Source organism: Acinetobacter sp. Q85-2 (genome assembly GCF_013420555.1).
Lineage (GTDB): Bacteria > Pseudomonadota > Gammaproteobacteria > Pseudomonadales > Moraxellaceae > Acinetobacter > Acinetobacter indicus.
Genome location: NZ_VOXW01000004.1, coordinates 1 through 57671 on the forward strand (window position 1 = coordinate 1; position 57671 = coordinate 57671).

Sequence of the window (57671 nt, forward strand, 5' to 3'; positions counted from 1 at the left end):
TGAACAGAAATTAGGGATTGCTCAGAGAGCGAGAAATAAAAAGCGTGTCCGTGCATTACACGCCAAGATTGCAAACTGTCGTAAAGACCATTTGCACAAGGCTAGCACCCAGCTGGTGAAAGACAATGCACTGATTGTCGTTGGTGATCTAAGTGCGAACAAACTTGTAAAAACTAAAATGGCGAAATCTGTTTTAGATACAGGATTTTCAACACTCAAAACCATGCTCAAGTATAAATGCGAGAACGCAGGGGTCATGTTTGAGGAAGTCAACGAGAGATTCACAACCCAAACCTGTTCGAGCTGCGGTGCAATCACCGCAAGCAGTCCGAAAGGTAGAGCAGATTTGCGAATAAGAGTATGGGAATGTGAATGCGGAAGTGTAAATCAACGCGATTTAAACTCCGCCAAGAACATACTTGCGCTTGGGCATAAGCGTCTAGCAGTAGGAATCACCCTCCTTTCAGGTGGGTGAGGATGTCAACCGTTTACAATCTCTACAGACCTGAACACAGGGCAACATACGCTCACTGAACACGGACAGGACTTGGACATTGCAGGGCTTGGCTTGCTCTATGCTAGGTAAGTCTTCACTTGGCAAGATGATATTCCAGTCTTGTTAATAACAATGATCCAGGGAGTTTCAACATGACCAATACTAATCGTCCTGTGACTGAATTTAGCCATAAGACCTCAACAGAATTACCACAAGAACGAAGCCAGGGTTTAAATGTCGACCCGACCGATGTCAATGCACGTCCAGATTTGGACACCAATCGTGTCCCGGATATGAATGAAGCAGGCGATCATCCTGTGGGCACCAGTGTCGGTGTATTAGGGGGTGCGGCAACCGGTGCGGCCGTCGGTGCTGCAGCTGGACCGGTCGGTGCCGTAGTAGGCGGTATTGCCGGTGGTGTAGTGGGTGGATTGGCCGGTAATGAAATTGCCGATGCGATTGATCCGACTGTAGAAGATGTATACTGGCGTGATCAGTACCAGAACCGTCCATATTATAATGAAACCCGCAGTGTCTATGCCGATGTCGACTATGATCGTGATTATCGCGGCGCCTATCGACTGGGCTATGAAAACCGTCCTTTATATGAACAAAATGTCGATTTTGACCGGGCCGAGCCAGAACTGCGTACCAAATGGGAACAGATGAAAGGCGATTCCCGTCTAAACTGGGAAGAAGCTAAATTTGCAGCTAAAGATGCCTGGCAACGTGTGACCCGTTAAAGTATTCAAGACACTATCAGGCCAATAAAAAAACATCTCCGCGGAGATGTTTTTTGTTTATTGTTCGCGCTTAGTGACTGGTCATTTCCAGCACCAGTTGATTAATTAAATCACCGGCTTCCATGTCACGAATCAGACCGACATTGGCACCGGCCCAGAATGCGCCAAATCCCTGTTCGCCTTGCTGGCTAGCTGCGGCATGTAACTGCTTGCCAATATCATAAGTATACGGATAGGTCGGTACCGGCGGACGGTTTGGCGTATCCACCAGACGGTGCCACTGATTGACCAGACCACGTGCCGGACGGCCGGAAATTGAATCGGTAATTTGGGTACAGCTCTGGCTAAATAAAGCCTTGCGATACGCCTCATTGGCATTGGAAGATTTACATTGCACAAAGGCGGTCCCGAGCTGTACCGCGACTGCGCCAAGGTTCATGACACGTTGTGCATGTTGACCATTCATAATTCCACCAGCCGCAACCACCGGAATCTGACAGTGCTGGGTCAGTAAAGTCACTAAATCTACCGTGCGGATACCGCCATCAATAGCGGCATTAAACAGGCCACGATGACCGCCAGCCTCTACGCCTTGGGCAATAATAATATCAATACCCGCCGCTTCAATGGCTTGTGCTTCGGCCAGATTGGTGGCAGAGACCATGGTGATAATCCCGGCCTGTTTTAGCGCCTGAATCTGATGCGCGTGCGGAATACCAAAATGAAAACTCACCGCCTGAGGACGGGTTTCCAGCACCAGATTCAGATAATCATCATTGCTTAAAAAACTAGGATACAGATTTTTGAGCTGGGTCGGCAGCGCTACGCCATAATGGACAAAATGCGGACTTAAATAATCCAGCCAGACCTGAGCAGCAGCTTCATCCAGCGGCTCGGGTTGATGACAGAAGAAATTGACCTGAAAAGGGCAGTCGGTCAGGTCCTGGGTTTTTAAAATCTGTTCTCGGGCAGACGCCACTGAACTGGCCCCTAAACCCAGTGAACCCAAGCCGCCCTGGTTGGAAACTTCGGCAGCCAGTTCAGGTGTCGAAACACCGGCCATCGGCGCTAAAAAAATAGGATGTTTAATGCCGAGCTGTTCCAATATAGACATGCGATTTCTCCTTATTCTTCCTACACTTTGCCCAAGCTGAACAAAATTAGCAAATCATAATCATTATTTATTTTTTAAATAATCTGCCGGTTTTTACACAGCAGTTACATTCGTTGCGACAAGCTGGGTCGTGCTAAGGCATCGGCTTGCTAGGCGCAACATTTTCGCTTTTTTATAATCAGCTTATCTCCTGATTTCTGCTGAAACGCATGTCTGAACGTATCCGTGAAAAACTGCAAATTTTAGCCGATGCTGCCAAATATGATGTGTCCTGCTCATCGAGTGGCAGTCGGCGCAAAAATAAAGACCAAGGGCTGGGCAATACCGGTAATGGCATCTGTCACAGCTATACCGAAGATGGGCGCTGTGTTTCGCTGCTTAAAATCCTGTTCTCCAATGTTTGCATTTATGACTGTGCCTATTGCGTGTCGCGGCGTTCCAATGATGTGAAACGCGCAGCTTTTACCGTACAGGAAGTGGTCGATCTGACCATAAATTTTTACCGGCGCAATTATATTGAAGGGCTGTTTTTAAGTTCCGGTATTTTTAAATCGGCCGATTACACCATGGAACGAATGCTACAGGTGGTGAAAAAGCTGCGGCTGGAAGAAAACTTTAATGGATATATTCATTTAAAAACCATCCCGGGCGCATCTCAGGAAATTATTACCGAAGCCGGTTTATATGTTGACCGGATGAGTATTAATCTGGAAATGCCGACCGAAGCCGGACTACAGCAGTTTGCCCCGGAAAAAAGTCATGCCGAAGTGCAGAAGGATTTGGGTATTGTCCGCGATCGCCTGATTCAACTGAAAGATGAATCGAAAATCATCAAATCGGTACCGAAGTTTGTTCCGGCCGGACAAACCACGCAGATGGTGGTGGGTGCACATAATGAAACCGACCAAGACATTATTATGATGGCCGATCGGCACTACAAAGAATTCAAGCTAAAACGGGTTTATTTTTCTGGTTATATTCCAATTAATACACAGGAAAAGGCCTTGCCCGCTGTCGGTTCAGCGCCGCCGTTGCTGCGTGAAAACCGGCTCTATCAAAGTGACTGGTTAATGCGTTTTTATGGTTTTGCTGCGCATGAACTGGTGGATGATCAACATCCCAATTTAGACCTGGATGTCGACCCGAAATTGGGCTGGGCACTGCGCCATCCAGAGGCTTTTCCGGTAGATATCAACCGTGCCGACTACCAGTTGATTTTACGGGTGCCGGGTATAGGCGTGCGTTCGGCGCAGAAAATTGTGCAGGCGCGCCGGTTTGGGCACATTCATATAGATCAGCTAAAACGCATGGGCGTGGCCTATAACCGTGCCCAGCATTTTATTCGCTGTGCCGACAGCCCGAAATTTAAAAAAGAGCCGCCAGCGCAGCAGATTCGCCAGCAGATTTTACAGTCGGGGCAATCCAAATATCAGCAGCAGCTCTCGCCACAACTGGGCTTTGCTTTTTAATGGCCACCTACTGCTTTGATGGCACGCTCACCGGCTTGCTTTGCTGTGTGTTTCGGGCATTTCGCTTTCAAGAGTTTGATGTACACATTACCGCCAATCCACAGTCACAGCATGGCCTGTTTGATGAGTTTATTGTCATCCCTTCGCAGGATGAGCAGGGACAGCGGGTCTGGCAGGGCTTGAAACAGAAAATCCTGCCCGGCAGCTTGCGCCAGTTTTATTTGTGCTTTTTGTCGGAGCAGGAACAGGCTTTTCAGCATCTGTTTGATTTTTGCATTTATGTGTTTCAACACGGCCATGCGGTGGATGGTAATTATGGCCATCCGGCGGTGTTGGGCATGGCACAGTGGGCCAAGCAGGTGGGCCGGGAAAAACATCGTATGGAAGCCTTTGTACGTTTTAAAAAATGTCAGGATGGTCTGTTCTTAAGTCTGGTGCGGCCAGATTTTAATGTACTACCGCTGATCGAGCGGCATTTTAAGGCGCGTTATCAGGATCAGCGCTGGCTGATTTATGATGAACAGCGTGATTATGGCATTTATTATGATTTGGATGATGTGCATCAGGTTCAGATGAATGCCCGGCAGCTGGATCTCCAGCTGGGCAGTGGCCACAGTCAGGCCTTTAGTATCGAGCTGGATGCTGAAGAATTTTTATATGACCAGCTGTGGAAAGATTATTTTCACAGCGTCAATATTCAGGCACGGCAGAACATGAAGCTGCATATTCAGTATGTACCGAAACGTTACTGGCGCTATATGAATGAAAAGTCGCTCTAACTTTCATCCCGGCCGGTTTCATCAGTATAATGCCCGGGTTGTATCGTGGAAAAGGTAAAAGCATGAAGGGGTATGTAGGGGCTGTTTTGCTCACAATAACAGGTTTGACAGCATGTGGACCACATGAGGCAGAGCAGGTACAGGTCCAGCCTGAACAGTACCAGGTGGCCAGTGCAGAGCAGCTACAGCAGCGCTTTAGTGCCTTAAACCGTCAACTGGAAGCCGATTTTCAGCAGTTTAAGCAGCTGGAAAGTATTGCCTTTGCCCAGCAGTTTCCTTTAGATGCCGATAATCTGATGACCTTGAACCAGCATCTGGTCAGCAGTACCGCCTTAAAGCCGACCAAAGCCGGCTATTGCGATATGATGAATGGCTATTTTGCCGAGATGTATCGTCTCGGACATTATAATCTGGAACTGCTTGATCAGATCCAGCTGCCCCAGGCTCAACAGGAAAATTTAAAGCAGAATTTTGCCAATGCCGACAATTTTTACGATTTTATTTTAAACCGCTATACCAGCTATCGTCAGGTGCAGCAAACCATGAATTATGGCTGTAACCTGAAAGCGGCTTTACAGTAAACACAGCCCTAAGGTAAAAAAACCGCCCGATTTGCTGGGCGGTTTTTTTATAAAGGTGTGACATGGAACAACGAGCCAATCCAGTGTGCGAATAGCATGGCCACCACGCCCCAGACCGTGACCCGCAAGCTGCCTCTGAGCATGGAGGTGCCGGCAAAATAGCTGGACAGGGCACCGAGTAAGGCCAGCGATAAGACACCTGCAATCACAATGCTTCGGTCCAGATATTCCACCGGACTAAAGATAATGGTCAGTAAAGGCAACAGCGCCCCTAAAGAAAATGCAATCGCCGAGGATGCCGCCGCCTGTACCGCATTGGCGGCAGTATTTTCATGAATGCCGATTTCATCGCGGGCGTGGGCGGCTAGGGCATCTTTGGCGGTCAGCTGTACCGCCACTTCATGCGCTAGCTCAGGCGTCAGGCCGCGCAAGGTATAAATATGGGTCAGCTCTTTTAGTTCCAGATCGGGGTTTTTACGCAGTTCTTTGGATTCCATGTGCAGATCAGCCTGCTCGATATCTTCCTGGGATTTGACCGAAATATATTCGCCGGCAGCCATAGAACTGGCGCCTGAAATCAGGCCGGCAATACAAGTAATCAGCAGAGTCTGGCTGGAAGCACCACTGGCCGCCATCCCGATCACCAGACTGGTCACCGAAATAATCCCATCATTGGCTCCCAACACCGCAGCACGTAACCAGCCCGTTCTTAAAATATAATGTTTTTCATGATGATGTGAATAACTCATAGCCCGCCTGATTTTTTATTGTATGCGGCTATCTTAACCCAGAGATGAAAAAAGCCCCAACTTTTGGGGCTTTTTGAACGGCAAGTCAGGAATTAACAGCCGGTCAGCTTTTCCGGTTGTGGGCGTTCTTCCGGGAAGAAGAATGGACGCAATTTGACCCCAATGCCATTGCCAATAAAGGCAAATACCAGCCACAGCCAGCCATGTAAACTGCCAGAAGCAATACCACTGAAATAGGCACCAATATTACAGCCGTAGGCCAGACGTGCGCCATAACCTAACAGCAAACCGCCAACGATTGCCGCCATCAGGGAGCGTTTTGGAATATTAAAGTTCGGTGCGAATTTGCCGGCCAGACTGGCTGCCAGCAGGGCGCCGAGCATAATCCCGAAGTTCATCATTGAGGTAATATCAAACCATAACGACTCTGTCAGTGCTTTGGCATTGGCTGGTTGCTGCCAGTAGCTCCAGGAGGCTACATCAACACCCACAAAACTGGCCGATTTGGCGGCCCAGACGGCCAGCGCAGAGGTTACGCCCCAAGGACGTCCAGCCAACGCAAGAGTAGCGAAGTTCAGCAGGGTCAGGATGATACCGCCCCACACCAACGGCCACGGGCCACGTAAGAAGCGTTTCCAGCCCTGATACTGTGCAGCCGGTTCAACCTCCAGACTGCCATGACGTTTCTTTTCATACCATACGGTAACCAAGGCAATCAGGGCAAACAGCACAAAGTTCAGCAATAACGCCGGCATCACACCTAAGCTGGTGACCAGTGAAATAGGTGCCAGATGCGGCAGGTTAAACCACCAGTCTAAATGCGTGGTGGCAATCAGTGAGCCTAAGCAGAAGAATACCAGTGTTACCAGCATGCGTGCGCTACCACCACCCACGGTATACAGCGTACCAGAAGCACAGCCGCCGCCGAGCTGCATGCCAATACCAAAAATAAAGGCACCAATCATCACCGACATTGACACTGGGCTAACAAAACCATTGACCGGATTGCCAAACAGTTCACCTGCACCTAAGGCTGGGAAAAACAGCAGTACTGCCAGACCAAGCATGATCATTTGTGCACGCAGACCGCGACCACGACCTTGCTTGATAAATACCCGCCAGCTTGAGGTAAAACCAAAAGAAGCATGGTACAGGGTCATCCCCAGTGCACCACCAATCAGGAATAATAGTGCCTGGTTAATGCCCACCACCTGATAGGCGCCAATACAGCCAATAAACAATAACACCAGCGCGACCCAGATCGAGCGATTCGACCGGTCGGCTTTTGCAGCAATAATAGACATAGACAATAACAGGGAGAGAAATCAGAATCCTGAGTATTTTAGTGGAAATTTAAACTTTTAACCTGATAGAAACAGTCATTTAATCTATTTTTAATTTGAAATTTCTAATTTAAAATATTAGTAAAATGAATAATAAAAAAAGCTCCCGGAAGGGAGCTTTTAGCGAGGAAGTGAATTTTATTGCTGGGCTTCTTCACGCACGTTCGCAGCACCTTGTTCAACAGCACCGGCTGCGGTTGCAGTTGCATCTTTGGTGGCTTCCTTGGTTTCATCCCAAGCCTGACTGGTTGCCGCAGCGGCATTATCCGCGGCCTGATCTAACTCTGCAGCAGCTTCATCCGTTGCAGCATCCATTTCAGCTGAAGCTTCTTCAGCAGCACCGGAAATATCATGACCTGCCTGTTCAGCAGCATTTTCCAGATGCTCGCCAGTGGTTGCACCTGTTTCAGGCGCCTGATCACGGTTACAGCCCACTAAAGCAACGGTAGCAGCAAGACCTAAAGCAACAAGTAATTTATTCATTGTCATATTCCTTTTAATTCTATTCTCAAGGCAAATATCCACAACAGCAGTGAATATTCAAAAATATAAACCAGTTCCGATCTGGCAATAGATAACAAATTGTTGATTAAATGTAAGAAAATGAAATACAAAAAAAGCCTATAGCGTAGTGCACGCTATAGGCTTGTGGTGTTCTAGAGTTAATTCAGCAGAATTATTGCCCCGAACGGATGATGTAATCAAAGGCAGACAACGATGCTTTCGCGCCTTCACCTGTAGCAATAATAATCTGCTTGTATGGGACTGTAGTACAGTCACCCGCCGCAAATACACCTTTGACGTTGGTTTCGTTGCGGTCGTTAATCACAATCTCACCACGGTTGCTCAGCTCAACTGCTGTTTCTTTCAAGAAATCGGTATTTGGTAACAAACCGATCTGTACAAAGATCCCCGCCAGTTCAACCGTATGCTCTTCATCCGTTGCACGGTCTTTGTATTTCAGCGCTGTCACTTGTGAACCATCACCGACCACTTCTGTTGAAAGTGCATTTTTGATGACAGTCGTGTTTGGCAAGCTGTTCAGTTTGTCTTGCAATACCTGATCCGCACGTAACTTGGTATCAAACTCTACTAAGGTCACATGCTCAACAATACCCGCCAAGTCAATCGCCGCTTCTACACCCGAGTTACCCCCACCAATGACTGCAACACGTTTGCCTTTGAATAAAGGACCATCACAGTGCGGGCAATACGCCACACCACGGGTACGGTATTCTGCTTCACCCGGAACGTTCATCTCTCTCCAGCGTGCACCGGTTGAAAGCACCACAGTTTTCGATTCCAGCTTGGCACCGTTTTCCAAGGTCACTTCAACTAAACCGTTGGCTGTTTCATCTGCACCTTTAATGTCAGATACACGTTGTAGGTTCATGATGTCGACACCGTATTCACGTACGTGTGCTTCCATTTCAGCGGCAAATTTTGGACCTTGGGTTTTCTTGATTGAAGTGAAGTTTTCAATGTCCATGGTGTCCATCACCTGACCGCCAAAACGTTCCGCCACGATACCGGTGTTAATGCCTTTACGTGCTGCATAAATCGCTGCAGTGTTTCCAGCAGGACCACCACCAATCACCAGTACATCGAACGCAGCTTTGGCATTCAGCTTTTCTGCTTCTTTGGCTGCAGAGTTAGTATCCAATTTGGCAATGATTTCTTCCAAAGTCATACGACCCTGACCGATGTGGTTACCGTCCTGGAATACCATAGGTACCGCCATGATCTTACGTTCTTCCACTTCATCCTGGAAGAATGCACCATCAATCATGGTGGCAGTAGTGCCGGGGTTATAAATCGCAATCAGGTTCAATGCCTGCACCACATCTGGACAGTTGTGACAGCTTAACGATACGAATACATCGAAATCCGATTGGATACCCAAGTCTTTAATAGAAGCCAGCACTTCATCAGACACTTTTGGTGCATAGCCCGAAGTTTGTAACAATGCCAGAATCAAAGAGGTGAACTCATGGCCCATTGGCAAACCTGCGAAGAATACACGCGGTTGCTCACCGGCTTTGGCGACACCAAAGCTTGGTGCACGTTTGTTGTTACCATCGAAGCGTGCAGTCACCTGATCAGACAGGGCGGCAATTTCAGTTACCAGTTCTTTGATTTTGTCTGATTTGTCAGAGCTATCTAAAGTGGCCACTAATTCGATTGGACCTTCAAGGCGTTCTAACAAGGCTTTTAATTGGGCTGTGGTATTTTGATCTAACATTGCTAACGTCTCCAGAGGAGTAAAATGTATTTGATAAAGACATGATAGGAGAAAATATTTAATTGGTGAAACGGTTTGTTTTTATCAAAACAATCGGTTTTTTAAATCAAATAATAAAAATCATGTATTTATGCGGAAGTTGCACATAAAAATGTATGGCTTTATCTTCTAAGATGTGGCTTGTCACTGGAATTTTCAAGAATTGACAATAAGAAAATCAAAGATTTGCTATTTGTGACTAAAACTAGGCATTATCCTGAGCAATGGCATTTAAAATTACAAATGTGAGTATCAAGATGAGTTTAAGCCGAGGCATTTATCAGCATTATAAAGGGCAGTTGTATCAGGTGTTGCATGTGGCCACGCACAGTGAAACCGAGGAAAAGCTGGTGGTCTACCAGTGTTTATATGGTGATTATTCCATTTGGGTTCGACCACTGAGCATGTTTACCGAATCGATCAGTCTGGAAGATGATCGTGAATTACCGCGTTTTAAACTGGTTCAGGAAATGATGTGAGAGGTGAAATTGCTGCACCTCAATTCAAGGTCGCAACGAGATCTTGTTAAAGTGTAAATCGTACTCCAGATATTTTTGCACAAAAGCAGCTTTATCATGACTGCGTAGCAGATTGTTATAGATAAATTCTGGCACAGGATGATAAAGCTCTGCCAACCCATTGTTATAAAATATTTTTAAGTAGCGTGTTGAGGTATTGTATTTGCAGAAGGTTACAGTCAGGACAGTTTCCATTAGCCATTCCTCCTTTATTGTGTTTGGAATCGTTATAGTTTGACCATATGCCAAATGCAGAGCCGGATGTATTACTGATTTGTAAGAATTTTCAACTTTATCCGCGAAAGTCGAGTGTTGTGTGCCAACACTCCCGGTCAAAGCGTAGCGTATGGGGACAATCTGCACCACGGTTGCAGCAACACTAAACATTCACTGCAAAAAACTACACTCAGAAAAATCAGAATCTTCTAAGCTGAGCGGCATCTCTGTAATAAAAACAATCGACTGAGCCATTCTCATGCAACTTTTTCAGTGCAGTTATTGTCAGCATCCGATTTATTTCGACAATACCCAGTGTACCGTGTGCCAGCATCATTTAGGTTTTGATGCGCAATATATGCATATGCTGGCGTTGCAACCGGGTCAGCGGGCAGGGGAATTTGTTGAAGCGGTCACGCAAAAGGCTTACCGTTTTTGCCAGAATCATCAGCATCAGGTCTGTAACTGGATTATTCCGTTTGACAGTCCGGAGCAGTTTTGTCCGGCCTGCCGTTTAAACCGGATTATCCCGGATTTAAACCAGCCGCAATATTACTGCCGCTGGCAAAAAATCGAGTTGGCCAAGCATCGCCTGGTCTATGCCTTGCTGCGCTGGAATTTGCCTTTACTGAGCAAGCTGGAAAGTCCTGAACGTGGGCTGGTGTTCGACTTTAAGGCCAATCCGAATGATGATCGTGCTCCCAAAGTCATGACCGGCCATGCCAGCGGGGTGATTACTTTAAATATTGCCGAAGCCGATGATGTCGAGCGGATGATGGCCAAGCAGAATATGGCCGAAGTGTACCGGACTTTGCTGGGGCATTTCCGGCATGAAATTGGCCATTATTATTGGGATGTTCTGGTGGCGAACAGTGATTATCTGGCACGCTTTCGGCAACTTTTTGGGGATGAGCGCGCCTGTTATCAGCAGGCGGTGAAGAACTATTATCAGCACGGCGCACCAAGCAACTGGATGGATGCCTATATTAGTGCCTATGCCACCATGCATCCGTGGGAAGACTGGGCGGAAAGCTGGGCGCATTATTTACATATTGTTGATGTGCTGGAAACGGCAACTTCTTTTGGCATGAGTATTCATCCGCAAATTGTGCATGAAGAGCAGCATTTTATGTACTTCAAGCAACGTGAAAATCCGTATTTTTTGACCGACTTTAACGAGATTTTTCAGGCCTGGTTGCCAGTGGCTTTTGCCATGAATAGTGTGAATCGGAGTATGGGGCAGGAAGATTTTTATCCCTTTGTGATTAGTCCGAAGGTGATGGAAAAATTACAACTGATTCATCAGGTGATCCATGGTTTGCCGCCAGTTTCGGACAATCCAATGCCTGTAGATGGTTAATGCTTGATCCATCATCAAACCCTCATCTATCATAAAATCATCCCACCTTATAAACGGCGGCATTGTCCTGTTTTATCGCCCTGTACCGTGTTACGTCCACCCACCGGTGGTGTCGCGTTATTTTCACATTCCAGATTGCCATCGACCTGATTACGGCTAATATTCAGCGTACCCCGATTGTTTTTGAGCTGGATATTGCCATTTACACGGTTATTGTGCAGCTGGGTCAGCTTGCCGCGTTCCAGTTGAATATTGCCTTCAATGCGGTTATTGGTCGCCACCAGCTGTGCAAAACGGCCTTTGGATTCCAGATTGCCATCAATATGGCTGTTTCGGAGAATGGCTTTGGCACCATCGGCCAGCATGACATTGCCATCGACCTGCACATTAATTAAGGTGCATTGCTTGCCAACGAAAATATTGTCGGAAATCGAACGATCTTTTAAGCTGCCGCTACACTGCACATCAGCCCAGGCCGGCAGGGACAGGGTGGTGAATAAGGCTGCAATTAATAGGGTTTTCATCGGTCTATCCATAGCGCATTTTTCAGTAGCTTAATCAACGCAGATGAAAATAAAAAGAATCTACAGCAGCTAAAATTGAGTAAAAATGTAAGCGCATCAATAAAAAAACCACGCGATCAAGCGTGGTTTTTTCAATCAGTTTAATCTAATACAGATTAGATTTTACCAACTAGGTCGATTGAAGGAGCAAGTGTTGCGTCGCCTTCTTTCCATTTTGCTGGGCAAACTTCACCTGGGTGAGCGTGAACGTATTGAGCAGCTTTTACTTTGCGAAGAAGTTCTTGCGCGTCACGGCCGATACCACCCGCGTTGATTTCGATGATCTGGATTTTGCCTTCTGGATCGATGACGAAAGTACCACGATCAGCAAGACCGTCAGCTTCAATTAATACTTCGAAGTTTTTAGACAGTGTCCAAGTTGGGTCGCCAACCATTACGTATTGGATTTTTTTGATTTCTTCTGAAGAATCGTGCCAAGCTTTGTGCGTGAAGTGAGTGTCAGTAGAAACTGCATAGATTTCAACGCCTAATTTTTGGAATTCAGCGTAGTTGTCAGCAAGGTCACCAAGCTCAGTTGGGCAAACGAAAGTGAAGTCAGCTGGGTAGAAGAATACAACTGACCATTTGCCTTTAAGATCAGCTTCAGTTACTTCAACGAATTGACCGTTGTGGTAGGCATTTGCTTTAAATGGTTTAACTTCAGTATTAATTAAGCTCATCATTGTCTCCATGATTGAGGTTTGTTTTGAATTTCAATTAGATTATAGAAATTTGCTTTATTGCTGAAATGGTATTTTTACATTACCACCATCGGAAAAACCGAATTGATGATTGTTTAAGCCATATTCAGGCGGTGTGTATTATTATGTAGCCGAAAAATATGATGACCACATGACAATTAAAAAGTACACCTTTTTCATTCCTCATCAAACATGATGTCAAGCTCGGTAAAATTCAAGGGTAAAGCAAAAATATTTTTTATTTTTAGGCAGACTGCTTGGAAATGTTCGTCATCGTCACAATCTAGAAGCCACCGTACTCAGTTTGCGGACAGCGGATTCGCTGTAAAAGCAGACAGGCTGGAGGGTCTGTTCGTTCATTTCATGGGCGGATTCTTCCGCTGGCTGTCATTACAGCGTAAAATAGCCGATTGATATTTTTTATTTAAATTAGGAATCTTGTTCTGTGCAGAGTCATTTAAATGTAGATCAACTCGTTATGGCGCGTGACCGTCATCGTTTAAATCGACTGCGTAAAGGAAAAGATGCAAATGAAAAACAATATTCTGAGCTATTTGAAAAATCCAATCTGAAAGTTCGGGAACGCCTGGGCCGTATTCCAAACATCAAACTGAATCAGGATTTGCCGGTCACCCAATACGCCGACAAGCTGGTTGAGGCAATTCAAAAACATCAGGTGATTATTGTGGCGGGGGAAACCGGTTCGGGGAAAACTACCCAGTTGCCGCAAATTGCCATGCTGGCCGGGCGCGGTTTAACCGGTCTGATTGGTCATACCCAGCCGCGTCGTCTGGCCGCGCGCAGTGTCTCGCAGCGGATTGCCGAAGAAGTCGGTGAAAAACTTGGTGAATCCATTTCCTTTAAAGTCCGTTTTAATGAACAGGGCTCGCAGGATTCGCTTGTCCGCTTAATGACCGATGGTATTTTATTGGCAGAGCTGGCCAATGACCGTTACTTAAGCAAATACGACACCATTATTATTGATGAAGCGCATGAACGTTCCCTGAACATTGACTTTATCATGGGTTATTTAAAGCAGCTGTTGCCACGGCGTAAAGATCTCAAAGTCATCATTACCTCAGCGACTTTGGACGTAAACCGTTTCAGCAATTACTTTAATGGCGCGCCGATTTTTGAAGTCGAAGGGCGCAGCTATCCGGTTGATGTACGTTACCGTCCCATTTCCGAACTGAGCATTGGCGGCAGTGATGATGATGAGTTTGATGACTTTGAAGAAAACCTGCCGCGTGCAGTGGTGCAGGCGGTGGAAGAATGCTTTGCCGATGCACAGGAAAAAGGTCATCCTGAACATGCCGATATTCTGGTGTTTGCCAGCACCGAGCAGGAAATTCGTGAATTACAGGAAACCTTAATCAAGCATGGCCCGCGCCATACGGAAGTGTTGCCGCTATATGCACGTCTGGCCCTGGCCGAGCAGCAGAAAATCTTTAATCCATCGGGCGGTGGCCGACGGATTATTATTGCTACCAACGTCGCGGAAACGGCGTTAACTGTACCGAATATCCGCTATGTGATTGACAGTGGTTTTGCCCGGATTTCACGTTATAACTATCGTTCACGTGTACAGCGTCTGCCAATTGAAGCAGTTTCGCAAGCCGCAGCCAACCAGCGTAAAGGCCGTTGTGGCCGTATTGCACCGGGTGTCTGTATCCGTCTGTATTCGGAAGAAGATTTCTTAAGCCGTCCGGAATTTACCGAACCGGAAATTAAACGCACCAACTTAGCTTCGGTGATTTTGCAGATGCAAAGTCTGGGCCTCGGTTCGCTGGAAGATTTTGATTTTATCGAGCCCCCAGATCATCGACTGGTCAATGATGGTCGCAAGCTTTTGATTGAGCTTGGCGCAATGACGGAGAAGAAAGCGAATCCGTCTAAAGCGACTGACGAAAATAATAATCTCCCTCTGTCTAAAAGAGGGGTTGGGGGAGATTCCTTAACCAAAATTGGCCAGCAAATGGCAAAAATGCCGATTGATCCACGTCTGGCACGAATGATTCTGGGCGGGGCACATTTTGGTGCCTTAAATGAAATTCTGGTAATTGTGGCGGCACTGGCGGTGCAGGACCCACGGGAACGCCCGGCCGACAAACAGATGCAGGCCGATCAAAAACATGCCTTGTTCCGTGAAGCCGATTCCGATTTCCTGTTTTATCTCAAACTCTGGGATGCCTTGCTGGCCAATCGTGACTTGAGTGAAAACAAGCGCCGAAGCTTTGCCCGTAACCATTTCCTGAGCTGGTTACGTTTACGTGAATGGAAGAAAACCCATGAGCAGCTGGTCGATCTGGCACAGGGGTTAAAACTGTCTTTCAATGAAAAGAAAGCCAGTTATGAAAATCTGCATCGGGCTTTATTAACCGGACTGTTATCGTTTATTGCCAATAAAACCGATGAACGTAATGTGTTTATGGCAGTGCGTCAGCAAAAAGCGCGGGTTTTCCCGGCCTCAACCTTGCATAAGACCAATACCCCGTGGGTGATGGCTTTTGAGATGGTGGAAACCTCGCAGGTGTATTTGCGGACCCTGGCCAAAATTGAGCCGGAGTGGATTCTTCTGGCGGCGCGTGATCTGTTAAAACATCATTATTTTGAACCGCACTGGTCGAAAAAAGCCGGAGTGGTCAATGCCTATGATCAGATTTCACTGTTTGGTTTAATCATTGAACCGAAACGTCAGGTGAATTATGAAAAGGTCGATCAGCCGGCGGCGCATGAGATTTTCCTGCGCGATGCCTTGACTACCGGTAACTTGGGAATTATACCGCCGTTCTTAAAGCATAATTTACTCAAACTGGAAGAAGTGGAGCGGGTCGAAGACAAGCTGCGCCGCCGCGATCTGGTGGTAGATGAAGAAACCATCTATCAGTTCTATGCCGCAAAAGTGCCGACAGATGTGGCCAGCCGCCGTTCTTTTGAAGACTGGCGCGCGACCGTCGAGCCGAAAGAGCCACGTTATTTATTTGTTGATGATGATGCCTTGTGGCTGAATGATCGCCCGACCACGCAGCAATTCCCGGATTATCTGCGTAATGGCGAATTGCGTCTGGCGGCCAGCTACCGTTTTGATCCGAGCCATGATGAAGATGGCGCAACGGTAAAAATTCCGGTTCAGGCCCTGCCACAGGTCGATGAAAACATCTGGTCCTGGGGGATTCCGGGCTGGCGTGAAGAGCTGATTGAAGCGCTACTTAAAGCCTTACCGAAAGATAAACGCCGTAACCTGGTGCCAATTCCGGATACCGCGCGCAAACTGAGTGCACGAATTGATGCGACGCATCTGCGTGAGCATATTTTCAGCTTCCTAGCTTTTCAGCTGCGCGGCGATCAGATCACTGAAAAAGACTTTAGCTTTGAACGGATCGATCAGTATCTGCTGCCGTTTATTAAAGTGATTGATGAAAAAGGCCGGGTCATCGAACAGGGCCGTGACCTGAGTGAGTTGAAAGCCCGCTGCCGCACCGAAACCCATAGTCCGGTGAAACAGCTGAAAGGTGAATTTAAAACCTTCCCTGACAACTTTGTGTTTGAAGCCTCGCAAAAAGTCACTGGCGTGGTGGTCAAGCAGTATCAGGTGCTGGTACCGACCAAAGACTTTGCTGCGCTGGAACAGAAAGATGAATCTGGTGTGGTGATTCAAACCTTTAATGATCAGGCAGAGGCAATTAAACAGCATCGGGCCGGGGTGATTCGCCTGATTCATATGCAGCTGGGTGATTTAATCCGCCAGCTGAAAAAACAGATTTCTAAACCGCTGGCGCTGGCTTATTCTCCGTTGGGCGATAAAGCACAGCTGGAACAGATGCTGGTCTATGCCACCTTGCAGATGTCAATTGATGACTTGCCAGTCAACGCTGAGCAATTCCAAACGCTGCTACTTGAGGTAAAAAAATCATTCCTCAGTCATGGACAGCAAGCGCTGCTCAGCTTTAATGAGATTTATATTCAATGGCAGGATATCCGCCGTAAACTGCTGATGCTGGATGAGTCGGTCTTTGCCAAAAATATGGATGATATTGAAGATCAGCTGGACCTCATGAACCTGGCCGATTTCGTGTATAGCAAGCCAGCAGACGTCTGGAGCGAATATCCACGTTATCTGAAAGCGCTGGTGCTGCGTCTGGAACGTTTGCCGAATAACCTGCAACGTGATGATGCCGCCATTGTGCAGATTGACCCGTGGATGGACAAACTGTTCAAGTTTAAAAATGACAGCCGCTTGAAAGAATTGTACTTTATGGTGGAAGAATTGCGCATCTCGTTATTCTCGCAGCCAATGAAGACCAAGATGCCAATTTCGCCAAACCGGCTACAAAAAGTATGGGAAAAGCTGGGAATCGGTTAAGATAGAGAGAATTTCAAAAAGGAGTTTTACATGGGCATTCGCATTACCGGTACGGGCTTATTCCATCCTGAAGATGTCATTACCAATGAAGAGTTAGTTGAAAGTTTAAATGCTTATGTGGAACAGTATAACTCGGCCAATGCTGACAAAATTGCAGCGGGCGAGTTAGAAGCACGCCGTGGCTCAAGTGCAGAATTTATTGAAAAAGCCTCTGGCGTGAAACGTCGCTACGTGTCAGAGAAAACCGGTCTGCTTGATCCAAACCGTTTACGTCCACATTTAAAAGAACGCGCTGATGATGAAATCTCGCTTCAGGCCGAGTGGGGCGTAATTGCAGCCAAACAGGCAATGGAAAATGCCGGTGTCACGGCTGAAGACATTGATGTGGTGATTCTGGCCTGCTCGAATATGCAGCGTGCCTATCCGGCGGTGGCCATTGAAATTCAGACTGCACTCGGGATTCAGGGCTATGCCTATGACATGAACGTGGCCTGTTCAGCAGCAACCTTTGGTTTAAAACAGGCGTATGATGCCATTAAAAGCGGTGCGCGCCGTGTCTTGCTGGTGAATGTCGAAATTACATCGGCACACAATGATTTCCGTTCGCGTGACAGCCACTTTATTTTTGGCGATGTTGCCACTGCGTCAATTATTGAAGACACCGACAGCAAAACCGGTTTTGAAATTGTGGACACTCAGTTATTTACCCAGTTCTCGAACAACATCCGTAACAACTTCGGTTTCCTGAATCTGTCTGAAAATGCCGATATTGATGACAAGCGTTTCCGTCAGGACGGCCGTAAAGTCTTTAAAGAAGTGTGTCCACTGGTTGCGAAAATGATTACCGCGCAGCTGGAGAAAAATGCGATTGCACCAGCCGATGTAAAACGTTTCTGGTTGCATCAGGCCAATGCCAGCATGAACGAACTGATTCTGAAACTGGTGGTTGGTAAAGCGGCTGCGGAAGCAGATCCGGCGTTGGTGCCAATTATTCTTGATGAGTTTGCCAATACTTCATCTGCCGGGGTCATCATTGCCTTGCATCGTACTGCGCATGAAGTGAATGATGGCGAATATGGCGTGTTATGTTCATTTGGTGCCGGCTACTCGGTGGGCTGTATCCTGGTACAAAAACACGTGGTTTAAGGGGCAGAGATTGCAGGTCCAGCATGATGCAAAATGGATCAAGACGCTGAGCGCCTTATCTAAACGCTATTTCACGCCGACCTTTTTAGGCAGTGAATATATTGATGCATCCCGACCTGCCATGTATGTGGGCAATCATTCCCTTTACGGGATTTTTGATACCCCCGTTATTATTGATTATCTGTTCAATGAACATCAGGTGGCTGTGGTTAGTATTGCCGACCACAGCCATTTTTATTTGCCAATCTGGCGCGATATTGTCAAAAAGTTCGGCGCAGTCGATGGCCAGCGTGAATATGTGCGTGCCTTGATGCAGCAGGGCTATTCGATTCTGGTCTTTCCGGGTGGCGGACGTGAAGTGCTGAAACATCCGGGTGAGCAGTATCAATTGATCTGGAAACAGCGCTACGGCTTTTTACAGTTGGCACAGGAATTTCAGTACGACATTATTCCTTTTGCTGCCTTTGGCCCTGATGATATTTTCGAGTTTGGTTTTGATGCCAGAACCGTGGTGCAGCATCGTCTGTTTCAGAAACTGCTCAAAGTCCCTCAACTGGATAAATTATTACGTCATGGCGATGTGATTCCATCATTACCGAAACACCTGATTCCCAAGCGGGTACCTTTTTATTTTCAGTTTTTGCCACCGGTAGAGGTCGGGCAGAGATTAGGTTCTGAAGATTTGACCACGCTGCGAGAGGAAATCGCTCAGCAAATTTACCAGAGCTTAGCGCAGCTAAAAGCCCGTTCAACTGGGCACTCATCCTCATAATAGCCGGGTTGTGCCTGAGTTTAAGCCCGCATAAGTGATTTTTGATAAAAATAACGAGAAAACTTTATGAAAAATAATGCTTAGGTTAAGATGAACCATCCTTTTATTTGAAGTCTTTTGAACAGCTATGCAACCATTTGTTCTCTATAACTCAGAGCAGCGCAAAAAAGTAGAATTCGTGCCACGCGTCGATGGACAGATCGACATGTATGTCTGCGGTATGACCGTGTATGACTACTGTCATATTGGTCACGCGCGTGTCATGGTTGCATTTGACTACATCATCCGTTTCTTGCGGAGTCAGGGCTGGAAAGTCAAATATGTACGCAATATCACCGATATTGACGACAAAATTATCAAACGTGCCAATGAAAATGGCGAGAGTATTACCGCTTTAACCGACCGCTTTATTCAGGCCATGAATGAAGATGCAGAAAACCTCGGCTGTCTGGCTCCGGATGAAGCACCGCGTGCCACTGACTATATCGACCAGATGCAAAACATGATTGGCAATCTGGTTGACAAGGGCACCGCTTATCCGGCTTCAAATGGTGATGTTTATTTCCAGGTTGAAAAATTTGCAAAATATGGCCGTTTATCCGGTCGTAAACTGGAAGATATGCAGGCTGGTGCTTCAGAGCGTGTCGATGTCGAAGTAGAGAAAAAACATCCATTTGACTTTGTGCTCTGGAAACATGCCAAAGAAAATGAACCGGCTTGGCCATCACCGTGGGGCAAAGGTCGTCCGGGCTGGCATATTGAATGTTCGGCGATGTCGACCTGCTGCCTGGGCAATCATTTTGATATTCATGGTGGTGGTTCAGACCTGATGTTCCCGCATCATGAAAATGAAATTGCCCAGTCTGAAGCCTCTACCGGTGAGCAGTATGTTAATTACTGGATGCATGTGGGCTTTATTAATGTTGATGGCGAGAAAATGTCAAAATCGCTCGGCAACTTCTTCACCATTCGGGATGTGATGGAGAAATTCCATCCGGAAGTGATCCGTTATTTCATCGTGTCTTCACACTATCGTAGTCCGGTGAACTTCTCGGATGTAGCACTAAAAGAAGCCAAGACGGCGCTGTCCCGTTTCTATCATTCATTTAAAGCCTATCAGGCCGTGTATGGCGACAAGCTGTTAGAAACGCTAGATGACACATTGGTCGAACGCTTTAATACCGCAATGCGGGATGATTTTAATACCGCGGAAGCGATTGCAGTGCTGTTTGAAGTCAATAAAGAACTGAACCGCGCGGTGAAAGAAGAAAATGCCGAACAGGCAGCAATCTTCTATGCTACCTTGCGTCATCTGACCAATATTCTTGGTTTGGTACAGCACAATGTCGATGAATTCCTGAAGTCAGACATTGGCCAGGATGCACTTGGTTTATCTGAAGAACAGATTGAAGATCTGATTCAACAGCGTAAAGATGCCAAAAAAGACAAAAACTTTGCCCGTGCCGATGAAATCCGTCAGTCTTTGCTCGATCAGGGCGTAGTGCTGGAAGATACCCGTCAAGGTACCGTTTGGCGTCGTGCTGATTAAATCGCCATTTGGAAGCATAAAGAGTTGACAGTTGTATGAAACTCTCTATAATGCACTTCCATATTGCGGGAATAGCTCAGTTGGTAGAGCACAACCTTGCCAAGGTTGGGGTCGCGAGTTCGAGTCTCGTTTCCCGCTCCAAAATTCAAAAAGCCTGAATCATCTGATTCAGGCTTTTTTTTATGCGTTTTTATCCAGATATGAAACATTATCCATTATCTACACTCAAACTTAGCTTAACTGCCTGAGCTAAAAAATGAGACTCATGTTCACCATCTTCCTGTGCTGTGGTTTATCAACAACAGGCGGAATCATGAAGAAATCGTGTGAAATCTTATACATTTAAAAACGTGACATTTGCATAGATATGCTAAAATTGCGAAAATTAATTTCTGCTTGAATGAAGACCGTTCAGCCCTGAACGAAGGTTAAAAATTTGAATTCTGAAAACATGTCAAACCCGATTGATTTTCAAGGTGTGGCGCTCAGTACCTTGCGTATAGAAGAACAAGCTCTGCAAACACTGGCCACACAAATTGACGAGCGCTTTAGCCGCGCCTGCGAAATTATTTTGCAATGTAAAGGCCGTGTGGTGATCACCGGTATGGGGAAATCCGGGCATATTGGCCGTAAAATGGCGGCGACTTTTGCCTCGACCGGTACACCTTCATTCTTTATGCATCCGGGCGAAGCAGGACATGGCGATTTAGGCATGCTGGTACGGGGTGATGTGCTGATTGCCATCTCCAATTCTGGCAAAAGTGATGAAATCATGATGCTGATGCCGCTCATCAAACATCTGCAAGTGCCGTTAATTACCATCAGCGGAGATGACAGCGGCCCAATGCCACAAAATGCCGATGTGGCTTTAACTTTAGGGAACATTCAGGAAGCCTGCCCACTGGGTCTGGCACCGACCTCGAGCACCACCGCAACATTGGCCTTAGGGGATGCACTGGCTGTGGCCTTACTTGATGCGCGTGGGTTTACCGCAGATGATTTCGCCCGTTCCCATCCTGCGGGTGCTTTGGGTAAACGCTTGCTGTTGCATGTCAAACACTTAATGCATACCGGCGCCGAGCTGCCAAAAGTCGCGCCAGAAACCCCAATGAACAAAGTGCTGTATGAAATTTCCGACAAGCGTTTGGGGCTGACCACGGTGGTGGATGAACAGGACACCTTATTGGGAATTTTCACTGATGGTGATTTGCGCCGTTTAATCGACAAACAGCAGGGCTTTGATATTCATCTGCCGGTGGCTGAAGTCATGATCAAGCAGCCTGCGACCATTTCTCAGGAAGCCCGTGCGGTTGAAGCACTGGCACAGTTACGCGATAAAAAAATTAATCAATTTGTAGTGGTCAATGATGCACATCAGGTGATTGGTGTGATCAGTATGCATGACCTGATTCAGGCCGGGGTAAATTAAAAAATGGCATCGTATATTTTATTGGAACAGGCACGTCACGTTGAGGCTTTGGTTTTAGATGTCGATGGTATTTTAAGTGATGGCTTTGTCACCTTAACCAATAGCGGTGATGAAATTAAAAACTTTGATATTCGTGATGGTCTGGGCATGAAACTGGTGCAGCAGGCCGGGGTGAAAGTCATCATCATTACCGGGCGTACCAGCCATATTGTTGAAAAACGTATGAATGCCTTGGGTGTGGACCTGATTTATCAGGGCCGTGAAGATAAAGGCGTAGCTTTACGTGAAGCCTGTGCCCAGCTGAATCTGGCACCAGAAGACTGTCTGTATATGGGCGATGACTGGCCAGATTTATCTGCCTTTGCCATTGCCGGGATGAAAGTCACGGTGCCGAATGGTCATGTTGAAGTGCGTCGTCGTGCTGATCTGGTGACTCAGGCGCAGGGTGGCCGCGGTGCGGTACGTGAAATCTGCGATATGATCCTAATGTCAAAAGGCGTATACGAACAGTTACTTGAAAAGTATACCGCGATCCCTCATTAATAAGATATTCCTCTGATTGAGTTGAGTTAAAACCCCACTTATGGATACCCGAGTTTTATATATTACTGCGATTGCAATTGCAGCTGTAAGTGGTGGTTATTACTATTACAGCGGTAAAGGCAATAAACTGGATACCGAGGGTTCCAGAAGTATGACCTATACGGCGGAGCAGATTAACCTGACTCAAACCGATGAACAGGGGAATTTATATGTTCGCGCTCAGGTTGACCGTTTAGAGCAGGATATGCAAAAGCAGACCTCTCAATTACAGAACCTGAATGCGTCGATGTATAAAGAAGGGAAAGTTGATGCCACTTTTTATGCCAAGCAGGCGCATGGCTATAATGACAATGAAAAAGTGGTGTTATCTGACCAGGTGCGTGCCACCAAAATCTTAGCGCAAGGTCAATTAGAACTGCAGACGACAGAATTGACGGGCTATCCGGACAGTCGGGAAATTGAAACCGATAAACAGGTGATGGTGCAGTCTCCACAAGCTGAATTTGTAAGCCAAGGACTGAAAGCCAATTTGAATGATGGTCAATACGAATTTTTTAATATTCGAGGAACATATGAACGTTAATCCGAAGCTTGCAACACCTCGTACTTTCCTGCAGAAAGCCGCGCTTGTAGGTTTGGCAGTATTGTCCTCAGCTACAGCTTGGGCCTTGCCTTCAGACCGGAACCAGCCAATTACCCTGGTGGCCGACCGTGCGACATTTAATGAGCGTACCGGCATTACCACCTATACCGGTAATGTGATTATCGAGCAGGGCACAATGCGCTTGCAGGCCAATTCAATTGTGGCCAATCTGAACAGTAAAAAAGAAATCAGCACCATTACCGCCAATGGTAGTCCGGCACAGTTCCAGCAAAAGACTGACCCGAATAAAGGTCTGGCCAAAGGTCAGGCGCAGAAAATTGTCTACAATGCGGAAACCGGTATTATTACTTTGTCGGGCGGGGCATTTTTACAGCAGGATGGGGCCAGTATTCGCGGCAATACCTTGCGTTATAGTATGAACAAAGGCGATATTGAAGCCATTGGTACGCCAAACAACACCGGATCATCTTCAGGTCGCGTACAGATTGTGATTCCACCATCCAGTTCAAAATCATTCCCGGGAGCACGCGATTAATGGATCAGGTCGTACAGCCACAAACTCTGACAATCAAACACCTGGCCAAAAACTACAGTAAGCGCTGGGTGGTGAAAGATGTTTCTTTCTGTATGCAAAGTGGCCAGATTGTCGGCTTGCTTGGCCCAAATGGTGCAGGTAAAACTACCAGCTTCTATATGGTGGTTGGCCTGGTGCGTATGGACAAGGGGGAAATTCATCTGGATGAACTGGATTTATCTGACCTGGCCATGCATGAACGTGCGCGCAAAGGCATCGGTTACCTGCCACAAGAGGCGTCAATTTTCAGAAAACTGACCATTGCTGAAAATATCATGTCGATTCTGGAAACCCGTAAAGACTTAAACAAGCAGCAGCGTCAGCAACGTTTAACCGAACTGCTGGCCGACTTTAAAATTACCCATATTAAAGATTCACTGGGCATGAGTGTATCGGGTGGTGAGCGACGTCGTGCAGAAATCGCCCGTGCTTTGGCTGCCGATCCGAAATTCATGTTGCTGGATGAACCTTTTGCCGGGGTAGACCCGATTTCTGTCGGGGATATTAAAGATATTATTAGTACCCTTAAAGATCGCGGAATTGGTGTATTAATTACCGACCATAACGTGCGTGAAACATTGGCAATTTGTGAACGTGCCTATATTGTCAGTGAAGGTGCAGTGATTGCCGAAGGAACTCCACAGGAAATTCTGGAAAATGAAACTGTGAAACAGGTCTACCTAGGTGAAGATTTTAAGGTGTAGTTATTAAAATATACACATCATGGTTCGCTGTGATGTGTGTTTTATCTGTTAAATGTCATAAAGTTGAAAAAATATAAAAAATTAAATTAAAAAAGCATTAAACTTTCACAAAATATTTCATCGTATTCGTTTAATTATAATGATGAGTAATACAAGAGCCGTAATAGGCCAAAAAAATAAAGTTAAGTATATGCTATTTGGGGGAATCTTATTGTTCAGTGGTCTGACGGAACCGTCGATGGCCGAACAAAGTTCCACGCATGAAGATCCATCTTTAAAACAGCATTTTGCCTCTATTTTTAGCCCCCAATCTGACCAGAATTTTAATCGGGTTCGTATTAGTGAGCTGAGCCAGTTTCAGCTCGATACACAAAATATTCAGGAAATGCCCCGGGTAGTGCCAGCATCATCTGTTTCAGAAACTGCGGCATCAGCCCGATCCTCTGTGCAACAGCCTTTGAGTTTTAATGACACCATTCGGACCGCTGTTCAGCGTCATCCTGAAATTTCCCAGGCCATTTCCACTCTGGCAGCCCAGAATGCCAGTATTGATGTGGCGAAGTCCGGTTATTATCCACAATTATCTGGTGGTATTTCCACAGCGGACCTGACCAAAGGCGAGCGCGGCCGTCAGCTGCTGAGCCTGAATGCCACGCAAATGCTCTATGATTTTGGCAAGGTCAAAAGCAGTGTCAATCTGGAACAGGCCCGTTTGGCCGCAGAGCAGGCCAATGTGCTGGTCAGTATTGATGATATTGCTTACCAGACTGCCAATGCCATGATTAATATCAAACGCTATCAGGAAATTACCCGTATTGCTGAAGAGCAGATTCAGGGGATTGCCCGCATTGCGGAAATCACCAATTTACGTGCCGAGGCCGGAATTAGTACCCAGGCCGACCCGATTCAGGCCCGTTCCAATCTGGAAGCTGCGGAAGCCAATTTAATTGTGCAGCAAACCCAGCTGCGCCAATTTCAGCAAAAGCTGCGCACCTTGGTCGGGTTTGAGGTTCATCAGCGTAACTGGCAGATTCCAGAGCGGCTGGTGAAAGAGGCGCAATTATATTCAGAGCCGGTTTTTCAGCAGATTCCCGGACTAATCGCTGCTCAGGCTGAAGTTAAAGTGGCCAAATTACGCAAGCAGCAATCACGTTTAAGTGCTTATCCCACTTTAAATGTGAAAGGTTCTATAAGTCAGGCCATCAATGGTCGTAATCCGAATAACAATGAAGATGATGGCCTCTATAATTCGATCATGCTGGAAGCCAATAGCAACTTTTATCAGGGCGGCGCAATTGCGTCACAAACCCGGGCGGCCAGTTATGCAGAAGAAGCGGCCAAGGCACGGGTCAATAGTGTGTATCTAGAGGTGCTGGATGAAACCCGTATGCTGCGTGAAGAAATCCAGAACAAGCAGCGCCAGATGAATATTCTGGTCAAGCGTCAGGCTACCACCATCCAGACCAAAGAGCTGTATCAGGAACAATATAAATTAGGCACGCGCTCAGCTGTCGATTTACTGAATGCCGAACAGGCAATTCATAGTGCCGCCCAGGAAATTGAAAATACGCGTTTTGATATTTATGCCGCCATTGCGCGCTATATCTCCATTACCGGACGGACACGCGATATTTATGATTTAAACCATATATCCATTCAGGGGCTTGAAGTTCAGCCATGAGTACTAAAATAAATTATCAACCGTGGCTTCAAGCAGTGCTGAGCATTGCCAAGCATTACCGGATTGAACCATCCGCAGAACGTATCCGCTTGCAGCTGGACTGGAATCCGAACCAGAACATTGATGATATTTTAAATCTGATCGCCCGTCAGGTGGGCCTAAGTCTGCGCAAAACCGACTTTAGCGCCGAAGTGATCAATCCCTGGCGTTTGCCGGTACTGGTTGAATTCCAGGATGGTCAGGTAGGCGTAATTGACAAGGTCGATGCCGAAGGCAACCTGAGCATTCAGTTCAGTGGCGATCAGGGTTTATCACAAACGCTGGCCAGCGATACTTTGGCGGAGCATGTGTGGCATGTCTATATCCTGCGCCCGGAAAAATCGGTTCCCGATGCGCGGGTAGATGAATATGTCAAACCCTATGAAGATAACTGGTTCTGGTCAATTGTGCTACGGGACTGGAAACGTTATATCGATGTAATGTTTGCCTCCCTGATGGCCAATATTCTGGCACTGGCCACCATCCTGTTTTCGATGAATGTCTATGACCGGGTAATTCCGGCGCAATCGGTTCCAACCTTGTGGGTATTGGCAGGCGGGGTGCTGATTGCGGCCATTTTCGAGTTTAGTTTAAGGGTCGCACGGATTTACCTCTCCGATATTATCGGCAAGCGCGCTGATCTGCGTATTTCAGATCGGGTATATGGACATGCGCTACGGATTAAAAACAGTGAACGCTCCAAATCGACCGGGACCTTTATTTCACAAATCCGTGAACTAGAAGGGGTGCGTGAACTGGTGACGTCGACCACCATTTCTGCAATCGCTGATTTGCCTTTCTTCCTGCTGTTCCTTGGCGTGTTCTGGGTGATTGGTGGGAACCTGTTCTGGGTGATGCTGATTGTGGTACCGCTCATGATTATTCCGGGCATTCTGGCGCAAAAGCCTCTGGCTAAACTGGCCAACGAGGGGATGCGTGAAGGCGCAATCCGCAATGCCATGCTGGTGGAATCGGTACAGGGCATTGAAGACATCAAGTTATTACGCGCCGAAGCCCGCTTCCAGAACCAGTGGAATCATATGAATGAAGTCTCCGCCGATATTGCCATGCGTCAGCGTAAAATTGTCGGTGTCATGACCGCCTGGACCCAGAAAATTCAGGGGCTGACCTTTGCGATTGTGGTGCTGGTGGGCTGTTTTGCGGTGATGGATGGGGAAATGACCACCGGTGCTCTGGTGGCTTGTTCAATTTTATCTTCACGGATGCTGGTGCCAATTTCACAGATTGCCGGCGTGCTGGGCCGTTTGCAACAGGCCAAAGTGGCGAAACAGGGACTGGATGAATTAATGAAAAAACCGGTTGATCAGCCGGAACATAGCCACTTAATTCATCGTCCGGTGTTAAATGGTCATTATGAATTAAGCGGGGTCAGCTTTAAATATGGCGAAGATGATGCCAAACCGACCTTGATGGTGGCCAAGCTCGAAATTAAAGCCGGTGAAAAAATTGCTATTCTGGGCCGGAATGGTGCCGGGAAATCTACCTTGTTGCAGCTTTTTTCCGGCATGCAAACCCCGAATCAGGGCAAAATTAAACTCGATGGCGTAGAGTTGGGCCTGATTGATCCTGCTGATGTACGCCGTGATATGGGCCTCTTGAATCAGAATGCACATCTGTTTTTTGGCACAGTGCGGGAAAACCTGACCTTGGGTGCACCGTTGGCCAATGATGACGATATTTTGCAGGCACTTCGAATTACCGGCGCGCTGGCTTTTGTGCAGGAAAAGAAAGAAGGGCTGGACCATCTGATTCTGGAAGGTGGTGTGGGGTTCTCTGGTGGCCAGAAACAGGCCTTGTTGCTGGCCCGTTTGCTGCTGCGTCAGCCGAATATTTTATTGCTGGATGAACCAACGGCTGCAATTGATGATGTCTCCGAGAAACAGCTGATTGATCATTTGAAAATGTGGCTTGGGCACCGGACTTTGGTGGTGGCCACCCATCGCCGTGCAGTGTTAGAGCTGGTGGACCGGATTATTGTGGTCAATGATGGAAAAATTGTGATGGACGGGCCACGAGATCAGATTCTTAATCAGTCTGCATCTCAACCACGTCAGATGGCAGGAGCGAAGTCATGAGTGAACAATTAAGCAAACGTTCAATGCAGGTGACCGAGCTGGAGCCACCTTTACCTAAAGCCAGTCTGTTTATCTGGATTATCTGTATTGGACTGGCAGTTTTGCTACTCTGGGCCTGGCTGTTCAAGCTGGAAGAAGTATCTACCGGCACTGGTAAAGTGGTGCCATCTTCGAAAGAGCAGGTGGTACAGTCTTTAGAAGGCGGGATTCTCACCACCTTGAATGTCCGTGAAGGGGAAATTGTCAATCGGGGTCAGGTGCTGGCCCAGCTGGACCCGACCCGGTTTGCTTCTAATGTGGGTGAATCGGAATCTTTACTGGTATCTTCCTTGGCCACTTCGGCCCGGTTACGCGCTGAAGTAAATGGCACGCCTCTGGTTTTTCCTGAAGAAGTGCTGAAAGAGCCAAAACTGGTACAGCAGGAAACTGCTTTATACAATTCGCGCCGGGCCAACTTAGAAGAATCGCTGGCCGGTTTACGGCAGGCTCTGGTGCTGGTCGAGCAGGAATTGCGTATGACTGAACCCTTGGTGGCCAAAGGTGCGGCCAGTGAGGTGGAAGTGCTGCGTCTGAAACGCGAGGCCAATGACCTGCGTAACCAGATGAATGATATTCGTAACCAGTATTATGTCAAAGCGCGTGAAGAGCTGTCCAAGTCCAGTACCGATGTACAGACCCAGCAACAGGTGGTACGTGGCAAGTCCGACACCTTGAACCGCACAGTCTTCAAGTCGCCGGTACGGGGTGTGGTCAAGGAAATTGATGTGATGACCATTGGCGGGGTCGTACCGCAAAATGGCAAGTTAATGACCATTGTGCCTTTAGATGAACAGCTGTTAATTGAAGCGCGGATCTCGCCGCGAGATATTGCATTTATTCGCCCAGACCAGGAAGCACTGGTCAAAATTACCGCCTATGATTATTCGATTTATGGCGGTTTAAAGGGTAAGGTCACGGTGATTTCACCGGATACCATCCGTGATGAAGTCAAGCAGGACCAGTTTTATTATCGGGTCTATATCCGGACTGATACCGATAAACTGACCAATAAATCTGGCCAGCAGTTCAGTATTACCCCCGGAATGGTGGCCACGGTTGATATTAAAACTGGTTCTAAAACCGTACTGGATTATCTGATTAAACCGTTTAACAAGGCCCAGAAAGCATTACGCGAGCGTTAATCGTCAATTCAACTCAACCTCCCAGTTTGGGAGGTTTTTTTATTGCCAAAACTTGCCTGAAAACACGATATAATTTCAGAGATTATTGCATTTTAGCTGTGTTATGCCATTTACCATTGCCTCCCTTGTTCGCTTTGAAGAAGATATTAAAAAGAGCCGTTTTGAGGCCATTGCCGTACCGGTAGAAAACGAACAGGCGGTTAAAGATTTTCTGGAAGCCAACAAAGACCTGACCACTACCCATCAATGCTGGGCATGGAAAATTGGCCATCAGGTGCGTTTTAATGATGATGGTGAACCTTCTGGCACTGCCGGCCGACCTATTCTGGCTACCATTGAGGGCAATGAGCTGACCAATGTGCTGGTGCTGGTCAATCGCTGGTATGGCGGGATTAAACTTGGCACCGGTGGCCTAGTGCGTGCCTATGGCGGTTGTGCCGGGCAATGCCTGCTGCTGGCAGAAAAAATTGAACTGATTGAAAAGAAAAAAGTCGAGTTTCAGTGCCAGTTTAATGAATGGGCCATTTTTCAATATGAACTGAATAGCCAGAATATCGAGTTTCAGGAACAGTACGGGGCAGATGGCGTGCAGGTCAATGCCTTATTACAGGTGCATCAGATTGAGCCTTTGGCCTTAAAAATTCAGGACGTTACCCGTGGCCGGGAACAGCTCAAAGTCATGGAGGAGCCAGCAGATGACTGAACATGATCCTTTGCTGAAATATCGGGAACAGCATAAACATCGGCTGAATTATATGCCATGGTTGTACTGGTCGCTGAAATCGAAAAATCGGGGATGGGCTGAAGCCTGGCAAAAAGACTATCAGGCCTATTTGATGGAGATGGAAACGGTAGAAATTGGCGAGAACTGCTTTATTTCACCGTTGGCACATATTTTTGCCGAACCGGGACGTAAAATTATTATTGGGGATAATACCTTTATTGCCGCAGATTGTACCTTGCATGGCCCGTTGGACATTGGCAGTGAAGTGGCAATTAATCATCATAGTATTCTAGATGGTGGCCGGGTCGGCATTAAGATTCACGATCAGGTGCGTATTGCCGCCTATTGCCATTTATATGCCTTTGATCATGGCATGGATTTGGCTCAGCCGATTTACCAGCAGCCGGTGCGTTCGCAGGGCATCGAAATTGAACGCGATGTCTGGCTGGGTGCTCATGTCGGCGTTAAGGATGGTATTAAAATTGGCGCCCATGCGGTTGTCGGCATGCACAGTATGGTCACCAAAGATATTGAAAGCCGGGCCATTGTCGCGGGGAATCCGGCACGTTTGATTCGTTATCGTGATTAATCTCATACATAGCTCTCTATCTTCAAATGTCTGTGTTTTATTTACATTTTGTCATGTCATCCGCTGAGGACTTATGCTAAGTTTTAGATAACAATTAAAACGAAAGCCTGGCAGACAGGCAACAAGAGAGGCGACAATGAAACGAGTAATTGCCTGTATTGATTCTTCACCCTGTATCAATGCACTCGCGGAAGCCGCAGCGTGGATAGCCAAGCAGACCCAGCGGGAACTGGTGCTGTTACAGGTGCTGGACTATTATCCGGCCAGTTATCACTTAGGTGAAATTAGCGGGGTCATTGGTTTTGAAAGCAATGCCATGTTATTGAAGGAACTGGCCGAGCTGGAACAGAAGCAGAGCGACATTGCGCTGGAATATAGCAATAATCTGCTGCGTCATATTTCCGAGATGGTGCAGCAAAAATATAATATCGTGCCGACCCAGATTCAGGAAAAAGGCGATTTTCTTGAACAAAGTTTTAATGTCTTGCAAGAAGATGATATTGCGGTCATCGGCCGGGTTGGGGAGCGTTCCGCCGAACGCAATAAAGCCCTGGGCAGTAACGTCGAAAACTTTATCCGCGGGGCCAATTGTGCCGTTATGACCGTGGGCGAGCAGTTTAAGCCGCCAACCCGTTTTATTTTCGCTTATGAATATTCACCAACCTGCTTAAAAATCATGAAGCGCATCACCCAAAGTGATTTGCTGCGTCTGCTGCAATGTCATTTGCTGTATGTGGGTGATCATCCGGAAATATTAAATGAACCGACCCAGTATTTAAAAGCCGCTGGTTTAGATGTGGTGGTGGAATATCGTTATGGAGATGTGGCGGAGAATATTCTGGATTATCAGCGTGAACATGGTATTCAGCTAATTTTGCTTGGGGCCTTTAGCCACAGCAAAATCCATCAGTTTTTCTTAGGCAGTATTACCACCACCATTTTCCGGAATTCCAATGTGCCGTTACTGGTGGTGAAATAAAGCCCAAATATCTTACACGCATCTGATGAATTACTGTCCAAGGTTATCCGCATTTATTGTGGATAACTATATGGACAGTATATGTAAGTTTATAAAAAATAAAATAAATATTATTTTGTGTGTTTTTTGTTCTGTTTGGGCCTTATTTAACGATGGCCAAGGCAAAGCCATCATGCCCTTTGCTGCCTACCGTTTGTAAGGCAGTTGAAGACAATAAACGTGGATGCTCCTGCATTAGCTTAAACATCTCGCGAATGCCTTCAATGCTGGGCTTGTGATTGTCCGGATTGATGATGTCACCGGCGCGAATTACATTGTCCAGAAAAATTAAGGTGCCGGAGCGTGACAGATTCAGGCTCAGTTCCAGATATTCCGGATAGCTCTGTTTATCCGCATCAATAAAAATAAAGTCAAACGGGGCAGTATCAGCTGGCAGGCTTTTTAAAATATCGGCGGCGCGGCCCACACGCAAATCAATAGTCTGTTTCAGCTTGGCCTGATCAATATTTTCCTGTGCCACGGCGGCGTGTGCATCACGACCTTCAATAGTCAGAATATAGCCATCTTCCGGCAAGGCACGCGCCAGCCACATGGTGCTATAGGCAGCAAAGGTACCAAGTTCCAGAATACGTTTACAGCCGTTCATCTGAATTAACATCTGTAACAACATGCCCTGGTTGGGCGCAACAGCAAGGTGATCCGGATAACCCCGATCATCGGTATGTTTTAAGGTTTGGGTCAGAATCGGATCTTCAGGAATTAAATGTGTTTCGATGTAGTGGTCGAGGTCGGTCCACATTTGTTTCATAGTCGGGGGCACCTTTGTTGCAATGCATGCATTTTAAACTTTTCCCCCTAGAGTGCAATTTTTATCGGGAGAGTTGCAGAATTAATAGACATAAAAAGAGGTGCCGCAGCACCTCCGTATTCAGATCCGGATTTATTCGTAATAGCACATTGACGAATAGCGGCTTAAATCCGGTCCCCAGGTACGATAGCCCTGCGTATCAATATGGATTTGCCCTGAAGCATACAGTCCCAAGCCCATATTCAGGCTTTGACCATACTGGGTCCAGAACTGGCACAGTCTGAACTTGGTATTTTCAATAAAGGCATAATCTTGCGGCTGTGGAAATTCCGGCCCAATCCGGAAATCAATAGCGGAATTATATAAATGCCGTGAGGAACTGGCACCACCGGCGCACTGGTTCAGCGGTAAATCGCGATAGACTGAAGTGACTTCAAAATCGGTCAGGACTTTGGAGGCAACCAGATATTTAAAGACTTTTAAGGTTGGAATCTGATTGCGCCATAATTCGCGGTTGGGCACCATGTATTGCGAGCGGCCACATTTTTGCCAGTCACGTGCGGTGCGCAGTAATTCAAAACTTGGAATAATATTGCCGACGCCTTCAGCATTCAGGAATTTTTCATATTCGCGGACCTGGCGCAGGTTATCGGTCACGGCAATCCAGCTGTTATAGGCATAGGGCACCACTTTTGGTGCGACCTTGCGTTCATAGCTGATTTTTTCTTGTGGGATATAAATCCGTTTTCCATCAGGCGAATGAATCGTTTTCCCTTTCTGCGGTGTGGTTGTACATCCGAGCATGATCAGGGGCACGATGCTGAGCGAGAGCATCGCCTTGAGAAATTGCGTCATTATGCAAATCAAACGTTTACTAAAATCCTAAGCATTCTAATCTAAAAGCTTCGGTAAAAATTGAAAATATTGCAATCAAATGTGTGTTTTAGGTATAAAAAAAGATCAGCTTTTGCTGATCTTTTTAAAATTACTTTTCTAAGTATTGTAATTTGTCTGGCTTGCCATTCCATTCTTCACGGTCAGCAGGTTGTTCACCAATTTGCGTGATATTTGGCCATTTTTCTGCCAGTTCAGCATTCAGCTCGATAAATATTTCCTGACCTTCTGGTAGCTCATCTTCCGAGAAAATCGCATTGGCTGGACACTCAGGTTCACACAGTGCGCAGTCGATACATTCATCCGGGTTAATCACCAGGAAGTTTGGACCTTCATAGAAACAATCTACAGGGCATACTTCTACACAGTCTTGATATTTACATTTAATACAGTTTTCAGTGACAACAAATGTCATGGCGACAGCTACCTAAAAATATGGTTCTAATAACTAAGCTGTATTTTAGGCAAAAATGATGTGAACTAACAATTGCTTTTACTGATATTTGATATAGACAGTGCTACTAAATTTGATAAAAGTGCTATAAAACCATCAAAAAAACTTATAAATGAAAAAGACTCTCAAATGAGAGCCTTTCCATATATGAGATTCAAGTCTTGAATCAGGTGTTTAGCTGCTCTTTCAGGGCATACAATTGTTCTAGAGCCTGACGTGGAGTGAGATTATCAACATCCAGCTGGCGTAAGGCTTCGAGGGCCGGTGATGGTTTTTCAACTTCGACAATCCGTTCAATCACTTCAGTTTCTACCACCGGTTCACTGAATAAATCATGCTGGACCGATTTTTGTACCGACTGATGTGACTGCTTTTCCAGAATCTTCAGGCGATTTTGTGCTTCTTTAATCACATTGGCAGGAATACCGGCCAGTTTGGCCACCTGCAAACCATGACTCTGGCTGGCCGGACCCTGCTGGACTTTATGCAGTAAAATCAGGTTGCCATTGAGTTCTTTGGCCGTAACATGATAATTATCAATACCTGATTCTTTGCCTAGCTCGGTCAGCTCGAAATAATGCGTAGCGAACAGGCATAAGCATTTGATCCGTTTGGTTAAATCCAGCACACAGGCCCAGGCCAGGGACAGGCCATCATAGGTACTGGTGCCACGGCCGACTTCATCCATCAGCACCAGTGACTGATTGGTGGCATGATGCAGAATTTGCGAGGTTTCGGTCATTTCCACCATAAAGGTTGATTTACCGGTAGACAGGTCATCGGCCGAACCAATCCGGGTGAAAATCCGGTCAATCGGACCTAGCACCGCAGCTTGAGCCGGCACATAACTGCCACAATAGCCAAGCAGGGCAATTAGTGCGGTCTGGCGCATAAAGGTCGATTTACCGCCCATATTCGGCCCGGTAATAATTGCCATACGATGGTTAAAATCCAGTGTGGTGTCATTTGGGGTAAATGCGGTTTTGCTCAAGGCTTCCACCACTGGATGACGGCCGGCGACAATCTTGACTCCAATTTCCGGTGAAAATTCCGGACGGGTCCAGTTTTTCAGGCGGGCCTGATGGGCAAAGTTGGCCAGCACATCAATCTGGGCAATGGCGCTGCTCATCATCTGCAAATTGCCAATGTCCTGACGCAGCTCATCCAGCAGCATTTCAAACAGCATTTTTTCCCGTGCCAGCGCGCGTGATTCACTCGACAATACCTTATCTTCAAAACTTTTCAGTTCCGGGGTGATATAACGCTCGGCATTTTTTAAGGTCTGACGACGGATATAATGCTCCGGTGCCTGTTCGGCCTGCGCACGGGACAGTTCAATATAGTAGCCACTAACGCGGTTATAGCCAATTTTAAGCGTGTTGATGCCAGTACGTTCACGCTCCTGAATTTCCAGATCAATCAGGAACTGACCGGCATGATCACGGATTTGACGTAACTCATCCAGCTCGCTGTCAAAGCCTTCGGCAATGACATTACCATCACGCAGCAACACCGGTGGCTGTTCCACAATGGCCGCCATTAAACGCTGGTAAAGGCCCTGAAAATCGCCCAGTTCTTCATTCAGCTGTTGTAAATATTTGGATTGGCCGGCACTGACAATCGGCTGCACGGCATGACGTAAATACGGAATCTGGGCACAGGCCTGACGCAGCTGCACCAGATCACGTGGGCGCGCACTGCCTAAAGCGACCCGGCTCAGCACACGTTCAATATCACTAATTTCTTTCAGTACCAGACGAATTGGTGCATCGTGATAACCGGTTAAAATCGCTTCGGTCGCATCCAGCCTTGCATCCAGCAGTGCGGTATCACGTAGCGGTTGCATTAAGGTGCGGCTAAGTAGACGACCACCCATCGCGGTCTGGCAGTCATTAATCAGCTGAAACAGTGAGGTGCCGTGTTCAAATAAAGGTTCAATCAGTTCCAGATTACGCCGGGTCACCGGGTCTAGCGCAATAAAATCGCTACTTTGTTCCAGCTGAATCGAGCGGATATGCGGCAACGCCGTTCTTTGGGTTTCTTTGGCATAGTGAATCAAGGCGGCGGCGGCGGCTTTGGCCAAAGGCAAATGATCAATCCCAAAGCCAGATAGGGTAGCTACGCCTAGCTGGTCACACAGGGTTTTCTGGGCATTATTCAGGTTAAAATCGACATTTGGACGTTTGGTAACCGGGCAATCCAGCTGTTTTTTAACAGACTCGATGATATTCGGATCGACAATATCTTCATCGACCACAATTTCGCTTGGCATGAGACGCGACAGTTCAATCGCCAGCTGTTCCGGTTGATACTCCTGCTGCTGGACCTTGAAAATACCGGCACTTAAATCTAGCAGTGCAATCCCGATCTGGTTCTGCTGTAAACAGAGCGCGACCAGGTTGGAAGATTGATAGCTGTTGAGCAGGGCATCGTCGGTGAGTGTGCCGGGGGTAATAATCCGTACTACGCCACGTTCCACCGGGCCTTTGCCAGTTACCTCGCCAATTTGCTCGCAGATCACCACGGTTTCGCCTTTTTTGACTAGTCGCGCCAGATAACCTTCGGCAGAATGATAGGGCACGCCGGCCATCGGAATTGGCTGGCCATTGGCCTTACCGCGATGGGTCAGGGTAATGCCTAACAGTTTGGCCGCCTTGTGCGCATCATCAAAAAATAATTCGTAGAAATCACCCATTCGATAAAACATTAAAGAATGTGGATGTTGCATCTTCACTTTTAAATATTGTTGCATCATCGGGGTATGCGAAGATAAGTCAGCCACAATTTCTTGCATGTTCATGTACATTCAGTTCCTTCAATTAACGCATGGGTGTTGGAATGGCTTTCACCGCGTGGATGTCATTTGGGCCAGCTGGAGCAGGTAAAACATCGTGTTTAAATCCTGCACGTCGATGCTGTTGACGACCCAACAAGCGCTTCATCTTAACAAATTTAGCTAGGCGGAAAAAACCGATTCTGGAAAATCTGTGCTGAAACTGAGCAGCTTATGGCGGAGAAAATTAAGCGAGCAATACAGCTGATGAAGATTGCAGCAGAGAAGACCAGGAAATATGGAAAGCAGCGTTGCAGCAATGCGCTCGAAGCAGCAGGAGAGGCACTCTATACTGGGGTAAAGAACAACATGAAGATGAGCCCATGATGCCCAAATTCTATTATCAGGCTTTGCCAGTACAGGTGTATTTTGGTGCGGGGGAAGCCAAGCGCACGCAGGATATTCTCAAGCAGGCCGGTTATCACAAGATTCTGCTGATTGCCACGCCCGGCCAGCAGAAGGCCGCTGAGCAGCTGGCCCGGCAACTTGGTGATTTGACCGTTACGGTTTATGCTCATGCGGTAATGCACGTGCCGGCAGAGGTGGCACGGCAGGCGATTCAGGCCGCCCAAGAATTACAGGTGGATTGCTGTCTGGCTTTGGGTGGCGGTTCGGCTATTGGTTTAGCCAAAGCCATTGCACTGGACACCCATCTGCCAATTGTGGCAATTCCGACCACCTATGCGGGCAGTGAAATGACCCCGGTATATGGTATTACGGAAAATCAGCTGAAAACCACCGGCAAAGCTGCACAGGTGTTACCGAAAATCGTGATTTATGATCCAGCGCTTAACCTGAATCTGCCGGCAGAGATTTCTGCCTGTTCGGGCATGAATGCCATGGCGCATGCGGTGGAGGCTTTGTATGCAGAAAATAAAAATCCGGTGATTAGCCTGATGGCGCTGGAGGCGATTCGCTGTCTGGCCACCGCTTTACCGGAACTGGTACAGCATCCGAACGATATTCAACTGCGTGAACAGGTCAGCTATGGCGCGTGGCTGGCTGGGATTTGTCTGGGTTCGGTCGGTATGGCGATTCACCATAAAATCTGTCATAGCCTAGGGGGCACCTTTAACCTGCCTCATGCGCAAACCCACGCGATTATGCTGGCCTATTCGGTGCACTATAACCGCCATGCCGATGTACAGGCGATGGATCAACTGGCCGCTGCACTGGGTGTTGACAGTCGGGAGGAGCTGGGCCGTTTTATCTATCAATTAAACCAGCGCCTGCAGATTCCTCTGGCTTTAAAAGACTTAGGGTTACCGGAACACGCCCCGGCGGACATTGCCCGGATGATTTGTGATTCGCCGTATTATAATCCGCGTGAATATGACGATGATGAATTAAAGCAGCTGTTGCTGCAGGCTTATGCCGGTTTGCCTCCTGCCACACTTTAATACATAGCAATATGTAGCCATCTTCCAGAGATAAAAAAACCGAAGCGGTTGAAGGCTTCGGTTTTTTATTGGCAGGTTAAGGTTTATATAAACCCAGCTCCTGCAAGTGTAAGCGTAAAATCCGGCGCAGTTCCAACACTGCTTCTGGAGTTTCCTGAATCGAGTGGCCGCCGGTAATAATTTTTTCAGACTGGGCCTGTTTCAGATGCGCACTTTCATAGGCCACAATATCATCGGTGATGAGAGCAGGGTCGTTACTCTGACTGGTATTGCCCATAATACTATGATATTTCAGTCCTTTACGTGGCTGAATATCTTGAGTTAAGGCAATAAATTTGGACTGATGGCTTAAATCGCTCGGGCCATTTTGAATCAGGCCTTTATCCAGCTCATTGACCAGATCTTTCAGGCTCGGGTCTTCATTTAACAATGAATCGGTGGCCGCATTTAAAAATGCCCCCGGTAAACGGATAATTTTACGCGCCACTTTGGTAAACCAGCGATCGGCATATTCGGTGCCGCGGTGCGGAGCGGCCAAGAAAATTGCCCGGTTAAAGTTAGGAATATCCTGCATAATCAGGCGCTGCTGAATCACGGGAATACGGCGGTATTTGGCCAGTTGTCGGCCACTCATCATCGACAGGGCTTCTTTGGACACATCGGCATCACTGACCAGGAGTCGGGCAATAATCCCGCCCATACTGTGGCCGACCAGCACCGCATCTTTTTTCGCCGCGGCTTTGGGATTGACCTGCTGGAAGGCTTGGGTCAATAGAGCATGAATCTGGAAACGGCTTTCAATAATTGGCATATTGGTCGAATAAAACACCTGCCAGACCTGATAATGCTCGCGTAACACTGGATCACCCATAATATCGTTGGTTAAGCGAATCCAGGCTTCCGGACTACTGGCCAGACCATGCACCAAAACCAGCACTTTTTTATTCGGATTATATGGTTCCAGAAAATATAAATGCGGCATGGCCAGCTTGTCATCACGGTCAATCAGTGACAGATAAGCCGATTTCAGCAGATTATTTTCCGCCAGCCACAGTCCATAAGGCGCAGAAAAATTAGCCGCCAGCGGATAGTTTTTATTGGCAATGCGGGCCTGTTCATATTTATAGGGATCATAGGCGCGCAGGCGAAAATCTTTGTTCAGGATATCCTCTACATTGCCAAACTGCTGCGGTTCAGCCACCAGGGTTGCCGCCAGATAACGGGCCTGATGGATATTCGGATTCTGATTGTTTGGATAACGATGGCTTAAAGGATCAATAATATAACGGGCTTTCTCTGGCTGATCTGCGCGCTGCTCCGGCAGAATGACCAGAAATTCCGAGCCAAAACCATCACGACGGGTAATGGAGCGCAAGCCTGAAAAGTTCAGGTCATAGGTGGCTCTTAACTGCTCGATTTTTTGCTGTTTTAAGGTTGGAAAATAATTGAAATCAATATGATAGGTGCTTTCACCGACCTGAATCTGGCTGGCCACTACATCTGGTTGATAGCGCAGGGTATAGCTGGACACCAGTTTGGCAATGGCCTGATTATAAAAGTCGCGGATTTGTACCTGACGGTTGTCAAAAATCCGGTCTTGTGGCGCCCGTTCGGTCTTGAACATATAGGCATAGCTATAACGGATACTTTTATCCAGCATAAACAGCTGCTGGTCGAGGCATTTTTGATAGTTCTGCTGCTGTAATTGCTGTTTTTCTTCAGACTGGTGTTTGCTTAAAATCCCGATTTTACAATTGGAGGAATCGGCCAGTTGCATGGCTTTGGCCAGATAAACTTCGCTGGCAGTGGACAGCAGCTGTTCATCCAGAATTTCCGGAATCTGCTTCAGTTCATCAATACACTGTTTCGGGTTTTCGGTACAGATTTGCGCTTCACGGCCAGTCATGGACAAGACATTGAGGCTGGCCTCGCTCAAGCGGTCACGAGATAAAATACTTTCCCGTTCGTTGGCAATGCTGACATTTAATGCTTGCTGTTTAACACTGACCGTTTGGCAGCCAACGAGAATGGAACTGCTGAGCGCGGTGGCCAGCATCATCTTATACGTCATAGTGGTCATGTGAATTCGCATCGTATTTTATAAGTTTTTTTTAATCATACTGAATTTCTTGGTTTTTTCAATTGACAAAAAAATAGGCCATATAACATGACCTATTTTTTCTTGCACCGGGCTTAAGCCTTCGGTGTCATGATTTGCCAGACATTCCAGCGGCCCTGTTTTTCAATTTCAGTAATTAAACGGTCTGCCACAGCTGCTTCTTGCGGATACTTGATCTTGTAGTTTTTCAAGGTCTGTACCGCATTTTTCTTTTGCTCTAAAGCAATATAGTTGTTGGCAGCAGCCAGATAGGCTTCCTGTACGCCGGCTTTCATGGCTTTATCTAAATAAGAAATTGCTTCACGATGACCGCCACCTTCAGACAGGGCAAAACCAAACCAGAAATTGGCTTCGGCATCTTCCTTGTTAATTTTCAGGATGCGCTGTGCATAAGCCAGAGAACGGGTGGTATAAATTGAACCTAAGTCCAGGTTACGTGCCATTACGCTGGCTTTAAAGGCACGAATCAGCACATCAAAAGAGGCATTTTCCTGTACCGCCAAGCTGTCCAGTTGTTGGGTGACTTCTTTGAGTTTAGCTTCAAAACCGCGGCGTTCCTGACGGTCAGTAAAACGTGGTGGATAGTGACGTGCTTTACCTTCGACCATCTGTAAAAAGTCATCAATTTCGGTGATGTCAATTTCATTTTCACCGGCCAGCACCGCAAACTTCAAGCTGCGCTGGTTGTTGTTGATGGTCGGAATAATCAGACGGTTGGTGTCTAAAGTAATTTTTTTCGATGGATTATCCGGGGCAGTTACTTCCATTTTAGTCACTGGCTGGGCCGCAGCCTGTTGCAGGTTCAGTTCAAATGGAGGAGGTGCATCATAATTAAACGGATTTAAAGCATAAAATGGAGGGGTCAGATCAGGCTCGGTAAACACAATTGGTGCATTGGCTGGGTTTTGTTGTTTTGGTGCAGTGGAACAGGCTGAAACTAAAGTGGTCGCAATCAGAGCAAATGCCAAAGGCTTAAGCGTCATAATATTCATCCGTTAATTTATTTTAAAATGGCTGAGCATGTTCGTCAGTCTAAAAAATCTGTGACGAACATGCAAGAGAAGGCAAGAAGTTTGCTGTTACCGTGTTGTTAAGCTTTGGACTGGCTGCTTTGTGCTTCACATTCACGGCGCACATCTTCAATAATTTTTAATTCTTCAGCACTAAACGGCTGTTCGTTTTGCTGCTGCTTTTTAAAGCTTGGGTCGAGTAAAGACAGACGCTGGCATAAGGTATTCATGCGTTTTTCATTGTGCTGAATACGGTCTAGCAAGACCCGCATGCCGTCTAGAATCGGATCGGACTGATCCTGGGTGGCCGCATAGGGCTGGAAACCGATGCTTTCAGCATAGTCACGGCGACGTGCTTCGGCTTCATCTTTCGGCTGATCTTTGGTAATAAAACGCGCCGGATTGCCGACCGCGGTGGTATTGGCCGGTACCGCTTTGGTCACCACTGCATTGGAACCGACTTTGGCATTTTTACCCACGGTAAATGGCCCGAGAATTTTCGCGCCAGCACCAACAATCACGCCATCTTCTAAAGTCGGGTGACGTTTGCCTTTGTTCCAGGTGGTCCCCCCAAGGGTCACGCCATGATACAGGGTCACATCATCGCCAATTTCGGCTGTTTCACCAATCACCACACCCATACCGTGGTCAATAAAGAAACGGCGACCAATTTTCGCGCCCGGATGAATTTCAATACCGGTGGCAAAGCGGCTAAATGAAGACAGCAGGCGCGCCGAACCCTTGCAGTCTTTGTTCCAGAGTTCATGTGCAACCCGATGCATGATCAGGGCATGAATGCCGGGATAGGTAGTTAAGACTTCCAAGGTATTGCGTGCAGCAGGATCGCGCGCAAAGACAGCTTGTATATCTTCTTTGAGCTGTTTAAGCATTATCTTGATCCTCGTCCTGTGTCGATGTTGTTGATGATTTTTTCCATGAACCGTTATTCAATGCCTGTACGCGACTAAAAATGCCACGTAATAAGTGATATTCCATACGATCTAATTGTATACGTCCAAAAAGCCGACGCAAGCGCAAAGGTAATAATCTTGGATTTTTCGGATCCATAAATTCAATCTCGGCCAGCATTTTTTCAATATGCGGATAGAACTGTTCCATCTGGGCATGGGTCACTAAAGGTTCATCCCATTCCATTTCAATGCCATCAAGAACTTGCATGGTGGCTTTAGGGTCTGGCTGCTGTTCTACCCGGGCCATGGCTGCCATCCGCATTTCATAACAGATAATCTGAATGGCCTGGGCCACGTTTAACACGCCGTAATCGCTATTCACCGGAATGGTGACATGGTAATTGGCTAGGGCCAGTTCTTCATTGGTCAGACCACGATCTTCACGGCCAAAAATCACCGCAATTTCCTGATGCGATGCCGTGACGGCCTGCATGGCTTTTTCCGCAGCCGGGCGGACATCCAGCAGCGGCCAGGGAATGGTGCGGCTGCGCGCACTGGTACCAAACACCAGATGACAGTCCTGAATGGCCTGTTCCAGGGTGTCGACAATTTCAATCTGTTCAATCAGATCGGTGGCACCGGCCGCCAGTGCGTCAATATCCGGATGCGGATAGGTCTTCGGTGCGACCAGCACCAGTTTGGACAGGCCCATGGTTTTCATGGCGCGTAAGGCGCTGCCGATATTGGCGGGCAGAGTGGTATTGACCATGACAATACGCACATGGGAGAGATGTGCTGACAAGGCAGCATTGTCGACTTGACTCATACAAGGTCCAGAATAAAGAAAATTTTAAATTAAGAATATTGACCCATTTCGGCCTGATATAAATCGAGCGCATCATCCATGCTCATGTCCGCTGGAGGTGCCGGAACGTGGGCAGGCTTGGGCTCATGCGCCACCGCTTGGGCGGCTTTAGATTTCACCTGATATTCAATATGCAGCGCATCTTTACCAAAATAATCACGTAGCTTGATCAGCAGTTCATCCATTGGCGCGACTTTCCATTGCACGCCTAAATGCAGTTCAGCAGTGGCATAACCATAATCTACATACAGAATCACAGGAATATGCGTGCTCATATCAATATTGGTATACGGCATCAAAATCTGCTGTACATCACGACTCAGCGTTTTACTGTCATGTTCGGCAGATAGCGTAATCTTGATACTGTTAGCCCGTTTCTGACGGATTTCATTCAGGCTAAAGGCTTTGGTCAGACGCCCCATTGGACGGTCAAAACCTTCGCGCTCATAAATTTCGCCTTCAATCACCACCACTTTTTCAACCTGGATGATGTCTTTAAAGCGCTGGAAACGCTCGTGATTGGCTGATACTTCAATTCGTGCGGTGCCATCATCTAAGGTCACCACCACCCGGTTCGGGAAGTTGGCCACATCCAGCACCAGTCCGGCAAAGACTGTGGTGACCCCACGGCGGGTCGGACTCAGTTCATTAATTCGCGCCGGAATAAAGGATTTCAGCTCAGCCCGGTATACATCAATCGGGTGGCCGGTCAGGTACAGGCCTAAAGTATCTTTTTCACCTTTTAAGCGGACTTCATCGGACCACGGTTTAACCGGTTTGGCCGGTTTGCGCTGCACTTCTTCGACTTCACCAAACAGGTCCATAATCCCGGTTTCACGGTTAGAACGGGCCTGTTCTGCAGCTTGCACCGCTTCCGGTAACTGCACCATCAGGCTGGAACGTTCAATGCCTAAACAGTCTAGCGCACCGGCACGAATCAGGGCCTCTAAGGTGCGTTTATTGATTTTTTTCAGGTCAATCCGGTGACAGAAATCAAACAGGTCTTTATATGGTCCTTGCTGGATACGCGAATCAATCACCGATTGCATGGCCTGTTCACCCACGCCTTTAATTGCGCCTAAACCATACACAATGGTTTTGTCATCGGTGGCATGGAAATGATACAGCGACATATTCACCGACGGTGGTAATACTTCCAGACCATTGTGACGGCAGTCATCAATCAGGAACACCACGTTATCGGTGTTCTGCATTTCCGAGGACATGACGGCAGCCAGGAACTCGGCTGGATAATGGGCTTTGAGCCAGGCGGTCTGGTAGGCCACTAACGCATAGGCAGCGGCGTGTGATTTGTTAAAACCATAGCCGGCGAACTTTTCCATATAGTCGAAAATATGGTTGGCGGTGGCTTCATCAATGTCTTTTTGGGCTGCACCTTCAATAAAGATTTTACGCTGCTTGACCATTTCTTCGGGTTTTTTCTTACCCATGGCACGGCGCAGCAAGTCTGCACCACCAAGCGTATAACCGGCACAGTACTGCGCGGCCTGCATCACCTGTTCCTGATACACCATAATCCCGTAAGTTGGTTCCAGTACGCCTTCAAGCAGCGGATGCAGGTATTCAAATTCACCGCCATGCATACGGTGAATAAAGTCCGGAATCAGGTCCATTGGACCCGGACGATACAAAGATACGAAGGCAATAATTTCTTCAAACTTGCTTGGGCGTGCTTCTTTCAGCATCTTTTTCATGCCCACGGATTCAAACTGGAATACCGCAGTAGTATTAGCATTGGCAAAGACCAAATAGGCATCTTTGTCATCCAGCGGAATATGCGCAATATCCAGCGGGATCTCGGGTTTAACCCGTTTATTGATATTCTGCACCGCATCTTCAATTACGGTCAGGTTACGCAGCCCCAGGAAGTCGAACTTGACCAGACCAGCGGCTTCAACGTCATCTTTATCGTACTGGGCCACCCGGCCGGTGCCATCGGCATCGCACAGCACTGCAGAGAAGTCGGTAATTTTGGTCGGTGCAATGACCACACCACCGGCGTGTTTACCGGTATTTCGGGTAATGCCTTCGAGCTTTAATGCCATTTCCCAGATTTCAGAAGCATCGTCATAGTCCGGGTTACCCGGATTGGTGACAATATCTTTTAACTGCGGTTCAGCCGCCAGCGACTCTTCCAGACTCAGACCCAAAGGTTTGGTCGGAATCATTTTGGAAATACGGTCGGCCAGACCATAAGATTTACCCAAAACCCGGGCCACGTCACGAATCGCGCCTTTAGCGGCCATGGTACCGAAGGTGGCAATCTGCGATACTGCATCACGGCCATAGGTACGGGCCACGTAGTCAATCACGCGGTCACGGCCGGCAATACAGAAGTCGACGTCAAAGTCGGGCATCGAGACACGTTCCGGGTTCAGGAAACGTTCGAACAGCAGTTCATAGCGCAGCGGATCCAGATCGGTAATTTTTAAACTGTACGCCACCAGCGAGCCGGCACCCGAACCACGACCCGGACCGACCGGCACGCCGTTATTCTTCGACCACTGAATGAAGTCCATCACGATCAGAAAGTAACCCGGGAATCCCATCGAGTTAATAATATTAATTTCGTATTCAATCCGCTCATCATACGGTTTGCGGATTTCAGGCCAGTCTTCATCGCGCTGCGCTACCGGATAAAGATGGTTCAGGCGCTCTTCCAGACCTTCCTTGGATAAATGCGCAAAGAAGGTTTCAATGGTATGGCCTTCCGGAATCGGGTAATCCGGCAGGAAGTATTTGCCCAGTTGCAGCGTCACATTACAGCGCTTGGCAATGTGATAGGTGTTTTCAATGGCAGACGGAATGTCGGCAAACAGCTCGGTCATTTCTGCAGCGGTTTTAAAATACTGCTCCGGGCTGTAGTTTTTTGGTCGGCGGCTATCGCCCAAAACATAACCATCGGCAATACAGACGCGCGCTTCATGCGCTTCAAAATCTTCACGGCTGATGAAGTGCACATCATTATGTGCCACCACGCCAATATTATATTTTTTCGCCAGCTGTACCGCTTCATAAATGAAGTCTTCTTCATTCGGGCGATTGGTGCGGGTCAGGGCCAGATAAACCCGGTTTCCAAACTTGGCAATCCATTCTTCAAGTAAAGGTTCGGCTTTTTGCGGGTTAGAGGTACAGAGCATTTTACCGACATCGGAGTGAATGCCGAGCAGGGCGATTAAATCGTCATGCTGCTCCAAGACCCAGTCTTTCTGTACGCAGGGAATATCCAGCTGCTGGCCTTCAATAAAACCGCGCGACACGATTTCGGTCAGATTACGCCAGCCATGATTGTTCATGGCCAGTAAGGTCATGCGATGTTCGGCATCATTCAGGCGGATTTCCGAACCCATGATCGGCTTGATGCCTTTGCCCAGACATTTGCCATAGAATTTGACGGCGGCATGCAGGTTGGACAGGTCGGTGATGGCCAGGGCAGGCATTTCTTCACTGGCTGCGGCTTTGACTAAATCAGGTATACGTACGATAGATTCTGTAATCGAAAATTCAGTATGAATACCAAGATGAACAAAGTGCATAAATCAGTCCCTGCAAAAACCACTGCACATTTTAGCACGGGATTTTGGCTTTCAGTTTGAAATTAAGGGGAAATGGCGAAGTTTTAGATATGTAAACCAACGTAGCGGATTGGTTTCTCATCACTTGAACAGTAATCTGCATGGGCTGAAAACCAGCGTTTTCGGGCTGCTATGAGGGTGATTAACAGCCAAAATAAAACCCTCCGTAGAGGGTGATTGATTTGAGGACGAGTAATCTATCTCGCTTTAGATAGAGAATAGAGAGGTGAATCCTTATCTGAGTTTAGCCAGCCATTCACCCAGCATCTGCACAATTTGCACCAGAATCAGCAGTACAATGACGGTCAGAATCACCACGCTGGTATCAAAACGCTGGTAACCGTAAGAAATGGCCAGATCACCAATACCACCGGCACCGACGGCACCGGCCATTGCAGTTGCACCAATCAGGCTGATGGTGGCGGTGGTCAGGTTTAGAATCAGCGAGCTACGTGCTTCCGGCAAAATAAACTTGAAAATAATCTGCAGCGGTGTCGCACCCATGGCTTGTGCCGATTCAATAATCCCTTCATTGACTTCCAGCAATGAGGTTTCCACCAGACGGCCAATATATGGACCGACATAAATGGTCAGCGGGACAATCGCAGCCCAGGTGCCAATTGAAGTGCCAACTAGAAATTTAGTTAAAGGAATAACGGCAATTAACAGGATAATAAACGGCAGGGAACGTAGCGCATTTACAATCGGGTTCAGGCTATGATAAATCGTGCGGTTTGGTAAAATCCCGCCCGGACGGGTAGCGACCAGGATAATCCCCTGAATAAAGCCCCAGATACAGCCAAACAGCATGGCAAAAAACACCATGTGGAAAGTTTCTTGTAAGGCTGTGACAAACTGGTCCATCGACAGGGCGCTTTTCCAGAACGGCGCGGTCAGGCTGGTGAGCCACTGGACAATTAAATCTCTCATCCTTGTACTCCTGCTTGTTCAACCTGAACCCCATTTTGTTCGAGGAACTGAAGTGCTTGCTGAATAATGGCCGGGTCCCCTAGCAACTGAATAAACATCTGCCCAATCACCGCGCCATTAATTTCAGTCATGTTGGCAAATAAAATATTCAGGCTTAAATCAAACTGTTTAATTACTGCCTGAATCACGGTTTCCTGCGCCGATTTCCCTAAAAATTTCAGGCAGTAAATACTGTGCTGATTCTGGTTTTCCAGATTGTTTAAAATATTCACCGGTAACTGCTGTTGCAGCACGGTTTGAATAAAATTCTTGGTGGTTGGATGCTGCGGCTGGCTAAAAATGTCCAGGGTAGAACCGGTTTCAATCACCTGGCCATGTTCCATAACGGCCACATAATCACAGACTGATTCAATTACATCCATTTCATGGGTGACCATGACAATGGTAATGCCTTGTTCACGATTAATTTTTTTTAGCAGTTCCAGCACCGATTGCGTGGTTTGCGGATCCAGCGCACTGGTGGCTTCATCACAAAGTAAGATTTTAGGATGATTGGCCAGGGCACGGGCAATCCCGACCCGCTGTTTTTGACCGCCAGACAGCTCATCTGGATAGGCATCTTTTTTATGTTTTAGATCAATAAATTCAAGCAGTTCATTCAGGCGTTTTTCACGCTCTGCCGCCGACCAGCCGAGCAGTTTCATCGGCATTTCAATATTGGCCGCTACGGTTTTAGTTTGCAGCAGGTTAAAGTGCTGGAAAATCATGCCGATATTGGCACGTTCCTGACGCAGCGCCTTGGCACTTAAAGCGGTAAAGTCAGTGTTATTGATGATTACCTGACCTTCATTCGGGCGCTCCAGCAAATTAATCAGACGAATGAGGGTACTTTTTCCTGCACCACTATAACCAATAATTCCAAAGATACTGCCATCTGGAATTTGCAGATTGACCTGATCCAGCGCGCGAATGGTCTGGCCTTTAAGCTGATAATGTTTGGAAATATTCTTAAATTCGATCATAGCGTCAAGAAACTGTACAAAAATGAAAAACAGGCAAAGTACACTTTGCCTGTTTGTTAACTCAGCATTATATGCTTAATTGGTTTCAGTTAAATAGCTGACAGGTTTATTTACCGCAACTTTTGTGCCACCGAAGTTTTGATCTACATACTGTTTCACCGCTTCAGTGTGATAAAGCTCACCGACTTTTTTCAGGATCGGGTCATCTTTACGTGCTTCTGCAACTGCCAATACGTTGACGTTCAGCTTGGTGCTCTGGTCAATTGGTTCGTAGAAGATTGAATCTTTCAGTACGTTTAAACCGCCTTCCATCGCTAGGGTATTGCCTAGCACAATGGCATCCACTTCATCTTTAACACGAACTGCAGTCGCCATTTGAATTGGCTTGATCACAATTGCTTTGGCATTTTCAGTAATGTCATTTGGAGTGCCCGTTGCAGGAGAGAAGCCTGCTTTCAGCTTGATCAGACCTGCAGATTGCAATAACAGCAGGGCACGCGCTTCATTGGCTGCATCATTCGGAATAGCAATGGTCGCGCCGTTCTGGAACTCTTCCACTTTTTTCACTTTGCTTGAGTAAATACCCATTGGCTCAAGATAGGTGGTCGAAACCGGCGCAATCTTCTGCTCATTGTTGGCATTGTAAGCCACCAGATAAGCATAAGACTGGAATGCGTTCACATCAATTTCGTTGTTTGCCACAGCGGTGTTCATTGAAACGTAATCGGTGAAGTTTTTCACTTCCAGCTTGATACCCGCCGCTTCAGTTTCAGGCAAAGTCGCAATATAGCGCCAGATGTCAGCATCGGAACCGGTAGATGCCATGGTGACGGTTTGTACAGTTGCAGCATCAGTTTGTGCGGCGTCAGTTGCCGGCGTTTCCTGTTTTGCACAGCCAGCTAAACCAACAGAAAGACCTAGAACCAGGCCAAGGAACTTTTTCATGTGTCCATCCCAAATAAAGTGAAGCAGCCAAGCTGTTACTTTATTGATAATTTTAAGCGCCGGGATTTCACTTGAGCCGAAAGAGGCGAGATTCAAGTCCGTCCAGTGCGCGAATTCGTTTAGGCTTTTAGCTATCTGCTGTATTTTTCAATTGACTTTAAAAACGCTTAAAGCCATGTAATTGAAAACTTTATTTTTAGAAGATAGCGAAAAAATGGCCTACATCATAACAATAAATTGATATACAAAATAGTGTATAGAAACTAGACCTTTAGCCGTATTCCTGCATAAGTAAAGTTCATAAAATAAGAAAAGAATAAATAAATCAATTTACTATTTTGAATTGAAAGGGCTAAATCTATGAAAAAATCTTATAGATGTTTATATAAAAAATTATCCAATCTAAATCGTAAAAATAGATATAGCACAGATGGGGTAGGATGATAGATCTTTATAATGATTATTTCCTTCAATCCTATGACAGTTTTCATCCAAACTTGAGATTTTTAATGCGCTTGCAGATAGCTTTGGCGATCAATTTGATAGAGCACATGCATGAGTAAAGGATGATCTGCCGGCACCAGCGGATGCGCAAAGGTTTTGACTTTGCTTAAGCCAATTTTTTGCATGACTTTTTCCGAGGGCGTGTTGAGCACGGTAGTAAAGGAAACTACGTTGTCCAGCTGTAGCTCACGAAAAGCATAATCCAGTACGGCTTTTGAGCCTTCGGTGGCATAACCGTTGTGCCAGTATTGCTTGGCTAGTCGCCAGCCAATTTCAATACATGGGGCAAAATCATAGTGTTCTAGATGCTGATGTAAACCAATAAACCCGATAAATTCACCGCTACTTTTTAGTTCGACAGCAAACAGGCCCCAGCCGTGTGTGGCAATAAAATTCTGGATGCGTTGCATAAAAGCCAGACTTTGCTGCTCGGTCAAGGGATTGAGGAAATAACGCATGACTTCAGGGTCGGCACACATTTGGATAAATGGGGCAGCGTCGCTGTCTTGCCATTGGCGGAGGATCAGGCGAGGGGTTTGCAGGTGGATTTTCATGTTAAAACGATTAATAAGCTCTTGATGCATCATAAATGCATTTATCAAGAAAAGAATGATAATTTCCGTAATGAGATAAGACATGAAATCCCTTCTGCCTTTAGGGTGAGGGTTTTCACCTCTCCCTGACCCTCTCCTGAGAGGAGAGGGAAAATTTAGAAGCATAAAAAACCCCGCACTCAGCGGGGTTTTTTTACTTAATCAATCTAAGAGAGAATTAAGCATTTTCACGCGCAATCGCACGGTAACCAATATCTTTACGATATTGAACGCCGTCGAAGGTTACTTTTTGGCAAAGTTCTAAAGCTTTTGCTTGTGCTTCACCAATGGTGTTGCCTAGTGCAGTTACGCAAAGTACACGACCACCAGCAGTGACAATCTCACCATTTTCATTGGCTTTAGTACCGGCATGGAACACTTTGGCATCGGTCATTTCGGTGTTTAGACCAGAAATCACATCGCCATTGCTAGACGTTTCTGGGTAGCCTTTAGATGCTAAAACAATACCGACAGTCTTACGCTCATCCCATTCAGCTTCTGCTGGCAAGTTACCTGCAATACCAGCCTCAACCAGATCAACCAAAGATGATTTTAAACGCATCATGATCGGTTGAGTTTCAGGATCACCGAAACGACAGTTAAACTCGATTACCTTTGGTTGACCTTGTTCATCAATCATCAAGCCAGCGTACAAGAAACCGGTGTATACGTGACCATCTGCTTTCATACCGTCAACGGTTGGGCGCATTACTTCTTTCATCACGCGCTCAAATACGTCTGCAGTCACCACAGGCGCAGGAGAGTAGGCACCCATACCGCCTGTGTTTGGACCTTGGTCGCCTTCAAAAATACGTTTATGGTCTTGAGAAGTGGCCATTGGCAAGATGTTGTCGCCATCAATCATACAAATGAATGATGCTTCTTCACCTGCAAGGAATTCTTCGATGACTACGCGAGAACCGGCATCACCAAATTTGTTGCCTGCCAGCATGTCATCAATGGCTGCAAATGCTTCTTCGTTGGTCATCGCCACGATTACGCCTTTACCTGCAGCAAGACCATCCGCCTTGATCACAATCGGCGCACCATTTTTTTCAACAAAGGCTTTGGCTGCATCAACTTCAGTGAATACGTCATAGAATGCAGTTGGAATGTTGTGGCGTTTTAAGAAATGCTTGGCAAATGCTTTAGAGCCTTCAAGCTGTGCCGCAAACTTAGTTGGACCCCAGATTTTTAAACCTGCTTCACGGCAAGCATCCACCACACCATTGACCAGCGGTGCTTCAGGACCAACCACGATTAAATCTACCGCATTGTTTTTTACAAAGTCGATAATCGCCGCATTGTCTAAAATGCTTAAATTGATGTTTTCACATTTAGCTTCGGTTGCTGTACCTGCGTTGCCTGGTGCAACAAAAACTTTAGCAACTTTTTCATCTTGTGCGATTTTCCATGCCAATGCATGTTCACGACCGCCATTACCCAAAACTAAAATGTTCATTTAAAAAATCCCTCAAAATTGAATCCCTCCCAACCTCCCTTTAAGAAAGGGAGGGGAATCGCGAAAAACACTGTTCTCTTACGCGAAAAGTCCCCCTTTTTACAAAGGGGGATTTAGGGGGATGATTAAATACGACTTCTAATTAATTTAGTTAATTAGTGACGGAAGTGACGCATGCCAGTGAACACCATGGCAATACCAGCTTCGTCAGCTGCTGCAATGGTTTCTTCATCACGCATAGAACCACCCGGCTGGATAATGCATTTGATCCCTGCTTTCGCAGCGTTATCAATACCATCACGGAACGGGAAGAATGCGTCAGATGCCATCACTGCACCTTCAACCACGAGGCCTGCATGTTCAGCTTTAATTGCTGCAATACGCGCAGAGTTTACACGGCTCATTTGGCCTGCGCCCACACCGATGGTTTGACGGTTTTTCGCATACACAATCGCGTTAGACTTCACGTATTTCGCCACTTTCCAGGCAAAGATCATGTCGTCAATTTCTTGCTCGGTTGGAGCACGTTTGGTCACCACTTTAAGATCATCTTTGGTGATCATGCCCAAATCTTGGTCTTGCACCAGCAAACCACCGTTGACACGTTTGTAGTCCATTTGTGGCGCACGTTCGTCAATTGCTGGTAATTCGCCACAGACCAGTACACGTACGTTTTTCTTCGCGCCAGTCACGTCCAAAACACCTTCAGCAACGCTTGGTGCAATAATCACTTCAACGAATTGACGGTCAACAATGGCTTGTGCAGTTGCAACGTCTAATTCACGGTTGAATGCAATGATGCCACCGAATGCAGATTCAGGATCGGTTGCATAAGCCAAGTCGTAAGCTGCTTGAATGCCGTCTAAAGATACCGCAACACCACATGGGTTGGCGTGTTTTACGATCACACAAGCAGGTTTCGCGAATGATTTCACGCATTCAAGCGCAGCATCAGTGTCGGCGATGTTGTTATAAGAAAGTTCTTTACCTTGCAGCTGTTTAGCTGTTGAAACAGATGCTTCAGTTGCCGCTGGGTCTACATAGAATGCAGCAGATTGATGCGGGTTTTCACCGTAACGTAAATCTTGTGCTTTGTTCAATTGTGTATTGAGCGTACGCGCAAATTTGTCTGCTTCGCCTTGTTCTTTACCTACGCGAGCGCCTAAGTAAGATGCGATCATGCCGTCGTATTGTGCAGTATGTTCAAATGCTTTCACTGCCAGGTCAAAACGGGTTGCGTATGACAGGCTGCCTTCAGCTTTAAGCTCGGCAATAACAGTCGCATAGTCAGATGCGTTGACGACGATACCGACAGACGCATGGTTTTTCGCCGCAGCACGAACCATGGTTGGACCACCGATGTCGATGTTTTCAATCGCATCTGGCAGGGTGCAGTCAGGTTTTGCAACCGTTGCTGCAAATGGATAAAGGTTCACTACCACCAAATCGATTGCATCGATGTTGTGTTCTGCCATTACAGCTTCGTCTAGACCGCGACGAGCCAGAATGCCGCCATGAATTTTAGGATGTAAAGTTTTTACACGACCATCCATCATTTCTGGAAAACCGGTGTGCTCTGAAACTTCAACTACAGCGATATTGTTGTCTTTAAGCAACTTATATGTACCGCCTGTAGATAAAATTTCTACCCCAAGAGCCACTAGATTTTGTGCAAATTCAACAATTCCAGTTTTGTCAGAAACAGAGATTAAAGCGCGTTTAATAGTCATGATTTTCGTCACAGTTATCAAAAAACAGATTAAAACATTAGCAAAATGCGGTTAAAAAAAATGCCCACGAAAGCCGCGAGCATTTTATCATTTATTCACTCATTAAACCGTGAGCTTTTAACTTTTTACGTAAAGTACCACGGTTTAAGCCTAGAATCTCGGCAGCACGTGTCTGGTTACCACGTGTATATTCTAGAACTACAGATAAAAGAGGTTTCTCCATTTCTGCTAGCACCATGTCATACACCTGAGAAGGTTGCTCGCCTTGCAATTGAGCAAAGTAATGGCGAACTGCGCGATCAACGTGGATACGAAGAGCGACATCAGATTGTGCAGTAAAAATAGGAGATTTGCTATTCATGCGAATTAATCCGAAAAATCAGATATCACTTGGGTAAAGTGATATATAAATGTGGTCTATAAATAAATGAACCCCGTTTTAGATCCTAAAACGAGAGTTCTAAAACTGGAACATTTAGCTTGCCACAACTCACAGCGCTGGTCGAAAAATAAGCGTAACAATAGATTAATAATTGTTACAGACCAAAAATCGAAACGAAAAAACCTGCTCAATACGCGTTATTGAAAATAAGGCGCATTCTGCGAGTTTCTATTTGTTTTGAATTACTGAGGAGTATGCAGCACTAAGCTTACGTGGCGCGTATCATACCATTGTCTTAGAAAAAGTGAGCAAGAAAACTGCACTTTTTTTACATTTTTTTTTAATTTTTAAGGCTTGATAATTTCTAAATTATAGGTATCAAAGCTTTTTCGGGTCACTGGCAGCTGAATTTCAAACTTGAATGGGGTATTTTTTGGAATCCGCTCAATGCTGGCCAGACTTTTAATTAAATACTCTTTCGGTTCGAGTACATAGGACGCCACTTCTTCATTATCATCTTTTAAGGTGATTTTCAGTTTTGGCAATACCAAACTCTTGTCATGAAAATTGATCAGCTCGCCGGAGAACAAGGTATGTTCATGGTCATAGCGTTTCACCCGCACACGGTTAATTGAAATCAGGCTGTACTGCTTTTCAAAGGTTTCACAGTTAAACAGCTGGCAGACCCCGTTAAAAGCCACAGTCAGGGCAGGGCTGTTGTTCATGAATTTCGGGTTAAACCATAGAATCTGGAAAATCAGCAAACCGACCAGACTAAAATTGACAATACCCCACAGCGTGTAATAGCCCGCACCATGTTTCTTGCGTTCTTGCTGCAGTTCATTTTCAGACAGATTCATCGAGGGAATACTGGCAATCGGTTCGGTGCTGAAATAATTCAGATTGTTTAAGTAGGTCTTTAAATCAATATTGGAATGTTCAACCTTACGGTCAAAAATATCCAGCAGATGGGTTTCATGTGTGTCGTCAAAAGCCAGACCATGATCGGCCAGAACCGGCGAACTGACCTGTCCACCAGTAAAACCGTTGTATTCGAGCTGGGTTGGCGCAGGCTTTGGCTGCACCAGATGCGAGAGTGCATTAAAGGTAGAGGCACATTTGGGACAGCAAACCATGCCCTGAGCCACTGTAAGCTGTGCAACAGAAACTTTATAGGTGGTTAAACACTCGGGGCACTTGGTCTGCTTTTCACTCATAAGATCTATAGAGGTTGATTAATGCGGCTGGCGCTTCCCGGAAATTCGGCACCAGTTTTCTTCACGTTTTTCGACCTCTAATATATCAAAAAATTCAGAATAAACACTAGAAACTTCAGCAACTTGCTCTTCGATTACACCTGCAAGTGCGAACTCTCCCTCAGATTTGGTTAAAGTTGCGAATTCAGGCGCAAGCATCATTAACGGGCCAGCCAGAATGTTGGCAACCAGTACATCGGCTTTCTGATCTTTTAAGGTTTCATTAAACTCTTCAGGCAGACCGACAAACAGACGATCCAGTACGCCATTCAATTCAGCATTTTGCTGGGTGGCTAAAACCGCTTGTGGGTCAATATCAGTGGCATAGACTTTTTTCGCACCTAAAAGTAGGGCAGCAACACCTAAAATGCCAGAACCGCAACCATAGTCGATGACGATTTTATCTTTAACATCGGTTTTACCTAACCATTGCAGGCACAGGAACGTTGAGGCATGGTTACCGGTACCAAAGGCCAGACCCGGATCCAGTTTAATATTCACCGCATCTGCTTCAGGGGGCTCTAGCCATTCCGGTACAATCCAGAATTTTTCAGCAATCTGGATTGGCTCGTAATAATCCATCCATGAGCGTTCCCAGACCTGATCTTCCAGGAATTCGCTACGCATTGGTGCATCTGGCAGTTGAGTGCGAATGAAAGTTTCCAGCGCAGCCACATCAATTTCTTCGTTTTCGTCCTGTGCATAAATACCGGTCACAATCACCTTGTTCCACAGCGGTGTTTCGCCTGGAAGTGGTTCAAGCAAGTCCTGATTTTCAGCATCATCCAGCGTTACACTCACGGAGCCAAGTGAGCTGAGTAATGTTTCAGTAAAGTCGACTTGAGCTTGATCAACAGTAATATGTATTTGTAACCACTTCACAGGAATAACCTAATTTGTTTTTTCAAAAGGATATTGTAGCGGAAGGCAATCGGTTTCGCCTACCAATGTACAAAATAAAAAGGATGCCAGCGCGACATCCTTGGGTGAAAAAAGTGCTTAACTGTTTGCCACCACAGGCTTGGGTTCAGCAATCGGTACAAAGCGGTTTAATAACATGCCGAAGATGGCAGCGAAGATATACATGAAAATAGAATAGACTGCCGCCGGCATGGCCACGGTTGAACTGGCCATAACGGTTAAGGCAATGGTCATGGCAAGCGTGCTGTTATGAATCCCGATTTCAAAGGCACTGGCGCGGGCCTGGGCGCTATTAATCCCAAACAGGCGTGGGACGAAGTAACCAATCACCAGACTGGAAATACAGAACAGTGCGGTAGCCAGGCCAATATCACCAATATAATTCAGGATATTGTGTCGCTCCTGCACAATGGCCCCAATGATAATTAAAATCAGAAAGATCACTGCAAAAATCCGTAAGGGCTTGTTCAGTTTCTCGGTCAGTCGCGGGGCATAATGACGAATTAGCATACCAATAATCACCGGCACAATAATAATCCCGAATACCTGCAAGATTTTACTGAATTGCAGGCCAATGCTTTGGTCAGCCTGTAAAAAGTGGGCAATTGCGAAATTGACGATAATGGGTAAGGTCAGTGCTGCAATCACCGAGTTAATTGCGGTTAAGGTAATGTTGAGCGCCAGATCACCCTTAAATAAATAACTGAACAGGTTGGCGGTACTGCCACCCGGCGAAGCAGCCAGTAGCATCATGCCGACGGCCAGTAACGGCGGTAGTGCCAGAATTTTACATAATAAAAAGGCTATCCCGACCAGCAGTACCAGCTGGCAAAATAGTGCGACCAGGACTGCTTTGGGGTGTTTGGTAACGCGTGCGAAATCTTTGGGCGTGAGTTCCAGCCCCAGCCCAACCATAATAATGGCCAGCGCCAAGGGCAGCATAACGGTAATAATGCCTGAATCCATATGACCTTCCTGTCAAATTTATCCTTGTGAGAAAAGACAGTTGCTTCATGCAAAATATCTTTTACTGTTTATTCAAATTACTCTATGACTTTCTGTTTTACCGAATTTAACGGCATTCGTCTAGCCAGTAAATGTCCAAAGATCAAGGCAAACATATACATGAAGATGGTGTAAATGGCGGCAG

General features: G+C 46.7%; 53 protein-coding genes and 1 tRNA gene (1 of these 54 running past the window's edge). 25 read left to right on the forward strand and 29 right to left on the reverse strand.

All coding sequences use genetic code 11. From position 1 onward, the window contains the following. Together FTT68_RS02590 and FTT68_RS02595 are read left to right on the forward strand one after the other, a co-directional pair. Nucleotides 1-475 (forward strand): RNA-guided endonuclease TnpB family protein (locus tag FTT68_RS02590; RefSeq protein ID WP_180175176.1); only part of this gene is annotated, 475 nt, incomplete at its 5' end. Between the two features lie 173 nt (nt 476-648). Further along, nucleotides 649-1239, forward strand: a complete 591-nt coding sequence (locus tag FTT68_RS02595; protein ID WP_180175177.1) for a hypothetical protein — start codon at nt 649-651, stop codon at nt 1237-1239. 70 nt (nt 1240-1309) lie between these two features. Here the strand turns inward: FTT68_RS02595 and FTT68_RS02600 are convergent, their stop codons facing one another. Then, nucleotides 1310-2353 (reverse strand): nitronate monooxygenase family protein, encoded by a 1044-nt coding sequence (locus FTT68_RS02600; protein WP_016659133.1) that lies wholly within the window; start codon nt 2351-2353, stop codon nt 1310-1312. 209 nt (nt 2354-2562) lie between these two features. On the opposite strand from FTT68_RS02600, the gene FTT68_RS02605 reads away from it, so the two are divergent. The 3 genes from FTT68_RS02605 (at nt 2563) to FTT68_RS02615 (ending at nt 5182) form a co-directional block, all read left to right on the forward strand. Continuing rightward, entirely contained in the window at nt 2563-3822 is a 1260-nt protein-coding gene (locus FTT68_RS02605) for a putative DNA modification/repair radical SAM protein (RefSeq protein WP_005178869.1), read from the forward strand. Further along, on the forward strand, nt 3822-4601 hold the full coding sequence (locus FTT68_RS02610) for a TIGR03915 family putative DNA repair protein (RefSeq protein WP_180175178.1): 780 nt from the start codon (nt 3822-3824) through the stop codon (nt 4599-4601). Before FTT68_RS02605 ends, FTT68_RS02610 begins: the two co-directional genes overlap by 1 nt. Before the next feature lie 62 nt (nt 4602-4663). Continuing rightward, nucleotides 4664-5182 (forward strand): hypothetical protein, encoded by a 519-nt coding sequence (locus tag FTT68_RS02615; RefSeq protein ID WP_005178855.1) that lies wholly within the window; start codon nt 4664-4666, stop codon nt 5180-5182. A gap of 47 nt (nt 5183-5229) precedes the next feature. Here the strand turns inward: FTT68_RS02615 and FTT68_RS02620 are convergent, their stop codons facing one another. The 4 genes from FTT68_RS02620 to ahpF form a co-directional block, all read right to left on the reverse strand. Continuing rightward, complete coding sequence (locus FTT68_RS02620) at nt 5230-5931, reverse strand: VIT family protein (RefSeq protein ID WP_180175179.1); 702 nt, start codon at nt 5929-5931, stop codon at nt 5230-5232. 92 nt (nt 5932-6023) lie between these two features. Next, nucleotides 6024-7235, reverse strand: coding sequence for a YeeE/YedE family protein (locus FTT68_RS02625; protein ID WP_005178851.1), 1212 nt, complete (start codon nt 7233-7235; stop codon nt 6024-6026). Between the two features lie 177 nt (nt 7236-7412). Continuing rightward, entirely contained in the window at nt 7413-7757 is a 345-nt protein-coding gene (locus tag FTT68_RS02630; protein ID WP_005178845.1) for a hypothetical protein, read from the reverse strand. 193 nt (nt 7758-7950) lie between these two features. Next, complete coding sequence (gene ahpF / locus FTT68_RS02635; protein WP_005179083.1) at nt 7951-9516, reverse strand: alkyl hydroperoxide reductase subunit F; 1566 nt, start codon at nt 9514-9516, stop codon at nt 7951-7953. A gap of 296 nt (nt 9517-9812) precedes the next feature. Here ahpF and FTT68_RS02640 point away from each other — a divergent pair, with 296 nt between their 5' ends. Continuing rightward, nucleotides 9813-10034, forward strand: a complete 222-nt coding sequence (locus tag FTT68_RS02640; RefSeq protein WP_005178842.1) for a DUF1653 domain-containing protein — start codon at nt 9813-9815, stop codon at nt 10032-10034. 24 nt (nt 10035-10058) lie between these two features. Here FTT68_RS02640 and FTT68_RS02645 read toward each other — a convergent pair whose 3' ends face one another. Continuing rightward, nucleotides 10059-10268: a KTSC domain-containing protein gene (locus tag FTT68_RS02645; protein ID WP_160241797.1), complete on the reverse strand. Its 210-nt coding sequence runs from the start codon at nt 10266-10268 to the stop codon at nt 10059-10061. A gap of 280 nt (nt 10269-10548) precedes the next feature. Here FTT68_RS02645 and FTT68_RS02650 point away from each other — a divergent pair, with 280 nt between their 5' ends. Beyond that, nucleotides 10549-11649 carry a putative zinc-binding metallopeptidase gene (locus FTT68_RS02650; protein WP_180175180.1) on the forward strand — a complete coding sequence of 367 codons (1101 nt, stop codon included), beginning with the start codon at nt 10549-10551 and terminating at the stop codon, nt 11647-11649. Nucleotides 11650-11696: 47 nt separating this feature from the next. Here FTT68_RS02650 and FTT68_RS02655 read toward each other — a convergent pair whose 3' ends face one another. Then, entirely contained in the window at nt 11697-12173 is a 477-nt protein-coding gene (locus tag FTT68_RS02655) for a hypothetical protein (RefSeq protein ID WP_005178836.1), read from the reverse strand. A 155-nt stretch (nt 12174-12328) separates the two neighbouring features. Continuing rightward, nucleotides 12329-12892: an alkyl hydroperoxide reductase subunit C gene (ahpC, locus tag FTT68_RS02660; RefSeq protein WP_005178834.1), complete on the reverse strand. Its 564-nt coding sequence runs from the start codon at nt 12890-12892 to the stop codon at nt 12329-12331. Between the two features lie 466 nt (nt 12893-13358). On the opposite strand from ahpC, the gene hrpA reads away from it, so the two are divergent. The 16 genes from hrpA (at nt 13359) to FTT68_RS02740 (ending at nt 31886) form a co-directional block, all read left to right on the forward strand. Next, nucleotides 13359-17276 (forward strand): ATP-dependent RNA helicase HrpA, encoded by a 3918-nt coding sequence (hrpA, locus tag FTT68_RS02665; protein ID WP_180175181.1) that lies wholly within the window; start codon nt 13359-13361, stop codon nt 17274-17276. 30 nt (nt 17277-17306) lie between these two features. Continuing rightward, nucleotides 17307-18422 carry a beta-ketoacyl-ACP synthase III gene (locus tag FTT68_RS02670; RefSeq protein ID WP_016659123.1) on the forward strand — a complete coding sequence of 372 codons (1116 nt, stop codon included), beginning with the start codon at nt 17307-17309 and terminating at the stop codon, nt 18420-18422. Nucleotides 18423-18432: 10 nt separating this feature from the next. Then, nucleotides 18433-19194, forward strand: a complete 762-nt coding sequence (locus tag FTT68_RS02675; RefSeq protein WP_180175182.1) for a lysophospholipid acyltransferase family protein — start codon at nt 18433-18435, stop codon at nt 19192-19194. A gap of 127 nt (nt 19195-19321) precedes the next feature. Further along, the gene (gene cysS, locus FTT68_RS02680) at nt 19322-20743 is read left to right on the forward strand and encodes a cysteine--tRNA ligase (protein ID WP_127798772.1); all 1422 of its coding nucleotides are present in this window, start codon (nt 19322-19324) and stop codon (nt 20741-20743) included. A gap of 65 nt (nt 20744-20808) precedes the next feature. After that, nucleotides 20809-20884 (forward strand) — tRNA-Gly (locus FTT68_RS02685). Between the two features lie 310 nt (nt 20885-21194). Next, nucleotides 21195-22172 (forward strand): SIS domain-containing protein, encoded by a 978-nt coding sequence (locus tag FTT68_RS02690; protein WP_005178820.1) that lies wholly within the window; start codon nt 21195-21197, stop codon nt 22170-22172. 3 nt (nt 22173-22175) lie between these two features. Beyond that, entirely contained in the window at nt 22176-22715 is a 540-nt protein-coding gene (locus tag FTT68_RS02695; protein WP_005178818.1) for an HAD family hydrolase, read from the forward strand. 40 nt (nt 22716-22755) lie between these two features. Next, nucleotides 22756-23298 carry an LPS export ABC transporter periplasmic protein LptC gene (gene lptC / locus FTT68_RS02700; RefSeq protein WP_005178816.1) on the forward strand — a complete coding sequence of 181 codons (543 nt, stop codon included), beginning with the start codon at nt 22756-22758 and terminating at the stop codon, nt 23296-23298. Further along, a complete protein-coding gene (gene lptA / locus FTT68_RS02705; RefSeq protein WP_045794900.1) occupies nt 23288-23854 on the forward strand; it encodes a lipopolysaccharide transport periplasmic protein LptA in 567 nt (188 codons plus the stop codon). Before lptC ends, lptA begins: the two co-directional genes overlap by 11 nt. Further along, nucleotides 23854-24597, forward strand: a complete 744-nt coding sequence (gene lptB, locus FTT68_RS02710) for an LPS export ABC transporter ATP-binding protein (RefSeq protein ID WP_005178814.1) — start codon at nt 23854-23856, stop codon at nt 24595-24597. The genes lptA and lptB overlap by 1 nt, the downstream gene beginning before the upstream one ends. A 190-nt stretch (nt 24598-24787) precedes the next feature. Beyond that, nucleotides 24788-26278 (forward strand): TolC family outer membrane protein, encoded by a 1491-nt coding sequence (locus tag FTT68_RS02715; RefSeq protein WP_373685541.1) that lies wholly within the window; start codon nt 24788-24790, stop codon nt 26276-26278. After that, entirely contained in the window at nt 26275-28413 is a 2139-nt protein-coding gene (locus FTT68_RS02720) for a type I secretion system permease/ATPase (RefSeq protein WP_180175184.1), read from the forward strand. The genes FTT68_RS02715 and FTT68_RS02720 overlap by 4 nt, the downstream gene beginning before the upstream one ends. Beyond that, nucleotides 28410-29594, forward strand: coding sequence for an HlyD family efflux transporter periplasmic adaptor subunit (locus FTT68_RS02725; RefSeq protein WP_180175185.1), 1185 nt, complete (start codon nt 28410-28412; stop codon nt 29592-29594). Before FTT68_RS02720 ends, FTT68_RS02725 begins: the two co-directional genes overlap by 4 nt. A gap of 103 nt (nt 29595-29697) precedes the next feature. Further along, a complete protein-coding gene (locus FTT68_RS02730) occupies nt 29698-30297 on the forward strand; it encodes a YigZ family protein (protein WP_005178810.1) in 600 nt (199 codons plus the stop codon). Beyond that, nucleotides 30290-30907, forward strand: coding sequence for a DapH/DapD/GlmU-related protein (locus FTT68_RS02735; RefSeq protein ID WP_045794903.1), 618 nt, complete (start codon nt 30290-30292; stop codon nt 30905-30907). Before FTT68_RS02730 ends, FTT68_RS02735 begins: the two co-directional genes overlap by 8 nt. Before the next feature lie 136 nt (nt 30908-31043). Next, nucleotides 31044-31886: a universal stress protein gene (locus FTT68_RS02740; protein ID WP_005178808.1), complete on the forward strand. Its 843-nt coding sequence runs from the start codon at nt 31044-31046 to the stop codon at nt 31884-31886. Nucleotides 31887-32028: 142 nt separating this feature from the next. Here the strand turns inward: FTT68_RS02740 and FTT68_RS02745 are convergent, their stop codons facing one another. From FTT68_RS02745 to FTT68_RS14035, 5 genes are all read right to left on the reverse strand, one after another. Next, nucleotides 32029-32694, reverse strand: coding sequence for an O-methyltransferase (locus tag FTT68_RS02745; protein ID WP_005178807.1), 666 nt, complete (start codon nt 32692-32694; stop codon nt 32029-32031). A 132-nt stretch (nt 32695-32826) separates the two neighbouring features. After that, nucleotides 32827-33549, reverse strand: a complete 723-nt coding sequence (locus tag FTT68_RS02750; RefSeq protein ID WP_104988470.1) for a D-Ala-D-Ala carboxypeptidase family metallohydrolase — start codon at nt 33547-33549, stop codon at nt 32827-32829. 130 nt (nt 33550-33679) lie between these two features. Further along, the gene (gene fdxA / locus FTT68_RS02755; protein ID WP_180175186.1) at nt 33680-34003 is read right to left on the reverse strand and encodes a ferredoxin FdxA; all 324 of its coding nucleotides are present in this window, start codon (nt 34001-34003) and stop codon (nt 33680-33682) included. A gap of 205 nt (nt 34004-34208) precedes the next feature. Then, nucleotides 34209-36842 carry a DNA mismatch repair protein MutS gene (gene mutS / locus FTT68_RS02760; protein WP_168400064.1) on the reverse strand — a complete coding sequence of 878 codons (2634 nt, stop codon included), beginning with the start codon at nt 36840-36842 and terminating at the stop codon, nt 34209-34211. Nucleotides 36843-36861: 19 nt separating this feature from the next. Beyond that, complete coding sequence (locus FTT68_RS14035; protein ID WP_257229461.1) at nt 36862-36984, reverse strand: hypothetical protein; 123 nt, start codon at nt 36982-36984, stop codon at nt 36862-36864. A 65-nt stretch (nt 36985-37049) separates the two neighbouring features. Here FTT68_RS14035 and FTT68_RS02765 point away from each other — a divergent pair, with 65 nt between their 5' ends. Continuing rightward, nucleotides 37050-37202, forward strand: a complete 153-nt coding sequence (locus FTT68_RS02765; RefSeq protein ID WP_155756624.1) for a hypothetical protein — start codon at nt 37050-37052, stop codon at nt 37200-37202. Beyond that, nucleotides 37202-38275 (forward strand): maleylacetate reductase, encoded by a 1074-nt coding sequence (locus FTT68_RS02770; protein WP_180175215.1) that lies wholly within the window; start codon nt 37202-37204, stop codon nt 38273-38275. The genes FTT68_RS02765 and FTT68_RS02770 overlap by 1 nt, the downstream gene beginning before the upstream one ends. 76 nt (nt 38276-38351) lie before the next feature. Here FTT68_RS02770 and FTT68_RS02775 read toward each other — a convergent pair whose 3' ends face one another. The 16 genes from FTT68_RS02775 to FTT68_RS02850 all read right to left on the reverse strand — a co-directional run. Next, on the reverse strand, nt 38352-40355 hold the full coding sequence (locus FTT68_RS02775) for a triacylglycerol lipase (RefSeq protein WP_005178802.1): 2004 nt from the start codon (nt 40353-40355) through the stop codon (nt 38352-38354). A gap of 113 nt (nt 40356-40468) precedes the next feature. Next, complete coding sequence (locus tag FTT68_RS02780) at nt 40469-41377, reverse strand: ABUW_2363 family tetratricopeptide repeat lipoprotein (RefSeq protein WP_005178801.1); 909 nt, start codon at nt 41375-41377, stop codon at nt 40469-40471. A gap of 107 nt (nt 41378-41484) precedes the next feature. Then, nucleotides 41485-42294, reverse strand: a complete 810-nt coding sequence (cysE, locus tag FTT68_RS02785; protein WP_005178800.1) for a serine O-acetyltransferase — start codon at nt 42292-42294, stop codon at nt 41485-41487. Continuing rightward, a complete protein-coding gene (locus FTT68_RS02790; RefSeq protein WP_005178798.1) occupies nt 42287-43141 on the reverse strand; it encodes an RNA methyltransferase in 855 nt (284 codons plus the stop codon). Before FTT68_RS02790 ends, cysE begins: the two co-directional genes overlap by 8 nt. Nucleotides 43142-43170: 29 nt before the next feature. After that, nucleotides 43171-46737, reverse strand: coding sequence for a DNA polymerase III subunit alpha (dnaE, locus tag FTT68_RS02795; protein WP_005178797.1), 3567 nt, complete (start codon nt 46735-46737; stop codon nt 43171-43173). Between the two features lie 273 nt (nt 46738-47010). Further along, the gene (locus FTT68_RS02800; RefSeq protein WP_075166894.1) at nt 47011-47706 is read right to left on the reverse strand and encodes a methionine ABC transporter permease; all 696 of its coding nucleotides are present in this window, start codon (nt 47704-47706) and stop codon (nt 47011-47013) included. Continuing rightward, a complete protein-coding gene (locus tag FTT68_RS02805) occupies nt 47703-48728 on the reverse strand; it encodes a methionine ABC transporter ATP-binding protein (protein ID WP_075174374.1) in 1026 nt (341 codons plus the stop codon). The genes FTT68_RS02800 and FTT68_RS02805 overlap by 4 nt, the downstream gene beginning before the upstream one ends. A 75-nt stretch (nt 48729-48803) precedes the next feature. Next, nucleotides 48804-49673, reverse strand: a complete 870-nt coding sequence (locus FTT68_RS02810; protein WP_075166892.1) for a MetQ/NlpA family ABC transporter substrate-binding protein — start codon at nt 49671-49673, stop codon at nt 48804-48806. Between the two features lie 506 nt (nt 49674-50179). After that, the gene (locus FTT68_RS02815) at nt 50180-50731 is read right to left on the reverse strand and encodes a GNAT family N-acetyltransferase (protein WP_075174398.1); all 552 of its coding nucleotides are present in this window, start codon (nt 50729-50731) and stop codon (nt 50180-50182) included. 217 nt (nt 50732-50948) lie between these two features. Continuing rightward, nucleotides 50949-52232 (reverse strand): phosphoribosylamine--glycine ligase, encoded by a 1284-nt coding sequence (gene purD, locus FTT68_RS02820; RefSeq protein ID WP_180006364.1) that lies wholly within the window; start codon nt 52230-52232, stop codon nt 50949-50951. Nucleotides 52233-52387: 155 nt separating this feature from the next. Continuing rightward, nucleotides 52388-53962, reverse strand: coding sequence for a bifunctional phosphoribosylaminoimidazolecarboxamide formyltransferase/IMP cyclohydrolase (gene purH, locus FTT68_RS02825; protein ID WP_180175187.1), 1575 nt, complete (start codon nt 53960-53962; stop codon nt 52388-52390). Nucleotides 53963-54053: 91 nt separating this feature from the next. Continuing rightward, the gene (gene fis, locus FTT68_RS02830; protein WP_001086304.1) at nt 54054-54323 is read right to left on the reverse strand and encodes a DNA-binding transcriptional regulator Fis; all 270 of its coding nucleotides are present in this window, start codon (nt 54321-54323) and stop codon (nt 54054-54056) included. Between the two features lie 368 nt (nt 54324-54691). Further along, nucleotides 54692-55561, reverse strand: coding sequence for a DUF3426 domain-containing protein (locus FTT68_RS02835; protein ID WP_104491618.1), 870 nt, complete (start codon nt 55559-55561; stop codon nt 54692-54694). Nucleotides 55562-55579: 18 nt separating this feature from the next. Next, nucleotides 55580-56482: a 50S ribosomal protein L11 methyltransferase gene (prmA, locus tag FTT68_RS02840; RefSeq protein WP_180006363.1), complete on the reverse strand. Its 903-nt coding sequence runs from the start codon at nt 56480-56482 to the stop codon at nt 55580-55582. 117 nt (nt 56483-56599) lie between these two features. After that, nucleotides 56600-57487 carry a bile acid:sodium symporter family protein gene (locus FTT68_RS02845; protein WP_016659105.1) on the reverse strand — a complete coding sequence of 296 codons (888 nt, stop codon included), beginning with the start codon at nt 57485-57487 and terminating at the stop codon, nt 56600-56602. Between the two features lie 77 nt (nt 57488-57564). Next, nucleotides 57565-57671, reverse strand: the 3' portion of a protein-coding gene (locus FTT68_RS02850; RefSeq protein ID WP_160241209.1) for a bile acid:sodium symporter family protein. The gene runs 778 nt beyond the window's last position; the window shows 107 of its 885 coding nt (coding positions 779-885); its start codon lies off the right edge, out of view — the gene reads right to left on this strand; it ends in the stop codon at nt 57565-57567.

Excerpts from the sequence above, each read along its gene's own strand:
- FTT68_RS02595 (WP_180175177.1), top strand. The coding sequence starts at position 649 with ATGACCAATACTAATCGTCCTGTGACTGAATTTAGCCATAAGACCTCA.
- FTT68_RS02600 (WP_016659133.1), bottom strand. The coding sequence starts at position 2,353 with ATGTCTATATTGGAACAGCTCGGCATTAAACATCCTATTTTTTTAGCG.
- FTT68_RS02605 (WP_005178869.1), top strand. The coding sequence starts at position 2,563 with ATGTCTGAACGTATCCGTGAAAAACTGCAAATTTTAGCCGATGCTGCC.
- FTT68_RS02610 (WP_180175178.1), top strand. The coding sequence starts at position 3,822 with ATGGCCACCTACTGCTTTGATGGCACGCTCACCGGCTTGCTTTGCTGT.
- FTT68_RS02615 (WP_005178855.1), top strand. The coding sequence starts at position 4,664 with ATGAAGGGGTATGTAGGGGCTGTTTTGCTCACAATAACAGGTTTGACA.
- FTT68_RS02620 (WP_180175179.1), bottom strand. The coding sequence starts at position 5,931 with ATGAGTTATTCACATCATCATGAAAAACATTATATTTTAAGAACGGGC.
- FTT68_RS02625 (WP_005178851.1), bottom strand. The coding sequence starts at position 7,235 with ATGTCTATTATTGCTGCAAAAGCCGACCGGTCGAATCGCTCGATCTGG.
- FTT68_RS02630 (WP_005178845.1), bottom strand. The coding sequence starts at position 7,757 with ATGAATAAATTACTTGTTGCTTTAGGTCTTGCTGCTACCGTTGCTTTA.
- ahpF (WP_005179083.1), bottom strand. The coding sequence starts at position 9,516 with ATGTTAGATCAAAATACCACAGCCCAATTAAAAGCCTTGTTAGAACGC.
- FTT68_RS02640 (WP_005178842.1), top strand. The coding sequence starts at position 9,813 with ATGAGTTTAAGCCGAGGCATTTATCAGCATTATAAAGGGCAGTTGTAT.
- FTT68_RS02645 (WP_160241797.1), bottom strand. The coding sequence starts at position 10,268 with ATGGAAACTGTCCTGACTGTAACCTTCTGCAAATACAATACCTCAACA.
- FTT68_RS02650 (WP_180175180.1), top strand. The coding sequence starts at position 10,549 with ATGCAACTTTTTCAGTGCAGTTATTGTCAGCATCCGATTTATTTCGAC.
- FTT68_RS02655 (WP_005178836.1), bottom strand. The coding sequence starts at position 12,173 with ATGAAAACCCTATTAATTGCAGCCTTATTCACCACCCTGTCCCTGCCG.
- ahpC (WP_005178834.1), bottom strand. The coding sequence starts at position 12,892 with ATGAGCTTAATTAATACTGAAGTTAAACCATTTAAAGCAAATGCCTAC.
- FTT68_RS02670 (WP_016659123.1), top strand. The coding sequence starts at position 17,307 with ATGGGCATTCGCATTACCGGTACGGGCTTATTCCATCCTGAAGATGTC.
- cysS (WP_127798772.1), top strand. The coding sequence starts at position 19,322 with ATGCAACCATTTGTTCTCTATAACTCAGAGCAGCGCAAAAAAGTAGAA.
- FTT68_RS02690 (WP_005178820.1), top strand. The coding sequence starts at position 21,195 with ATGTCAAACCCGATTGATTTTCAAGGTGTGGCGCTCAGTACCTTGCGT.
- FTT68_RS02695 (WP_005178818.1), top strand. The coding sequence starts at position 22,176 with ATGGCATCGTATATTTTATTGGAACAGGCACGTCACGTTGAGGCTTTG.
- lptC (WP_005178816.1), top strand. The coding sequence starts at position 22,756 with ATGGATACCCGAGTTTTATATATTACTGCGATTGCAATTGCAGCTGTA.
- lptA (WP_045794900.1), top strand. The coding sequence starts at position 23,288 with ATGAACGTTAATCCGAAGCTTGCAACACCTCGTACTTTCCTGCAGAAA.
- lptB (WP_005178814.1), top strand. The coding sequence starts at position 23,854 with ATGGATCAGGTCGTACAGCCACAAACTCTGACAATCAAACACCTGGCC.
- FTT68_RS02715 (WP_373685541.1), top strand. The coding sequence starts at position 24,788 with ATGCTATTTGGGGGAATCTTATTGTTCAGTGGTCTGACGGAACCGTCG.
- FTT68_RS02720 (WP_180175184.1), top strand. The coding sequence starts at position 26,275 with ATGAGTACTAAAATAAATTATCAACCGTGGCTTCAAGCAGTGCTGAGC.
- FTT68_RS02725 (WP_180175185.1), top strand. The coding sequence starts at position 28,410 with ATGAGTGAACAATTAAGCAAACGTTCAATGCAGGTGACCGAGCTGGAG.
- FTT68_RS02730 (WP_005178810.1), top strand. The coding sequence starts at position 29,698 with ATGCCATTTACCATTGCCTCCCTTGTTCGCTTTGAAGAAGATATTAAA.
- FTT68_RS02735 (WP_045794903.1), top strand. The coding sequence starts at position 30,290 with ATGACTGAACATGATCCTTTGCTGAAATATCGGGAACAGCATAAACAT.
- FTT68_RS02740 (WP_005178808.1), top strand. The coding sequence starts at position 31,044 with ATGAAACGAGTAATTGCCTGTATTGATTCTTCACCCTGTATCAATGCA.
- FTT68_RS02745 (WP_005178807.1), bottom strand. The coding sequence starts at position 32,694 with ATGAAACAAATGTGGACCGACCTCGACCACTACATCGAAACACATTTA.
- FTT68_RS02750 (WP_104988470.1), bottom strand. The coding sequence starts at position 33,549 with ATGACGCAATTTCTCAAGGCGATGCTCTCGCTCAGCATCGTGCCCCTG.
- fdxA (WP_180175186.1), bottom strand. The coding sequence starts at position 34,003 with ATGACATTTGTTGTCACTGAAAACTGTATTAAATGTAAATATCAAGAC.
- mutS (WP_168400064.1), bottom strand. The coding sequence starts at position 36,842 with ATGAACATGCAAGAAATTGTGGCTGACTTATCTTCGCATACCCCGATG.
- FTT68_RS14035 (WP_257229461.1), bottom strand. The coding sequence starts at position 36,984 with ATGAAGCGCTTGTTGGGTCGTCAACAGCATCGACGTGCAGGATTTAAA.
- FTT68_RS02765 (WP_155756624.1), top strand. The coding sequence starts at position 37,050 with ATGGCGGAGAAAATTAAGCGAGCAATACAGCTGATGAAGATTGCAGCA.
- FTT68_RS02770 (WP_180175215.1), top strand. The coding sequence starts at position 37,202 with ATGCCCAAATTCTATTATCAGGCTTTGCCAGTACAGGTGTATTTTGGT.
- FTT68_RS02775 (WP_005178802.1), bottom strand. The coding sequence starts at position 40,355 with ATGACCACTATGACGTATAAGATGATGCTGGCCACCGCGCTCAGCAGT.
- FTT68_RS02780 (WP_005178801.1), bottom strand. The coding sequence starts at position 41,377 with ATGACGCTTAAGCCTTTGGCATTTGCTCTGATTGCGACCACTTTAGTT.
- cysE (WP_005178800.1), bottom strand. The coding sequence starts at position 42,294 with ATGCTTAAACAGCTCAAAGAAGATATACAAGCTGTCTTTGCGCGCGAT.
- FTT68_RS02790 (WP_005178798.1), bottom strand. The coding sequence starts at position 43,141 with ATGAGTCAAGTCGACAATGCTGCCTTGTCAGCACATCTCTCCCATGTG.
- dnaE (WP_005178797.1), bottom strand. The coding sequence starts at position 46,737 with ATGCACTTTGTTCATCTTGGTATTCATACTGAATTTTCGATTACAGAA.
- FTT68_RS02800 (WP_075166894.1), bottom strand. The coding sequence starts at position 47,706 with ATGAGAGATTTAATTGTCCAGTGGCTCACCAGCCTGACCGCGCCGTTC.
- FTT68_RS02805 (WP_075174374.1), bottom strand. The coding sequence starts at position 48,728 with ATGATCGAATTTAAGAATATTTCCAAACATTATCAGCTTAAAGGCCAG.
- FTT68_RS02810 (WP_075166892.1), bottom strand. The coding sequence starts at position 49,673 with ATGAAAAAGTTCCTTGGCCTGGTTCTAGGTCTTTCTGTTGGTTTAGCT.
- FTT68_RS02815 (WP_075174398.1), bottom strand. The coding sequence starts at position 50,731 with ATGAAAATCCACCTGCAAACCCCTCGCCTGATCCTCCGCCAATGGCAA.
- purD (WP_180006364.1), bottom strand. The coding sequence starts at position 52,232 with ATGAACATTTTAGTTTTGGGTAATGGCGGTCGTGAACATGCATTGGCA.
- purH (WP_180175187.1), bottom strand. The coding sequence starts at position 53,962 with ATGACTATTAAACGCGCTTTAATCTCTGTTTCTGACAAAACTGGAATT.
- fis (WP_001086304.1), bottom strand. The coding sequence starts at position 54,323 with ATGAATAGCAAATCTCCTATTTTTACTGCACAATCTGATGTCGCTCTT.
- FTT68_RS02835 (WP_104491618.1), bottom strand. The coding sequence starts at position 55,561 with ATGAGTGAAAAGCAGACCAAGTGCCCCGAGTGTTTAACCACCTATAAA.
- FTT68_RS02845 (WP_016659105.1), bottom strand. The coding sequence starts at position 57,487 with ATGGATTCAGGCATTATTACCGTTATGCTGCCCTTGGCGCTGGCCATT.